Here is a 57,671-nt window from a genome sequence, read left to right as displayed (position 1 = left end):
CCGAGCACGAGAACTTCAAGCGCGTGATCAGTTCGTGGGAGCGTGAGTTCCTGATGCTTAGCGTCTGAGATCTTCACCGTTCGTAATGACCCCATCGCGAGCAAGCTCGCTCCCACATTTGAAATGCGTTCCCCTGTGGGAGCGAGCTTGCTCGCGATGAGGGCCGACAGACCACTAAAGAATCACCTGAAGAATCCAATAATTCCAAGAAGGTATCGATATGCGTCTATTGAAATCCATGGTCCCGGTCGCACTGGCAGCGGTGTTCAGCACCATTGCCCAGGCCCAACCCCAGGTCAGTGTCTACAACTGGACCGACTACATCGGCGAAACCACCCTCGCCGACTTCCAGGCCAAGACCGGGATCAAGGTGATCTACGACGTTTTCGATTCCAATGAAACCCTGGAAGGCAAACTGCTTGCCGGTCGCACCGGGTATGACGTGGTCGTGCCGTCGAACCACTTCCTCGCCCGCCAGGTAAAGGCCGGCGCGTTCCTCAAGCTCGATCGCGAGCAGTTGCCGAACTTCAAGAACCTCGACCCGAAACTGCTGGCGCTGCTGGAGAAAAACGATCCGGGCAACGCCCACTCGGTGCCCTACCTGTGGGGCACCAACGGCATCGGCTACAACGTCGACAAGGTCAAGGCGGTGCTGGGCATCGACAAGATCGACTCCTGGGCCGTGCTGTTCGAACCGGAAAACATCAAGAAGCTCAGCGCCTGCGGCGTGTCGATGATGGACTCGGCGGACGAGGTGTTCCCGGCAATCCTCAACTACATGGGCATGGACCCGCGCAGCGAAAACCCTGAGGACTTCAAGAAGGCCGAAGCCAAGCTGCTGCAGATCCGACCCTACATCACCTACTTCCACTCCTCCAAGTACGTCTCGGACCTGGCCAACGGCGACATCTGCGTGGCGTTCGGTTACTCGGGCGACGTGTTCCAGGCCGCCAACCGCGCCAAGGAAGCCAACAACGGCGTGAACATCGCCTACGCCATTCCCAAGGAAGGCGCCAACCTGTGGTTCGACCTGCTGGCAATCCCCGCCGACGCCAGCAATCCGAAAGAGGCCCACGCCTTCATCAACTACCTGCTGGACCCGCAAGTGATTGCCAAGGTCAGCGCGTCGGTCGGCTACGCCAACCCGAACCCGGCCGCCAAGCAGTACATGGACCCTGAACTGGTCAGCAACCCCGAGGTGTATCCGCCCCAGGAGGTCCTCGACAAACTCTACATCTCCACCACGCCGCCACAGTCGATCATGCGCCTGATGACCCGCTCGTGGAGCAAAGTGAAGTCCAACAAATGAATCAGTACACCCAGGAACATACCCACTCCTATTACGCAGCGTCCGCCAAGGGCATGAGGCAGCGTCCCGCGCTGGCCTCGGACCTGGTGGCCGATGTCTGCGTGGTCGGCGCGGGTTTCACCGGCATCAACACCGCCATCGAGTTGGCCCAGCGCGGGCTCTCGGTGGTCCTGCTGGAGGCCCGGCGAATTGGCTGGGGCGCCAGCGGGCGCAACGGCGGCCAGTTGATACGCGGCATCGGCCATGACGTCAGCGGCTTTGCCAGACATGTGGGCACCGAAGGCGTGCAGTACCTGGAGCAGGCCGGGGTCGAATCGGTGCAAGTCGTGGCCCAACGCATCCGCGAACACGGCATTGATTGCGACCTGCGCTGGGGCTTCTGTGAACTGGCCAACACCCCGGCGCATTTTGCCGGGCTGAAGGCCGAACACGCCGAATTGCTCGAGTCCGGTTACGCCCATGAAACGCGCCTGATCGAACCTGGCCAGATCCGCGAAAAGGTGGTGGACTCCGGCGTTTACGCCGGTGGTCTGGTCGACATGGGCTCGGGCCACCTGCATCCGCTGAACCTGGCACTGGGCGAAGCGCAAGTCGCCGAGTCCCTCGGCGTGCAGATCTTCGAGCAAAGCCCGGTGCTGGAGTTGATCCACGGCAGCACCGTGCAGGTGCGCTGTGCCGGTGGCACCGTGCGTGCGGCCACGCTGGTGCTGGCTTGCAATGCCCACCTGGAAGAGCTGGAACCGAAGCTCAGCGGCAAGGTGCTCCCGGCGGGCAGCTACATCATCGCCACCGAACCCTTGTCGGAAGACGCCGCCAGACAACTGATCCCGCACAACGTCGCGCTGTGCGACCAGAAAGTCGGCCTGGATTACTACCGGCTCTCGGCTGACCGGCGTCTGTTGTTCGGCGGTTCCTGTCATTACTCCGGGCGCGACCCGGCGGACATCGCAGCCTACATGCGCCCGCAGATGCTCAAGGTGTTCCCGCAACTGGCCAAAACGCGCATCGACTATCAGTGGGGCGGCATGATCGGCATCTCGGCCAACCGCTTCCCGCAGGTCGGGCGCCTGAGCCAGCACCCGAACGTGTACTACGCCCAGGGCTACTCCGGCCATGGGCTGAACGTGACCCACTGGTGCGCGAAGTTGTTGGGCGAAGCGATCCATGCCGGGCACAGCAAAGGCTTCGACGTGTTCAGCGCCGTGCCGCACATGACCTTCCCCGGCGGACGCGCCCTGCGCTCGCCACTGCTGGCACTTGGCATGTTCTGGTATCGGATGCGGGAAATGCTCGGTTAGTTCGGGTACACAAAACCCTGTGGCGAGGGGGCTTGTCGGATCGCCGCATCGCCCCGTTCGGGTGCGCAGCACCCGCCGTCTCGTCAATTGCAGGTTCCTGAAAAACTGCAAGGGGTCGCTTCGCAACCCAACGGGGGCAAGCCCCCTCGCCACAAAATGCCTGCCTGCAAGTGCAACCACTTCTTTTATATCCCCTTGTTTCGACTTTCGATTTGCTCAATCGCGAGGCACTTCTATATTGAGGGGGTGCTCTGAATTTCCTGCCTCTTGTTGAGCTTGACCCATGGCAACTACCGATCAGCTGATCATCTGCGAGCACTGCGACAGCGTTTACCAAAAAGTCACGCTCGCCAAACATCAGAAAACCTTGTGTACGCGCTGCGGTGGCGTGCTTCAGCGCTATAACGGCCTCACGGTGGAGCAGCGCCTTGCGTTGACCTTCACCGCGCTCATGCTGTGGATTTTCGCCAATTTCTATCCCGTGATGAGCATCAGCCTCAAAGGCTCGAAGCACAGCGCCACCCTCTGGGACTCGGTGCTGGCCCTGAGCCTGGGGCCTATCACCTTCATCGCCATGGTGGCGGCGATCGCCATGATCATCGCGCCGATCTTCCAGTTGTTGTTGCTGATCTGGGTGCTGGGCTTCGCACTCTCCGGACAACGCTCACCCGGATTCAGGTTCTGCATGCGCTGGCTGGAAACCCTCAGGCCCTGGAGCATGCTCGAAGTCTGCCTGCTGGGCGCCATGGTCGCCGTGATCAAACTCGCCGGGCTGCTTGATGTGCTGCCCGGTATCGGGTTGTTTGCCCTGGCCGTGTTGAGCCTGATGATGATCCGCATCGCCGGGCGCGACATCCGCGAACTATGGGACATTGTATGAGCACGCCTCCGTACGCCGACGAGCTCAACCTGTGCCTGTGTCACACCTGCGGCCTGGCTTGCGACATGACTGGCGAACCTCACGAATGCGAGCGTTGCGGTGCGCCGCTGCACCGGCGCAAAACCAATTCCCTGACCCGCACCTGGGCCTACATGATCGCGGCCCTGGTGTTTTACATCCCGGCCAACCTGTTGCCGGTGATGAACACCGAGATGGTCGGCCATGGTGCCGACAGCACGATCATGAGCGGCGTGCTGGAGTTCTGGGAAGCCGGGGCCTGGGACATCGCCCTGATCATTTTCATTGCCAGTATCGCGGTACCGGGCATCAAGTTCGTCGCCATCACCTTGCTGCTGATCACCGTGCAGCGCGACAGCGAGTGGGCACGTAAAGAGCGTTCGACGCTGTACCGCTTCGTCGAGGTCATCGGCTACTGGTCGATGCTCGATGTGATCGTGGTCGCCCTGGTGGCCTCGCTGGTGAAGTTCCAGGCCCTGGCCGACATCGAGCCGCGCCCGGGCATTCTGTTTTTTGGTCTGGTTGTGGTGTTCACCATGCTCTCGGCAATGAGTTTCGATCCACGCATGATCTGGGATAAAGAGCGGGAAAACCCGCACAATGAGGAGGTCACGGATGAAGTCGCAAGCCACTGACGGGCCGCAAGCCCCTGGGCAGGCACCGATCAAGACCCGCCGTTTCAGCGTTTCGCTGGTCTGGATCGTGCCGATCGTCGCGGTGCTGGTGGGTATTTCGCTGGTGGTTCACAGCATTCTGCAGCAAGGCCCGACCATCGTTGTCACGTTCAAGACAGGGAGCGGCCTGACGGCGAATAAAACCGAGGTCAAGTACCGTAATGTGGTGATTGGCCAAGTCTCGGATGTGGAACTGAGCGACGACCAGAAGAGTGTCAACGCCACCATCAAGCTGGCCAAGCAGGCCGAAAGCTTTACCCGCGAGGATTCGCAGTTCTGGGTCGTGCGCCCGCGCATTGGCGCGGGTGGCGTGTCCGGTATCGATACCCTGCTGTCGGGCGATTACATCGGTGCCGATATCGGTCAGGCCAACGGCCGGGCAAAACACTTCACGGGGCTGGAAAACCCGCCGCCCATCACCTATGGCGAGCCGGGCAAGCGCTTCACCCTGTTCACCCAGGACCTGGGCTCGCTGGATATCGGCTCCCCGGTCTACTATCGCAAGATCCCGGTGGGCCAGGTGGTCGCCTACGCGCTGGACCCGGATGGCAAAGGCGTGAACATCGAGCTGTTCATCCACGCCCCCAACGATAAGTACGTTACCGAAAACACGCGTTTCTGGAACGCCAGCGGCATTGATGTGAACGTCGGCGCCAACGGCTTTGCGGTCAAGACCGAATCGTTGTCCTCCCTGCTGGTGGGCGGCATTGCCTTCCGCGCACCCGACTACAGCCCTGGCGATAAACCGGCCGCTGCGGAATACGCCTACGAACTGTTCGACGACCAGCAAACCGCCCTCGCCCCGCCAAACGGCAAGCCGCAGTACCTGGCCATGCGTTTCGACCAGGCAATGCGCGGGCTCAAGGTCGATGCGCCGGTGGAATTCCTCGGTGTGGAAATCGGCAAGGTGGTGTCGGTCAATCTGGATTACGACGAGAAGCTTCGCTCCTTTCCGGTCAACGTCGGTATCGTGATTTACCCGCAACGCCTGGGCAGGGCCCACGACAAAATGCTCAAGGCGCTCAATCATGACCCCAATGACGAAGCGGGTGGCGTACGCCTGATCGGCACCTTTATCGATAACGGCCTGCGTGCCCAGGCGCGCACGGGCAATTTCCTGACCGGCCAGCTGTACATTGCCCTGGACTTCTACCCCAAGGCAGAAAAAGTCGCCTTCGATGCAACGGCGCGTCCGGTCATGATTCCAACCATTCCTGGCAGCCTCGAGCAATTGCAGGAAAAACTCGAAGCCATGGTCGACAAGATCAACAAACTGCCGATCGAGCGAATCGCCGGCAATCTCGATGGCAATCTCGTCGAACTGCGCAAGGGCATGGCGCAATTCAACGGCAAGATCCTGCCTGGCGTGCAAAGCACTCTGTCGGACTTCAGCAAGACGATGGATACCGCCAATACGACCTTGCAATCCGCCGGTTCGACCTTGGCCGACGACTCGCCGCAACGGGAAAAACTGAATCAGACCCTGGATGAACTGGGACGCACGTCGAGATCCTTGCGTGATCTATCGGATTACCTGGGACGGCATCCGGAGTCGCTGCTTCGCGGCCGCCCGAACAATGCCCCGCCCATGGATCTGCAAGGGCCACCGCGCAATTGAGCACAGGAGCAACACCCATGGTTTTTCCGCTGAAATTCACAGTGTTCACCGCGTTGTTGCTGCTCGCCGCTTGCCGCAGTGACCCGATTCAGTTCCATACCCTGACGCCGACCCAGGTGGGCAATCATTCGACGACCACCGTCGGGGTGATTCAGATCGAGACGATAAGCTTGCCGCCCCAGGTCGATCGGGCGCAGATCGTCATTCGCGAGGGCAACAGTACCCTGGCGATCCTCGAAAGCCATTGGTGGGGTGCAACCCTCGTGGAGGAATTGCGCAGTGCACTGGCCGATCAACTGAGCAACAGTCCCGTAAAGGGCAAGTATTCGGTACGGGTCGATGTGCAGCGTTTTGACTCTGTCCCCGGTCAATATGCGCTGATGGACGTGATATGGCGCCTGCGCAGTGCCGAGCCGGGCAACAAGGCCCAGGTGATTTGCCGCAGCACCTTGCAAACGCCGTCAGGCGCAACTGTCGATGAGTTGGTACTTGCCCAGCAAAACAACATCAAACGCCTGGCCGCGCTGATCAGCCAGGCGGCCACACGACCCCAGGCGAGTTGTCCTTCGTCCTGAAGGCCATCCATCGCCAGCAAGCTGGCTACACATACGGTCTTTTGTGGGAGCTGGCTTGTCGGGTCGCCGCATCGCAGCGATGGTCGTTAACGATAACGCGTGTGACCTGGATAAACGCGGCGCGCTTGAGTCCATCGCCAGCAGGCTGGCTCCTACAGTTTCGGCGTGGGCATGGTCCCTTGTGGGAGCTGGCCTGCCAGCGATGGTCGTTAACGATGACGCGGGTGAGCTGGATAACCGCGGCGCGCTTGAGTCCATCGCCAGCAGGCTGGCTCCTACAGGTATTGCGTTATTGGTGTTTCCCGGGATTGCGTGAAGAACCTAATTTTAGCGCTGCCATCCTACGCAAGAGCAAAAGATAACAATTCCCAGTAGTTAAATAATTACCCGCCCCAACCCTCTCTGCAATTTTTTCACATTCCGTTCACCGTTCCGACACCTGCGCAGATTTAACTTGGGCTCCAGTTAATTCGCTGAACTTGGTTTCGGCGGAGTTTTTTTGTGCTGTTTAAGGTTTTGTTAAACAGCACTTTCCCTGGCGCTTCAATGGTGGACAAACTTGGTCGACTCCGTCTTGCGTAAACCGTCTTCGCGCCTGTCCAAATCGGTCGTGGCCATTAGCGCACTGACCATCGCCGTGCTGGTCACCGGCTTTGTCCTGTGGCCGAAATCCCCGACCAATCTGGCCGAGGAAGGTGCACAGGTCCGGGCCCGGTTGCTGCAACAATGGAATGCCGGCGAGATCGCGGTGCTGGTTCGCCATGCCGAGCGGTGCGACCGTTCCAGCAATCCTTGCCTGGGCCCGGCTGACGGCATTACCCGTGTCGGCAGTGAAGCGGCCGCCGTTGTCGGGCAAGGGCTGGCACACCTGGGCCTGTCGCAGACCGACATCCTGACCAGCCCCGTTACACGCACCGTGCAGACTGCGCATTACATGTTCAACCGCGACCCTCGGACCCAGGAATGGCTGGCCACCTGCGGCACGACCCTGCGTAACGATGTCGTGGCGCACAAGGTGGCCCATCGCAACCTGGTGCTGGTGACCCACAGCGGTTGCATCGCGGACTTTGAACAGCAGACCGGCCTCAAGCATGCGGCGAAGGATGCCGAGTACGGCAGCTCGTTGTTTGTCCACATCGATGGTAATGGGCAACTGCAAGTACTCGGCATTGTGAATGCCGAAGACTGGAATACTCTGCAATAAGAAAAAGACTGAGTCATCACTCGGCGAAAACTCTGGCAACAAGTTACTTCAAAGTTGACTGAATAACAGCTGAACAAACGGCGAGAAACATGACTTGACTTCTCGCTGTTCAATATCATCCCGCTTTTCCCTCTTGCAACTTTCATCTCTTTCTTCAATCAGCCTTTTCAGTGCCAAGGTCCAGACATGACGTCAAATCAGCCACTGCCGGATTTTATTGGCCATTCTTCCCGCCTGCTCGCCCCAACGACACCTGCCAACGAGCGCTGGATGCTGTTCGCCCTGGTACTGGCGTTCATAGCGTTCTACTTGCTGCCGCTAATGAGCCACGGCCTGTGGATTCCCGACGAAACCCGTTATGCCCAGATCAGCCAGGAAATGCTGCAGAGCGGGAACTGGATCTCGCCGCACTTCATGGGCCTTCGTTACTTCGAGAAGCCGATTGCCGGGTACTGGATGATTGCCATCGGTCAGGCAGTGTTTGGCGACAATCTGTTCGGGGTGCGCATCGCGTCAGCGCTGACTACCGGGCTGAGCGTGTGGCTGACCTGGCTGATTGCCCGCCGGTTCTGGGGCGTTCCGCGCAAAAGCTTTGCTTGCGCGCTGCTTTACATGAGCTTTGGGCTGATTACCGGTCAGGCCGGGTACGCCAACCTCGATCCGCAGTTCACCCTGTGGGTCAACCTGAGCCTGGTCTCCCTGTGGTTTGCCATCGACAGTCGCACCACGCGTGCCCGGATGGGTGCCTGGACGGTCCTGGGCATCGCCTGCGGCATGGGATTCATGACCAAGGGCTTCCTGGCCTGGCTGCTGCCGGCGGTGATCGCCCTGCCCTACATGCTCTGGCAGCGTCGTATTGGCGAGCTGTTGCATTACGGGCCACTGGCTGTTGTGGTCGCCGCGGCCGTCTGCCTGCCCTGGGCACTGGCCATTCATCATCAAGAACCGGATTTCTGGAATTTCTTCTTCTGGAACGAGCACGTACGCCGCTTCGCCGCCGACAACGCGCAACACGCCCGCCCGTGGTGGTTCTACCTGCCGATGCTGGTCGTTTCCACCCTGCCCTGGGCTGCGTTGTTACCAGCAACCTTCATCCAGGCCTGGAACAACAAGCGTCAGCCCGTCAGCGGTTTTCTACTGCTCTGGATGTTGTTGCCCTTGACGATTTTCAGCATGAGCAGCGGCAAGTTGCCAACCTACATCATGCCGTGCCTGTTGCCGCTGGCACTGCTGATGGGAGATGCCCTGACCCGCCTGCTGCAACAGGCACGGGCACGGACGATTCGCCTCAACGGATGGCTCAACGTCGTCATTGCCACGACGGCCCTGACGGCCTTGCTGTACCTGCAACTGAGCAAAGAAATATTCGCAAATACCGAGATGTTCAGCCTGTCCCTGGCGTTCATCGTATTGCTGGGCTGGATCATCGCCAATGCCCTGCAAATCCTGCGGCCATTGACGTTATGGGCAATGCCGGCCCTCGGCATCTGGCTACTGGTAGCGCTCCTACCTGCCGCCATGCCGGGTCAGATCGTCGACAGCAAGATGCCCGACCGGTTTATCTCCGAACACCTGGACAGCCTGAACCAGACCACCACGCTGCTGAGCAACGACCTGGGGGCAGCCTCGGCCCTGTCGTGGCTGACCGGCCGACCGGAGATAGCGCTCTACAACGTCGTCGGTGAAATGAAATACGGTCTACAGGATCCCGCTGTCGCCGAACGCAAGGTGACCCTGCAAGATGTCGGGCGATGGATGACCGAGGCGCGCAAGAAAGGCTCGGTCGGGGTGGTGATGCGGGTCAACAGCGTTGATGAGGTTCAGGAGGTCGAGGCGCTACCTGCCGACGGCACGCGTTATCAGCGTGGCAACCTGCAGGTACTGATCTTCCCGCCAATCCAGCCCTGACAGGCAGGCCAGAAAAAGCACCACAAGGCCTGCGCCCTACGTCCCCCGGTTGGGCCGTTGACGAAGAGTTGAAGCGGGTGGCCCCGTACCCCGGCACACCGGCAATCACCGAGCTATCCTTTCGCAACCCCGGTGAACGCCACGCGGGGCCAGCGGCAACTGGCTTCAGGGGAGTGAAAAAAGGCGTCGGGGCAGCGTCACATTCTGATCGACGACATCGTTTGATCGACGAGTCGAGCCACAGTGGGCACACTGCTGCTAATCTGAATGAAAATTACATGTATTAACGGTTTTTTTGACGTTATTTTCTCATTTGGATCTCTACATTCCCTGCAATTCCAGACATGCAAATGATTCGCATTGGTTAACTGGCGTTTCAATGCACATGACTTTCAAAAAATGCACCAGGAGCAGCCCGCAGAATGATTCCCAAAATCCCTTCGTTCTTGAAAAAAGCCCTGCTGGCCACCGCTTTGCTGAGCGCTGGCCAGGCCTATGCCGCTGACTCCGTCGGCCTCGTGGTGTACAACGCGCAACACGAAGGCCTGACCAAGGCCTGGGTCGAGGGTTTTACCCAGGAAACAGGTATCCCGGTCACCTTGCGCAATGGCGATGACACCGAAATGGGCAATCAGATCGTGCAGGAAGGCGCGGCCTCTCCGGCCGATGTATTCCTGACCGAAAACTCCCCGGCCATGGTGCTGGTCGACAACGCCGGGCTGTTCGCGCCTGTCGATAAAGCCACGCTGGAGCAGGTTGACCCGGCCTACCGTCCGGCCCACGGCAAATGGGTCGGGATCGCCGCACGCTCCACGGTGTTTGTGTACAACCCGAGCAAACTCTCGGAAACCAACCTGCCGAAATCGATCATGGACCTGGCCGACCCAAGCTGGAAAGGCCGTTGGGCCGCGTCGCCAGGCGGTGCTGACTTCCAGGCCATCGTCGCCGCCATCCTGCAACAAAAGGGCGAAACCGCCACGCTGGAATGGCTCAAGGGGATGAAAACCAACTACACCAGCTACCGTGGCAACAGCGCGGTACTCAAGGCAGTGAATGCCGGGCAGATCGAAAGCGGCGTGATCTACCACTACTACAGCCTGGTGGATCAGTCCAAGACCGGGGAAAACAGCAAGAACACCGCCCTGCACTACTTCAAGCACAAGGACCCGGGCGCTTTTGTCAGCATCTCCGGCGGCGGCGTCCTCGCTTCCAGCAAACACAAGGAACAAGCCCAGGCGTTCCTCAAATACATTACCGGCAAGGACGGCCAGGCCGTACTGAAGAACGGCAAGTCGTTTGAATACGCCGTCGGCAAAGGCGCTGAATCCAACCCAAAACTTGTGCCTCTGAATCAACTCGATGCGCCGACTGTCGATGCTTCAAAACTCGACAGCAAAAAAGCCGTAGAGCTGATGACACAGGCCGGACTGCTCTAATTGATGCCTGAAACCCTGCCTGCGGAAGTCGCCGAGGCGACTCCCTCACAATTGCGTCGACGATCCCGCGGACTGTTTGCCGGGCGTGGCGGTGTATGGGTGATCGGTTTGTCGGTGCTGGTTTCGTTACTGGCACTGCTACCGATCGCTTATGTTATCGGCGTGTCCCTGCAGACAGGCTGGTCAACCGCCGTAGCCCTGGTGTTCCGCCCTCGGGTCGGTGAACTGCTGGTCAACACCGTATTGCTGGTACTGCTGACGATTCCCTTGTGCGTGGCGCTGGGCGTGACGCTGGCATGGCTGACCGAACGCACGAATCTGCCGGGGCGGCGCTGGTGGTCGTTGCTGGCCACCGCACCGCTGGCAGTGCCTGCGTTCGTTCACAGCTACGCCTGGGTCAGCCTGGTGCCACCGATTCACGGCTTGTTTGCCGGCGTCCTGGTCTCGGTCATCGCCTACTTCCCGTTCCTGTATTTGCCGGTGGCGGCCACGTTGCGCCGGCTCGACCCGGCCATCGAAGACGTCGCCGAGTCCATGGGGCTCAAACCCTGGAAAGTGTTTTTCCGTGTGGTGTTGCCGCAATTGCGCCTGGCGATCTGCGGCGGCGCTTTGCTGGTCGGTCTGCACCTGCTGGCCGAATATGGCCTGTACGCCATGATCCGCTTCGACACCTTTACCACCGCGATCTTCGACCAGTTCAAATCGACCTTCAACGGCGCGGCGGCGCACATGCTGGCCAGCGTGCTGGCACTGTGTTGCCTGGCCATGTTGACGGCCGAGTCCGCCGCCCGGGGTTCGGCACGTTACGCTCGCGTCGGTTCGGGGAGCGCCCGGGAGCAACGGGTCGTGTGCCTGAAACCGGCATCCACCCTGCTCTCGTTGACGCTGCAAATCGTGACCTGTGCCCTGGCCCTGGGCGTGCCCTTGATCACCTTGGGCAAATGGCTGATCGCCGGCGGCGTGGAAGTCTGGGACATGGCCGAGTTGTTGCCTGCTCTGGAGCAAACCCTGCTGCTCGGCGTCGCCGGTGCAGCGCTGACAACGTTAGCGGCGATCCCGATTGCCTGGCTGTCGATCCGTTACCCCGGCCGAATGCAACGCGTGCTGGAAAGCTGCAACTACATCACCAGTTCCTTGCCCGGAATTATCGTGGCGTTGGCCCTGGTCACCGTCACGATCCATTTTGCCCGGCCGATTTACCAGACCACCTTTACCGTGCTGCTGGCGTACCTGCTGATGTTCTTGCCCCGCGCCCTGGTCAGCCTGCGCGCCGGCATTGCCCAGGCCCCGGTGGAATTGGAGAACATCGCCCGCAGCCTCGGCCGTTCGCCGGCCCGGGCACTGTGGCTGATCACCTTGCGCCTGGCCGCTCCCGGAGCCGCCGCCGGTGCGGCGCTGGTGTTCCTGGCGATCACCAACGAATTGACCGCCACCCTGCTGCTGGCCCCGAACGGCACGCGCACCCTGGCCACCGGATTCTGGGCCATGACCAGCGAAATCGATTACGCTGCCGCGGCGCCCTACGCCCTATTGATGGTCGTACTGTCGCTGCCGCTGACCGGACTTCTTTATCACCAATCGAAAAAAACGGCTGGCCGATGAACACTCTTGAACTCAATGCCCTCTACAAGTCCTATGGCGCCCATTGCGCGCTGGACAACGTCAGCCTGTCGGTGCCAAGCGGCAGCCGCACGGTCATCGTCGGCCCGTCCGGCTCCGGCAAGACCACCTTGCTGCGAATGATTGCCGGCTTCGAATTTCCCGATTCCGGACGTCTTTCGCTCAATGGCCAGACCCTGGTCGACGACACCCACGAAGTGCCGGCCCATCAACGCCTGATCGGCTACGTGCCGCAGGACGGCGCGCTGTTTCCGCACATGACCGTGGCGGCGAACATCGGCTTCGGCTTGTCGACCAAGGGTTCTGAAAAACAACAGCGCGTCGCCGAACTGATGGACAGCGTGGCGCTGGACGCGAAGATGGCCGAGCGCTGGCCTCACGAATTGTCCGGTGGCCAGCAACAGCGCGTGGCCCTGGCCCGGGCATTGGCACAACAGCCACGGCTGATGCTGCTGGACGAGCCGTTCTCGGCGCTCGATACCGGATTGCGCGCCGCGATGCGCAAGATGGTCGCGCGGCTGCTGGAAGACGCGGGCGTCACCACCATTCTGGTTACCCATGACCAGAGTGAGGCCCTGTCGTTCGCCGACCAGTTGGCGGTGATGCGCCAGGGCCGACTGGTACAGTCAGGGCATCCGCTGGACCTTTACCGCTATCCCGAAGACGAACAGACCGCCCTGTTCCTGGGAGATGCGGTGGTGATGCCGGCACGCATCGAGGCCGGTTGGGCTCATTGCGACCTGGGACGGATTCCGGTCAACAACCACCGCAACAACAACTCGGCGCAGATCATGCTGCGCCCCGAACAGCTGCAATTGGCCAGCATCCACCCCGGCGACCCGGAAGCCGGTGGTTGCCGGGCCGTGGTCACCGATCGGGATTTCAGCGGCAACACTTGCACGCTGACGGTCGAGCTCCAGTCCTTGACCAGCGACGAGCAACCTGGGCGATCACTGCTGGTGCGCAGTTCCGGCATGTACGCACCACCCGCCGGCAGCGCGGTTCAGGTCTCGACCATTGGCCACGCCCACGTGTTGAGCGAGCTGTAATGGTTCACAGGTCGAATCGATCCACTGCCCGACGCCGCTCGTTGTCGTCGCGCACATCGTAGTTGGCCGTGGTCTGGATGTTGCTGTGGTGCGCCAGTTTCTGCGCAATCGACAAGTCATGCTCTTCGATCACCCGGGTAATGAATGAACGCCGGAAGTCGTGGGGCATGATTTTCACCCCGACCTGCGCGCCCCGTTGCCGGGCGATGTAGTAGATCGCATGTTTGGTGATGCGCTCACGGGTGATGTGGCTGCCACGGCGGATGCGATTGAACAGAAACGGATCGTCCGACTCGCCTTCCTTGAGCAGGGAGCGGCGCAATTCAAGCCAGGCTTGCAGTTTGGCGAAGGCCCAGGCCGGCGCGTACTTGATCAATTGCTTGTTGCCCTTGGCGGTCACCTGCAGGCTGCGCTGGGTGAAGTCGACCTGATTCAACTCCAGGTTCACCGATTCGGACTTGCGCATTCCCGAGCCGTATAAAATCCCGATGATCGCGGCATCCCGCAAGCCTTGTGGCCGCGGATCGGCGGCGCAGACCGCCATTAGTTCCTGGATCAGCGTACGCCTGAGGTTGCGTCCCTGGGACAGCCGTGTACCGGCGATGCCCTTCACCGAGCGCATCTTCAACAGGTGCTCCTGAGAGATCAGGCTCATGCGCCAGGCTTCGTTCATCACCCCGCGCACCGCGTTGACATACAGTGAAGACGTGTTCGGCGCATAGCCGTCTGAACGCAATGTGGCCACCAGTGCGATCACGTCTTCGGGCTGCAGGTTGTGCCAGGGGATCTCCTCGATATCGCAGTCTTCGAAGCCCAGGCGGTCGGCGGCGTCCTGCAGCACATAGCGCATGGTCAGCTGGCTGGAGGGTGCCAGTCGCGCCAGATACAGGGTCAGCGGATTGGTCAGGGGCATGCGAGAATCAGCTACAGGTAAGTCAATCAAACGAAACGGCCTTGAATGAAAACAGTTCAATGAAGCAACTAAGAAGTGAAATAACGATCATATAAAACACATTAATCCTGTAGGACTTTTCCTAAAAACGCCATAAACGCGGGAAGTCTGAACAGCAGCTTAATAGCCTTCAGATAAACGATTCCCCTACCGTTTTTTCATGTCCCTTTCACAAAATCGGGCATAACCTTCTACGAAGTCGAAACAACCCGAATGGACGTCCAACCTGCCGCCCATGGCGAAAAAAGTCAACCGATGCAGTTTTTTACCGCCGACCGGTAACTATTTGATTTGATGCAGGTTCTGATTTAGCGTCTAAGCTGATTTCTGGATCCCTTTAGCCTCAAAGGCTATTTACGTTGACAGCCCCTGAGGTGCCCATGAGTCAGGCGTTTCTCCCTTTCTCCCGTCCCGGTATCGGTGACGAAGAAATCGCCGCCGTCGAGCAAGTATTGCGTTCCGGGTGGATCACTACCGGGCCGAAGAACCAGGCACTGGAAGAACACTTTGCCAACTACGTCGGTTGCCGACATGCCGTGGCACTGTCCTCGGCCACCGGCGGCATGCATATCACGCTGCTGGCATTGGGCATCGGTCCCGGCGATGAAGTCATTACGCCGTCGCAGACCTGGGTTTCCACCGCCAACATGATCACCCTGCTGGGTGCCACGCCGGTGTTCGTCGACGTTGACCGCAACACGCTGATGACCGACGTGGCCATGATTGAAGCTGCGATCACGCCGCGCACCAAAGCCATCATCCCGGTGCATTACGCCGGTGCGGCATTCGATCTCGATCCGCTCTATGCGCTGGCCGACAAACACGGCATTGCCGTGATCGAAGACGCCGCCCACGCCGCAGGCACGTTCTACAAAGGTCGTCACGTCGGCGCCAAAGGCACGGCCATCTTCTCGTTCCACGCGATCAAGAACATGACCTGCGCCGAGGGCGCGATGTTCGTCAGCGACGATGAGGCCCTGGCCTCTCGGGTACGCATGCTCAAGTTTCACGGGCTGGGGGTCGATGCCTACGACCGCCTGACCCACGGCCGCAAGCCCCAGGCCCAAGTGGTCGAGCCCGGATTCAAGTACAACCTGGCCGACATCAACGCAGCCATCGCCCTGGTGCAACTGGAACGCCTGGACGAAATCAACGCCAAGCGCACTCAGCTGGCACAGACCTACTTGCAGCGCCTGGAAGGCTTGCCGGTACAACCGCTGGCCGTCCCCGCTTATTCGCAACAACACGCCTGGCATCTGTTCATCCTGCGTATTGATGCCGAGCAGTGCGGGCTGGATCGCGAAGCGTTCATGAAAGCCCTCCAGGAGCAGAATATCGGCACCGGCATTCACTTCATTGCCACCCATTTGCACACCTACTACCGCCAGCGCTACCCCAACCTGTACCTGCCCAACACCGAATGGAATTCGGCACGGCTGTGTTCGATCCCGTTGTTCCCCGACATGACCACCGATGATGTCCAGCGCGTCGTCGGCGCCATTGAAAACTGCATGGATAGAAGCCTTTGAGACCTTACCCAATCAACTTCGTGTCGATCGTCATTCCGGTCTACAACGAACAGGACAGCCTGCCGGAGTTGCTTCGTCGCACCGAAGCAGCCTGCCAGCAGTTGCACCATGCCTACGAAATCGTACTGGTTGACGACGGCAGCCGCGACGACTCCGCACAGATCCTGGAAGACGCCGCGTCCCGCGAAGGCAGCCCGGTGGTGGCCGTCATCCTCAACCGCAACTACGGCCAGCACGCGGCGATCATGGCCGGTTTCGAACAGTGCAAGGGCGATGTCGTCATCACGCTCGATGCCGACCTGCAAAACCCGCCCGAAGAAATCCCGCGCCTGATCGAACAGGCCGAGCTGGGTTATGACGTCGTCGCGACGGTGCGCAACAACCGCCAGGACTCGGCGTTGCGCCGCTGGCCATCAAAGTTGATCAACCTCGCCGTGCAACGCTCCACCGGCGTGGCCATGAGCGACTACGGCTGCATGCTGCGCGCCTACCGACGCACCATCGTCGACGCGATGCTCGCCTGCCGTGAACGCAGCACCTTCATTCCGATCCTGGCCAACAGCTTTGCCCGCCACACCACTGAAATCCTCGTGACCCACGCCGAGCGTGAACACGGCGATTCCAAGTACAGCCCGATGCGCCTGATCAACCTGATGTTCGATCTGGTCACCTGCATGACCACCACGCCCCTGCGACTGCTGAGCATCGTCGGCGTCGGCATGGCGGCCCTGGGCATGCTGTTCGCCATCGCCCTGGTCCTGCTGCGCCTGGTGTTCGGCGCCGGTTGGGCCGGTGGCGGTACCTTCGTCCTGTTCGCCGTGCTGTTCGTCTTCACCGGTGGGCAATTCATCGGCATGGGTCTGTTGGGTGAATACCTGGGCCGCATGTACAGCGATGTGCGCGCACGCCCGCGCTTCTTCATTGAAAAGGTGCTGCGCAGCCAGCCCGCCTCCCCTGCTTCCGTTGTCACCGTCGACGGCCTTACTTCCACTTCTTCAGATCAGGTTCCTTCATGAGTGCAAAAGCTGTTGTCTTCGCCTATCACGATATTGGCTGTGCCGGCATCGAGTCCCTGCTCTCCTCGGGTTTCGAGATCGCTGCGGTGTTCACCCACGCCGACGATCCGAAGGAGAACGCCTTCTACGGCTCCGTCGCGCAGCTGTGCGCCCGCCACGGCATTGCCGTGCATGCACCGGAGGACGCCAACCACCCGTTGTGGATCGAACGTATCGCCAAGCTCGATCCCGACTACATTTTCTCCTTCTACTACCGCAACCTGCTGAGCGAGCCGCTGCTGGCCACGGCGCGCAACGGTGCGTTCAACCTGCACGGTTCGCTGCTGCCGCGCTACCGTGGTCGCGCACCGGCCAACTGGGTGCTGGTCAACGGCGAAACCGAAACCGGCGTGACCCTGCACCGCATGGTCAAGCGTGCCGATGCCGGCGCCATCGTTGCCCAGCAAAAAGTTGCAATCGAGCGCAGCGACACGGCGCTGAGCCTGCACGGAAAACTGCGCACGGCGGCCGCCGATCTGTTGCGCGATACCTTGCCGGCGCTGCTGCAAGGCAAAGTCAGCGAAACACCACAGGACGAATCCAAGGCTACGGTGTTCGGCCGCCGCACGCCGGCTGACGGCAAACTGGTCTGGGCCAAGCCGGCCGAAGAACTGTTCAACCTGGTGCGCGCCGTGACCCAGCCGTACCCGGGCGCCTTCTGCGCGGTAGGCGAGCACAAGCTGATTGTCTGGAGCGCCGAAGTCGCCAAGGGCAACGAAGGCCAGGCGCCTGGCCGTGTGATCAGCGTCGATCCGCTGCGCATCGCCTGCGGTCAAGACTCGCTGATCATCAACGCCGGCCAGCGCAACGACAACGGCCTGTACCTGAGCGGTCCGCAACTGGCCAACGAACTGGGCCTGGTGGACGGTTCCGTGCTGCGCGGTGCCGAATCCGGTCGTGCCCCGCGTCGTACCCGCGTGCTGATCCTCGGCGTCAACGGCTTCATCGGCAACCACTTGTCCGAGCGCCTGCTGCGCGACGACCGCTACGAAGTCTACGGCCTGGACATCGGTTCGGACGCCATCGATCGCCTGCGCAGCCACCCGAACTTCCACTTCGTCGAAGGCGACATCAGCATCCACTCCGAGTGGATCGAATACCACATCAAGAAGTGCGACGTGGTGCTGCCGCTCGTGGCCATCGCCACGCCAATCGAATACACCCGCAACCCGCTGCGCGTATTCGAACTGGACTTCGAAGAAAACCTGAAACTGGTTCGCTACTGCGTCAAGTACAACAAACGCGTGATCTTCCCGTCGACCTCGGAAGTCTATGGCATGTGCCAGGACCCGAACTTCGACGAAGACAGCTCCAACCTGGTGGTCGGCCCGATCAACAAGCAGCGCTGGATCTACTCGGTCTCCAAGCAATTGCTTGACCGCGTCATCTGGGCTTACGGCCAGAAGGGCCTGAACTTCACCCTGTTCCGTCCATTCAACTGGATGGGCCCACGTCTGGACCGCCTGGACTCGGCCCGTATCGGCAGCTCCCGGGCGATTACCCAGCTGATCCTGAACCTGGTGGAAGGCACGCCGATTCGCCTGTTCGACGGCGGCGAGCAAAAACGCTGCTTCACCGACATCGCCGACGGTGTGGAAGCCCTGGCACGGATCATCGACAACGACAACGATGTCTGCAACGGCCAGATCATCAACATCGGCAACCCGGAGAACGAAGCCAGCATCCGTCAACTGGGCGAAGAGCTGCTGCGCCAGTTCGAAGCTCACCCGCTGCGCGCCAACTTCCCTCCGTTCGCCGGCTTCCGCGATATCGAGAGCAAGGCGTTCTACGGCACCGGTTACCAGGACGTGTCCCATCGCAAACCGAGCATCGCCAACGCCAAGCGCCTGCTGGACTGGACGCCGACCGTCGAGATGAGCGAAACCATCGGCAACACCCTGGATTTCTTCTTGCGTGAAGCCATGCTCGAAATCGCGGACAAGCACTGATGCAGGCGGGACTGCGGATCGATGTCGACACTTACCGAGGCACCCGTGAAGGGGTGCCCCGGTTGCTGGAAATCCTTGATGAAGCACAGGTCAAGGCGACGTTCTTCTTCAGTGTCGGGCCGGACAACATGGGGCGCCATTTGTGGCGCCTCATCCGTCCACAGTTTCTCTGGAAAATGCTTCGCTCCAATGCAGCCGGCCTGTATGGCTGGGACATTCTGCTGGCGGGCACCGCATGGCCCGGAAAACCGATCGGCCGCGACCTGGGGCACTTGATGCGTCAGGCCCGGGACGCCGGGCATGAAGTCGGCCTGCACGCCTGGGACCACCACGGCTGGCAAGCCAATGCCGGGCGTTGGAGCGATGCACAACTGGTCGACCAGATACGCCGTGGCGTGGACACCCTCAGCGACATTCTCGGGGAAAAGATCACCTGCTCGGCCTCCGCCGGCTGGCGTGCCGATGAGCGTGTGATCGAGGCCAAGCAAGGGTTTGGCTTTCGCTACAACAGCGATTGCCGTGGCCAGAGCCTGTTCCAGCCGCGATTGGCCAATGGTTGCCTGGGCGCACCACAAATTCCGGTGGACCTGCCGACCTTCGACGAGGTGGTCGGACCGAGCGTCGCCGCCAAGGACTTCAACAGGTTCATCCTGGACCGGTTCACTCCGGAAAAACTCAATGTCTACACGATCCATGCCGAGGTAGAAGGGATTCTGATGGCCAACGATTTCCGTCAACTGCTGAGCGATGCGCGTCAGCGGGACATCCGTTTTCAACCCCTGGGCGACTTGTTGCCCCAGGCCCCTGACAGTCTGCCGGTCGGCCGTGTGGTACGCGGTGCGCTCGAAGGTCGCGAAGGCTGGCTGGGAGTGCAAGGCGCATGAGCAAACGCTGGGCTTTGCCGATATTGCTGACCATGATGGCGCTGGCGTACCTGCTGCCAATGGGCAGTCATGGCTTGTGGATTCCCGACGAAACCCGCTACGCCCAGATCAGCCAGGGCATGCTCCTGAGCGGCAACTGGGTATCGCCGCACTTCATGGACGTACGCTATTTTGAAAAACCGGCGGCCGGCTACTGGATGATTGCCCTCGGGCAGGCGTTGTTCGGTCAGAACCTTTTCGGGGTGCGCTTCGCTTCTGCCCTGAGCACCGGCTTGAGCGTGCTGCTGTGCTACCTGATCGCCCGCCGCCTGTGGAACGAACCGCGCAAGAGTTTCGCCTGCGCCTTGCTCTACATGAGCTTTACGGTCATCGCCGGGCAGGCCGGGTACGCCAACCTCGATCCGCAATTCACCTTCTGGGTCAATCTCAGCTTGGTCGCCTTGTGGTTTGCGCTGGACAGCGTCGGCCGCCGTCAACGGCTGGTGGCGTGGGCGGTGCTGGGCCTGGCCTGTGGCATGGGTTTCCTCACCAAGGGTTTCCTGGCCTGGTTGCTGCCCGTGTTGATCGCCCTGCCCTGGGTGATCTGGCAAAAGCGCTGGCGTGAACTGCTGGTCTACGGCCCGGTGGCGGTCGTGGTCGCCATCGCCGTCAGCCTGCCATGGGCACTGGCTGTGCACGCCCAGGAGCCCGACTACTGGCGGTTTTTCTTCTGGCACGAACACATCCGCCGCTTTGCCGGGGACGACGCCCAGCATAACGCCCCCTGGTGGTACTACCTGCCGCTGCTGGTGGCGTTCAGCATGCCGTGGGTTGCCTTGTTGCCGCCCGCGCTCAAGCAAGCCTGGCAGACCCGACGCCAGTCCGGTATCGGCTTCCTGCTGCTGTGGCTGTGGATGCCATTGATCTTCTTCAGCCTGAGCAAAGGCAAACTGCCGGCCTACATCCTGCCGTGCCTGTTACCCCTGGCCTTGTTGCTCGGCCATGCGCTGGCTGACCGGTTGAAGCTCGAACAAGGCCGCGTGCTGGGCATCAACGGACTGCTGAACCTGGTGGTGGGCGTGGTGACCCTGCTGGCCCTGGTTTACGTGCAACTGAAAAAGCCGATCTACGATCATGAACTGCACAACCTGGTGTTGGTGTTCATCGGTTTGATCGGCTGGATCATGGCCAACCTGCTGCAGGCCTTCCGCCCGTTGCAGTGCTGGGCCGCCCCGGCCTTTGGCAGCCTGCTGTTCGCCGGCCTGTTGCCTGCCGGTCTGCCCAATTCCGTGGTCGCCAATAAAACACCTGACCAGTTCATCCTCGATCACGCCCAGGAACTGGGCCAGAGCGTCAAATTGCTGAGCAACGACCTGGGCGCCGCTTCGGCGCTGTCCTGGCGGATGAAACGGCCGCAAGTGGCTTTTTTCAACACGATAGGCGAATTGAAATATGGCCTTGCCTATCCTGATTCGCTTAAGCAGCGCGTCGACCCGGACCAAGTGCAACAGTGGATGCACGATGCCCGTCAGCAAGGCTCGGTCGGTGTGGTGATGCGGGTCAAGGGTGAGGAAGAGCTGCGTGAACTCGAACAGTTGCCCAAAGAGGGCAAGCGCTATGAACAAGGCAACCTGGTGATTTTGATTATCCCTCAGGCGGCACCATGAGCCTGCTATTGCTGCTGGTCGCCTGCCTGCTGACCTGCCTGGGCCAGATCGCCCAGAAATATGCGGTGGAAAGCTGGCGCGGCAAACCTTCCGGGTGGATGGACAAACTGCGCTCGCCCTGGCTTTGGCTGGCTCTGGCTGCATTGGGCCTGGGCCTGCTGGTATGGCTGCTGGTGCTGCAACGCCTGGAAGTCGGGATTGCCTATCCGATGCTGAGCCTGAACTTCGTGCTGATCACCCTTGTTGCGCGTTTCGTGTTCCACGAAACCATCGACCGCCGCCACTGGGTCGGCGTGGCATTGGTGATCGGTGGCGTGGCTCTGTTGGGGCAACACGCATGAACCGCAGGCGTGGTATCACCTTCGCACTGGGCAGTGTGCTACTGGTCAGCGCCGCCCAATTGGGCATGCGCTGGAGCATGAGCCACCTGCCATCGCCAGAACAGTGGCTCAGCGCGCACATCGACCTGACAGCCGTTGCCGTGGTGCTCCTGGCCATCCTCGCCTACGCCTCGTCGATGCTGTGCTGGCTCGCCGCCCTGCGGGACCTGCCCCTGGGCCGTGCCTACTCGTTGCTGAGCATCAGCTACGCGCTGGTGTACCTGCTGGCCGCCAGCCTGCCGCTGTTCAGCGAAGCGTTCAGCCTTACAAAAAGCCTTGGCGTGGCATTGGTCATCCTCGGCGTCATTACCATCAATTCCCGACCTGCTCGTGCGCCCGAATCAAGGAGTGCCCCATGAAAATCAGTGTGTTTGGTAGCGGTTATGTTGGCCTGGTGCAGGCAGCGGTATTGGCGGAAGTCGGCCACGACGTGGTCTGCATGGACGTTGACGAGAAGAAAGTCGAACTGCTCCAACAGGGACACGTGAGCATTTTCGAACCTGGCCTGGCCAGCCTGGTACGCGAAGGCCTTGACGCCAAGCGGTTGCAGTTCACCTGCGATGAAAAATTCGCCGTCCAGCACGGGCAGGTCCTGTTCATCGCCGTCGGTACTCCCTCTCGGGAAGACGGCTCGGCGGACTTGCGCTACGTGATGTCGGTGGGCGAAGCCGTGGCGCGTCATCGCGAGCAGCCGGCGATCCTGGTGGAGAAATCCACCGTCCCGGTCGGCACCGGCGACGCCTTGCGTGCACACATCGACAAATGCCTGCTCAGCGTCGGGCGTGTATTGCAGTTCGATATCGTCTCCAACCCGGAGTTCCTGAAAGAAGGTTCTGCCGTGGCCGACTGCCGGCGCCCGGACCGTATCGTCATCGGCTGCGAACGCGATGAAGTGCGTGAGGTGATGCGTGACCTGTACTCGCCGTTCAACCGCAACCACGAACGCATCATGTTCATGGACCTGCGCAGCGCCGAGCTGACCAAATACGCCGCCAACTGCATGCTGGCGACCAAGATCAGCTTCATCAACCAGATCGCCGAACTGGCCGAACACCTGGGTGCAGACATCGAATCGGTACGCCTGGGCATCGGCGCCGACTCGCGTATCGGCTACCACTTCATCTACCCCGGTTGCGGCTACGGTGGCTCGTGCTTCCCCAAGGACATGCGCGCCCTGATCCACAGCGCCGAAGAGGCCCATTGCTCCAGCGACCTGCTGCAAGCGGTGGAAGCCATCAACGAGCGGCAAAAGCACAAGCTGTTCGAGCGCATCAACGCGTTCTACAAGGGCGACCTGCGTGGCAAGACCTTTGCCGTCTGGGGCCTGGCCTTCAAACCCAATACCGACGACATGCGCGACGCACCGAGCCGGGTATTGCTCGAATCGTTGTGGGCCGCCGGGGCGAATGTCCGTGCGTTCGATCCGGAAGCCATGCAGGAAACCCAGAAGCTGTACCCGGATGAGTCGAAACTGATGCTCATGGGGACGCCGGAGTCAGTCTTGTCCGGCGCCGATGCGCTGATCATCTGCACCGAATGGCAACAGTTCAAGGCACCGGACTTCGAGTTTATCCGCCAACGCCTCAACGCCCCGGTGATCTTCGATGGCCGTAACCTGTACGACGCGGACCGACTGGCGCGCATCGGCTTTACCTACTTCCCGATTGGTCGGGGTGAGTCGCGCAAGTTGCCGATGCCTTACCAGCAATGGCTGACCGAATCAGTGGTCGCTTAAACGTCATGTTCCCCCACTTGCGCCGACAGTCCCTCGCGCTGGGTCTGTTGGCGCTGGTGTTGTTCTGCGCCGGGATGTACCAGCAGCCGGCCATCGGCTTCGATTCGCGCTTCGTGCTGTTCGCCCAGGAGATGCTGCGCAACGGACCGTCTTTTTTTCCGACGACCTACGGCCAGCCCTACGCAGACTACTCGGGCCTTTCAACGGTATTCATCTGGCTGCTTTCACTGCCGCTCGGCCAGGTCACCAGCCTGACCGCGTGGCTGCCGAGCGCCATCGCCGCAGCGGTCATCGTCACCTTGATGTACCGCCTGCTGGCGCCCTACTCCACGCGCTGGGCGCTGCTGAGCATCGCCCTGATGCTGTTGACCAACACCTTCATCACCGAAACCCGCGCCGTTTCCCTCGACCTGATGCTGGCGGCCGTCGCGTTCAGCGTGTTCTACCTGGGTTATGTCGCCGATCACTTTGCGGCACCACGGCGCCGGGGCCTGATCTTTGCCTTGCTGATGCTGGGCTTCTGGATTCGCGGCCCCATCGGCCTGGTGATTCCTGCGGGGATGCTCTGCAGCTATTTTCTGGTCAATCGCCAATGGCGGCGGCTGTTTGTCTTCGGATTGCTGGCATCGGTGCTGTTGGCGGTGTGTGTCGGTCTGTTGCTGTGGCTGGCCGACGTCAGCGGCGGCCCGGCCTTCTTGCAGGACGTGATTCGCATGCAGTTCATGGGACGCATGGACGGCAGCGAAGGCTCCAACGAACTGTTGTATTACTTCACCAGCTCGATGGGCAATTACGCACTGGCCTGGCCGTTGGCAGTGCTGGCGCTGGTGACGGTCGCAGCTTCCGGTCGACAACAGTCAGGCCCGGCATTGCGCCTGACGCTGTACTGCGCAGCCGCCGGGTTGATCGTGATGGTCGGCCTTTCCGTCCCGCAAGCGAAAAAGGCCCGTTACCTGCTGCCGATGCTGCCCATGGCGGCAATCATTGCGGCTTACCCGTTCTACGCCGTGCAGGGTCGGTTGTTCAGTTGGCTGCGCGTATTGATGCAGGGCTTATGGCTGCTGATCCCGGGGCTGCTGATCGTGACCTTGCTGGTGGTACAGCGCAGATTCCCCGAAGACGTCGCTCACCTCACTTCGTTGTTCATCATTCTCGGCGTGCTGCAAACAGTCGCCGTGGCAGCGTTCAAGCAACCCCGCTGGCGTGCACAGATTCTCGCTCTTTGCGCGGTCCTGGCACTGTGGTCGTTATACATCCTGCAGTTCGAGCCCATCCAGCGACAGCTTTACGATACCCGGACCTTCAGCCACGAAGCGTTTGAACTCGTGCAAAAGGACCCCGCACCCCTGGTGATGCACGCGATGGGCAAGGATGCCAAAGCCATCAAGTTCATGGTCAACATCAATCAAGGCCTGCAACCGGAGTTCACCGATTCCCCCCAGGAACTTGACGCCCTCGAGGGCCCGGCGTGGCTGATGATGGACCTGAACGTCTACAAGGCACTGCAAGGCTCGGCTATCGGTGGCTTGCCACCCGTGTTGAGCGGGCGTTTCGACAAGAATGACTTCGTGCTGCTGCACCTCAAGTAATTCCGTAGCAACGAGCGGGTGTCCGACTGCTAGAGTAGCGCTGACCTTGGGCTGATGCCGGCCCGATCGAATAAGGACATTCACGCCGTGACCCGTTATTCCCCCCTCATCCGCCGCCTGCTGATCTGCTCGCTGACCATCGTCGTCAGCCGCGCCATCACCAGCCCGTTACTCACGTTGTTCGTCAGCGACAAGCTTGGCCTTAACCAACAGGACGTTGGTCTGCTGCTCGGCATTGCAGTGTTCGTCGCCACCCTGCTCTCCCTCTACGGCGGCTACATCATCGATCGTTTCGAAAAACGCCGACTGCTTGTGCTGTCGATGGCCTCCAGCGCGGTCGGCCTGCTGTTGCTGACCTTTGCCGAAAACCTCTACTTGACCACGATCACCCTGATCGTCACCGAAACCGCCTCGGCGCTGTTCCTGATCGGTTCGAAAGCCATTCTCAGCGACAACCTGCCCGTGGGTCAGCGAGCCAAGGCGTTTTCCTTGAGCTATACGCTGACCAACATTGGCTACGCGGTCGGGCCGATGCTTGGCGTGCTGATTGCCGGCGCCTTTGCCAGTGCGCCTTTCCTGATCGCGGCGGCCATCGCTTTTTTCAGTATTTTCCTGATGACCGGCATTTCCGCGGATCCGGCCAAGGCGCCTCTTGCCGGTCAGGCGCAGAGTTTTCTGAAAACCCTAATCACCCTGAAAAACGACCGCACCCTGATCCTGTTCACCGCCGGTTGCCTGCTCAGCACCGTGGTGCACGGGCGATTTACCTTTTACCTGTCGCAGTACCTGCTGGTGACCAGTAATCCCCAGCACACCATGGAAATCATGGCCGCCCTGCTCGCCTGCAACGCCATCAGCGTGATCCTGTTGCAATACCAGGTCGGGCGTTTTCTCAAACGTGAACAATTGCGCCAGTGGATTGTGGCCGGCACCGGCCTGTTCATCCTCGGCCTGATCGGCTTCAGCCTGGCGGACAGCCTGGTGAGCTGGTGCGTGGCCATGTTCATCTTCACCCTGGGTGAAATGATTATTTACCCGGCCGAGTTTCTCTTTGTCGACACCCTGGCTCCGGAAGAATTGCGCGGCAGTTACTACGGCGCGCAAAACCTTGCTGCGCTAGGCGGCGCGGTGAGCCCGGTGATTTGCGGCTTCATGCTGATGCACAGCCCGGCGCCGACGATGTTTTATGCCTTGAGTGCACTCGCAGCGCTAGGCGGCCTGCTCTGCTACATGAGTGGCCGACGGGCCACTTAAAGCAAAATTAATGCACTGAAAGCTCATTAATATGAATTTGTCAGTAGCTGGATTGAACGGCACACTGTGCCTGTTCCTCCCCCAACAGTGGGAACACCTTCAAGGGCTTACTGGGTTTCCCAGCTAAGCCCTTTTTTTACCTCGCTTTTTTCTGCCGGAGTTTTCTCGCAATGCTTGCCCGCTGGTTGCCCGTCGCCATCAACACCCGCCCCACCGAATGGAGCCGTGCCGCCATCGGCATGGCCTTGGGCACGCTGCTCAGCGTCTGGCTCTGTAGCCAGGTGTTTGGCATCGAAGTGGCCCAGCACCTGATCGGCCCGCTCGGGGCCTCGGCGGTGCTGTTGTTTGCCGTGTCGTCAGGAGCGCTCGCACAGCCCTGGTCGATTCTGGGTGGCTACTTGTGTGCCGCAGTGATTGCGCTGCTGGTGGCCCATGTGTTGGGTCGAACCTTGGGGAGCGCCTGTCTGGCGGCGGGCATGGCGGTGTTGCTGATGTGTTGGTTGCGCTGCCTGCATCCACCGGCCGGGGCGTTGGCCCTGACCCTGGTGCTGGCCGACCCGGTGACCATTGCCATGGACTGGAAAGCCATTGAGCCGGTCATGCTCAGCGCAGCGACGATGCTGTTCTGCGCCCTGGCCTACAACAATCTGACCCGCGTGCGTTACCCCAAGGGCAGCAGCGAACCGACCGTCATGATTCCGGCCGATCACCCGCCAGTCGACAGTCAGGCCATCACCGCCGAAGATCTGAAACTGGCGCTGGCGGACATGGAAGCCTTCTATGACGTCACGCCCGAGGACCTCGAACAGCTGATCCAGGCCAGCCAATTGCACGCCAAACGACGCAGCGTCACCGAGGTGTTCGCCCCGCGTCCGTAAGCCCCTGTTCTGGAGGATCTTTTGCCGTGGCCGGGCGGTTCTGGCATCCTGCGCCTCCATTTTCTGACCCGGCCCGCCTTCTGGCACGCAAACCACCATGACCGCCTCCGAAAAAGCCCCCGCGCCACGTAACAATGACCTGATCTACGGCCTCGATGACCGTCCGCACCTGACCGCCACTGTCTTCGCCGCCCTGCAACACGTGCTGGCGAGTTTCGTCGGCATCATCACCCCGACGCTGATCATGGGCAGCGCCCTGGGCCTGCAAAGCGAAATTCCCTATCTGATCAGCATGGCGCTGTTCGTCTCGGGCCTGGGCACCTTCGTCCAGGCGCGGCGTTTTGGTCCGGTGGGTTCGGGCCTGTTGTGCCTGCAAGGCACCAGTTTCTCGTTCATCAGTGTGATTCTCAGCGCCGGCTTCATGGTCAAGGCCCGGGGTGGTGGCACCGACGAGATTCTCTCGACCATCTTCGGCGTGTGCTTTTTTGCCGCGTTCATTGAAGTGGTGTTGAGCCAGTTCATCGGCAAACTGCGCATGCTGATCACCCCGGTGGTGACCGGGACGATCATCACGCTGATGGGGTTGTCGCTGATCAAGGTGGCCATGACCGACATCGCCGGCGGCTTCGGAGCCCAGGACCTGGGGGCTGCCAGTCACCTGGCCCTGGCGGCGCTGGTGCTGGGAACCATCGTGGTGTTGAACCGGGTCGATGTGCCGTTTCTGCGCCTGGGGGCGATTGTCATCGGTCTGACTCTCGGTTACGGGGTGGCCTGGCTCACAGGCCAGGTGGATTTCAACGGCCTGCCCGAAGTCCCGCTGATGAGCGTACCGGTGCCGTTCAAATACGGTTTTTCCTTTGATTGGGTGGCGTTCATTCCGGTGGCGGTGATCTTCCTCGTTTCGCCATTGGAGGCCGCCGGTGACCTCACGGCCAACTCGATGATTTCCCGGCAACCGGTCAAAGGCCCGGTGTACATACGCCGGATCAAGTCCGGCCTGCTCGCCGATGGCCTCAACTCGGCCATGGCGGCGGTGTTCAACAGCATGCCAATGGTGACCTTCGCCCAGAACAACGGGGTGATCCAGCTCACGGGCGTGGCCAGTCGTTACGTGGCGTTTTTCATTGCCGGTTTCCTGGTGGTGCTGGGCCTGTTCCCGATGATCGGCGCGGTACTGCAACTGATGCCCAAACCGGTACTGGGCGGCGCCGAGCTGGTGATGTTCGGCACCGTCGCCGTGGCCGGGATCAAGATTCTCGCCGAGGCCGGCCTGCATCGGCGCAACATGCTGATCGTGGCGATTTCCATCGGCATGGGCCTGGGGGTGGCCGCCGTGCCGGAAGTCCTGCGTGAACTGCCCAAGGCCCTGCACAACATTTTCGAATCGCCCATCACCGTCGGCGCGCTGTGCGCTATCGTTCTTAATATCTTCCTGCCTGAGGAGTTCATCGAGCTGGAAGAAGACGAATTCGATCCGGAGGCCTCCGTGCTTCAGGTGATGCAGAACCCCGATGTGACCACCAGGGATGAACCCGCAAAGGCTGCGGTGGTTGCACGGTAAAACCGCCGGACGGGCTCAGGGGCTGAGCCGGTGGCGGTACAGCCCTTTTCAGATGAGAGCACGTCCATGCGCAGCGTTCACGCGGTCCTGATTTCCCTCCTGCTCTGCCTGAGCGCCTGCTCCTCGCTGCCCAATCGAGACCCGCTGAAAATCAACGTCGTGGGTATCGAACCCCTGCAGGGCGAGGGCATGGAAGTACGCTTTGCCGTGACAATCCGCGTGCAAAACCCCAATGACAACAACCTCACCTACAGCGGCGTCGCCCTGGACCTGGACATCAACGGCCAGCCATTCGCCTCGGGCGTCAGCGATCAGAGGGGCGAGATCGGGCGTTTTTCCGACACTGTCGTGAGCGTGCCGGTCAGCGTTTCGGCATTTTCGTTCATCCGCCAGACCTATGGCATCAGCCAGATGAAAACCCTCAACAACATGCCTTATATCCTGCGCGGCAAGCTCTCGGGCGGGGTATTCAATACGATGCGTTTCGTCGACAGCGGCACCCTCAATCTGCCGGGGTCGACCACTGGCAGTCGCTAGCGAGAGAGGGTCAGGCAGGCGCTGAATCTACTGGACGTCATTGAGAATCAGGCTGCGGTAATGCCCCGGATTTGACCCCGCCCACTTGCGAAAGGCCTTGTAGAACGAACTGGTGTCAGCAAACCCCAGCCGCGTGGCGATTTCGCTGAAGCTGATCGCCGGCTCGGCCAGCCAGACGATCGCCAGCTCCTTGCGCACGCTGTCCTTGAGACCTTGATAGGTTTGCCCTTCTTCGGCGAGCCGGCGGCGCAATGTCGATGCCGACATGCACAGGCGTTGCGCCAGGGTCTCGGTTTCCGGCCAGTGCTCGGCCGGCAGGTGACGCAGATCGTGTTTGATCCGGCTGGCCAGGCTCTGCGAATCACGGTACTTCACCAGGATGTTGGCCGGTGCGAGGGCCAGGAATCGCTTGAGCTCTTCGGGGCTGCGCTTGATCGGCAGATCCAGGCAATCGGCGGAGAAAATCATCCGCGTACGCGGCCGGTCGAAACGCAGGTTCTCGGAAAACATCACCTGATAGTCATCGCAGAAATCCGGTTTCGAACAGCGCAGTTCAATGGCCAGAATCGGAATCCGCCGCCCCGCCAGCCAGCAGGCAACGCCGTGGACGATCATCCAGTAAGTGAAATAGGTGAAGGCCCGGCGTGGCTCCCTGTCGTCTTCGAGCAAGACGATTTCCGCCAGGCTTTGCTGACGCACCAACTGCGCCGGCAGGTGTTCGAGGATCAACGACAGAAACGCCAAGCCGCCAGCCAGTCCCGCCGCCACGTTGGGTTGGAGCATGGCGCTGCGACACAGGAATGCGAAGCTGCCGGATTTGAGTTTGCGTGGGTCCATGCCAAAAAACTCGTCATCCCCGCGCCGTGCCAGCAATCGCCACAGGCGCGCATAAGCGGTGGCTGGAACCCGGGCGTCGGCGTTACCCAACAGCTGCGGATCGATGCCGACCTTGATCAACACCTCGTCCTTGTCGATGCCTGGCGCGCAGCTTTGCAACAGTGCTTCACGCACCAGTTGGATGGAGATGGTGTCTTTTTCCGACATGGATTGCGGCAAGCCCTGTTCTTGTTCGAGTGGGGGGCATATTAGCAAGATCAAAAGCCAAAACGAGCAAGATCAAAAGATCGCAGCCTGCGGCAGCTCCTACACGCCGCAAGTGCCGCGAACGGACAAAATCCCTGTAGGAGCTGCCGCAGGCTGCGATCTTTTAGAGAATGCGGTAAAGCAGCCGCTCGATCCGCACACGACTCACGCGCTTGAGGAACTTGGCCACGCCCATTGGGTATTCGGCCAGGGTTTCCAGGTTCTGGAAGTGCTCGATTCGCCGGGTGTGCTGGAAAATCTCCGCCAGTTCCTGACGGCGCGGCTCCAGCCATTCGCCGTGCGGATCATCGATCAACAAGGCGTTTTCCAGATCGAGCCGGAACGCCCGCGGGTTGAGGTTGTTGCCAGTCAGCAAGGTATAGCGCCGATCGATCCACATGCCCTTGAGGTGATAGGTGTTGTCACCATCAAGCCACAGGTGCAGGTTCAACTGACCGCTGTCGATGTTGCGCTGATGGCGCTTGGCAAACCGGCGCAAGCTGATTTCGTACAGGTACGGCAGCGCCGAAATGACCCGGAACGGTTCACTCGGCGGAATGTAGAAGTCATTGGCCGTCTTGTCACCGACCACAATGTCGATCTTCACCCCACGGGCCAGCGCGCGGTTGATCTCGCGGATGATCGCCAGCGGCAGGTTGAAGTACGGCGTGCAAATGGTCAGCTGCTGCTGGGCGCTGGCGATCAGCTCGCAGATCACCCGGTTCAGCGGATTGTTCTTGCCGACGCCGAGCAACGGGCTGACGGACAGACCGGTCCGGTCGGTGGTGCCTCGCGTGGTGTCGTACGCCGCGTGCTTGAGCCGGCTGCGCAGGTCACCGATGTCATTGCGCAGGCTGCGGGTCGTCGGCAGGTTCGGCAGGTCGAGGCGGTGCACCGCTTTGGAAGCCACCAGGCCGTGCTGCACCAGGTGCTGCATCGAATCGGCCAGTTCGCGATTGTGCAGCACGTGATAACGGTCGTAGCGGTACTTGTCGAACTTGTGCAGGTAGACGTTGTTCAGGCTCGCGCCACTGTAGATCACGCAATCATCGATCACGAAGCCTTTGAGGTGCAGCACACCGAACAGTTCGCGGGTTTGTACCGGGACGCCATAGATCGGCACCACGCTTTCGTGGGTGCGGGTCATCTCCTGGTACCAGGCCGAGTTGCCCGGTTGCTTGCCGGCACCGATCAGGCCGCGCTGGGCGCGCAGCCAGTCGACGACCACCACCACGTCCAGTTCCGGACGCGCCAGTTTGGCCGCGTGCAAGGCATCGAGAATTTCCTGGCCGGCTTCATCCTGTTGCAGGTACAGCGCAACGATGTATATGCGCCGGGTCGCGCTGGCGATTTGCTCGAGCAGGCAACGACGGAATTCGGCAGCGCCGGAAAGGATGCCGACGGCATCGGCCGTCAGCGGAAAACTGCGCAGCTTGGGCAGCAGGGAACGTTTGAAAAGCGACGGCATAGGGCTCGCAATGGGTCGAATCCGAAGAGCCTGAGAGCTTACACCATCGCTGGGTTCGGGTCTTGTTACTGTCTGTAATACCCCTTCGCGAGCAGGCTCGCTCCCACATTGAAATGCATTCCCCCCTGTGGGAGCGAGCCTGCTCGCGAAGACTTATTGTCACACACCACAAAAAACTGTTTGACCAAGGAGAACGGTCGTTCTACTGTTAGCCACATGAACGAAATCAATAGCAACGACACACGCGACATCATTCTGGATGTCACCGAAAAGTTGATCTACAAAAGTGGCATAGCCGCCACTGGCATGGATCTCCTGGTGAAAACCGCCGGTGTCTCCAGAAAAAGCATCTACCGCTACTTCGCCAACAAGGACGAACTGGTCGTGGCCGCCCTGCAACGCCGCGATCAGCGCTGGATGCACTGGTACCGCAGCGAAGTCGGCCAGGCCCAGACCCCGGCCGGGCGGCTGCTGAACCTGTTTACCGTACTCAAGTCGTGGTTCGCCAGCGAAGGCTTTCGCGGCTGCGCCTTCATCAACACCAGTGGCGAAACCGGCGACCCGCAAGACCCGGTGCGCCTGGTCGCCAAAGAACATAAACAGAAACTGCTCGACTACGTGTGCGAGCTGTGTACCGAACATGGTGCCGAGGATCCGCAGACGCTGGCCAGACAGCTGCTGATCCTGATCGATGGTGCCATTACCGTGGCGCTTGTAACGGGTGATCACAGTGCCGCCGATAATGCGCAATGCATGGCGCGAAAGTTATTGGACCTGTAGCAACCTGATCAAGCTCGACAATTGTTTTAACTTTAACTTGATACGGAGACTTGAAATGTCTAATGCCGAAGTTCGTCCGCCATTGCCCCCTTTCTCCCGTGAATCGGCCATTGAAAAAGTTCGCCTGGCTGAGGATGGCTGGAATTCCCGCGATCCGGAGCGCGTGTCCCTGGCCTACACCCTGGACACCCAGTGGCGAAACCGCGCCGAGTTCGCCCATAACCGCGAAGAAGCCAAGGGCTTCCTGACCCGCAAATGGGCCAAGGAGCTGGATTATCGACTGATCAAGGAACTCTGGGCTTTTACCGACAACCGCATCGCCGTACGTTATGCCTATGAATGGCACGACGACTCGGGCAACTGGTTCCGCTCCTACGGCAACGAAAACTGGGAGTTCAACGAGGACGGCCTGATGGCCCGTCGCTTTGCCTGCATCAACGACATGCCGATCAAGGAAAGCGAGCGCAAGTTCCACTGGCCGCTGGGACGTCGCCCTGACGATCATCCGAGCCTGTCGGATCTGGGTCTGTAATCCGACCTGACGCTGATCCCTGTGGGAGCGGGCTTGCCCGCGAAGGGGCCATCAGATCCAACATTGACGTTGGCTGACACACCGCTTTCGCGAGCAAGCCCGCTCCCACATTGGTTTTGTGTTGTGCAGGTGGTTAAGATGCTGCCCTTCCCCGCAGCCTCTTTCTGCACCCGCCGAATAAGCCGATCCCATGCCTTTCGAACTCAGTGTTGACCTCTCCACCCTGGCCATCCTGGCCCTTGTCGCTTTTGTTGCCGGTTTCATCGACGCCATCGCCGGTGGCGGTGGGCTGTTGACCACCCCGGCGCTGTTGACCGCCGGCCTGCCGCCGCACCTGGTGCTGGGCACCAACAAGCTCAGTTCGACCTTCGGCTCGGCGATTGCCAGTTTCACCTTCTACCGGCGCAAGCTGTTCCACCCCGCGCAATGGGTGCACGCCATCGTCGGTACCCTGGTCGGCGCGCTGACCGGTGCCGTGGTCGCGCACTACCTGCCAGCAGAATGGCTGAACAAAATGCTGCCGGTGATCGTCTTCGCCTGCGGTGTCTATCTTTTGTTTGGCGGCACGCCGAAAGCGCCGACGGACAGCGATGCACCGATCAAGAAAACGTGGCAGTCGACCCAGGGCTTCAGCCTCGGTTTCTATGATGGCGTGGCCGGTCCCGGCACGGGCGCGTTCTGGACCGTGAGCAGCCTGTTGCTCTACCCCATCGACCTGGTGAAGGCCAGCGGCGTGGCGCGCAGCATGAACTTCGTCAGCAACGCGGCGGCGCTGTCGATCTTCATCTTTTCCGGTCAGGTGGACTGGATCATCGGCCTGTGCATGGGCTCGTCATTGATGGTCGGCGCCTTCTTCGGCGCCCGCACCGCCATCAGCGGCGGGGCGAAATTCATTCGTCCGGTGTTCATCACCGTGGTGTTGGGCCTGACCGTGCGCCTAGCCTGGCAGCACTGGTTCAGCGTGGCCTAAACGCCGCGCCACGTAGACGTCGATCAGGTAACGGGCAATCGAGCGCGACGCCGGCAACGGCGGCAGCGCGTGCACGTTGAACCACTGGGCGTCCTCGATCTCGTCTTCCTGGCAGACGATTTCGCCACTGGCGTACTCGGCATGAAAGCCTAGCATCATCGAGTGCGGGAACGGCCAGCACTGGCTGCCCATGTACTGGATGTTCCTGACCTCGATGCTCACCTCTTCGCGAACCTCGCGAATCAGGCAGTCCTCGGCCGATTCGCCCGGCTCGGCAAACCCGGCCAAGGTGCTGTAGACCCCCGGCACAAAACGTGGCGAACGCCCCAGCAGAATCTCGTCGCCACGGGTCACCAGTACGATCATGCTCGGTGAAATCCGCGGGTAATAGCGCAAGTCACACGGCAGGCAGTACATCGCCCGCTCACGCACCACCTGATGGGTCGCCTGACCGCAATTGCCGCAAAAGCGGTGTTCGCGGGCCCAGGTGCCGATCTGTGCGGCGTAACCGAGCACCTTGTAGACCGTGTGATCGCCTTCGAGCATGAACGCCCGCAAGCCCTTCCAATTGCAGCCCGGCACCTCGCTGTGACTGCGCAGCTCCAGCAGATAGACCGGCTCGCCATCGAGATGACCGATGCCATGCTCGGAGAGAATCGACAGGTCCTGACGCTTCAACCATTCACGTGGAAACAGGGCGCCATTGTCATCGAACAGAAAGCCTTCGGGGCTGCGCGCGACGGCCCAGCCGCCGGGTTGATCGGTGTCCAGTACTGCAGTGGTCCAGCGAGGAATCATGGTTAATCAATCCAGAAATTCGGGTTTCTGTTTGCTCATATGGGCGGCCATGGCCACGCGCAGATCGGTGGATTGCAACATGGCGGCGTTCCAGGTGGCGATGTATTCGAGGCCGTCATCGATGCGATGGTCACGCATGTAGCTGATCATCTCCTTGGTGCCGGTGACGGCGATCGGCGACTTGCCGGCGATTTCGCGGGCAATCCCCATGACGCCGTCGAGCAGGCTGGCGTTGTCGCTATAGACGCGATTGACCAGGCCCATGCTGCGCGCTTCGTCGGCGCCAAAGGTGCGACCAGTGTAAGCCAGTTCGCGCAGCATGCCGTCACCGATGATCCGCGGCAAGCGTTGCAGTGTGCCCACGTCGGCGGCCATGCCGATGTCGATTTCCTTGATCGAGAACTGTGCGTCCTCGGCGGCATAACGCATGTCGCACGCGGCAATCAGGTCGATGGCGCCACCCAGGCAGTAGCCCTGAATCGCTGCAAGCACCGGTTTGCGGCAGTTGTCGACGGCATTGAACGACGCTTGCAGGGTAAGGATCTTGCGCCGCAGCAGGCGCGCATTGCGGCCGACGTCCTTGCCCAGTTCATTGGCCACACCGGCCAGCATCATCAGGTCGATACCCGAGGAGAAATGCTTGCCTGCGCCGCTGAGGACCACCACGCGCACTTCATCGGTGTCGTCGATCCACTGGAAGATCTCGACGATCTCGCTCCAGAACGCAGCGTTCATCGAGTTGATCTTCTCCGGCCGGTTGATCTGCACATGGGCGATTTTATCAACCAGTTCGACGTTGAATGCGCTGTATTGAGACATGCCAAGGATCCTTTTGCGGGCAGAAAACGAGGCCCGAACTATAACAAGGCATCGCGACCGGCAGTAAGGCAGTGGTTCAGCCAAATCCGGGACTTGGCGTACGCACCGCATTGGTGCGCAGCCGCTCGATCACGTCGCACATTCATGTGACCGCCCGGTGACTTTTTGAGGGCGAAACGCAAAAAAACATGCACTTCGTCGGGGCGTTTGCACCTCGATCAGGCACGTCCGTACCGCTACAAACCGATTGTCGAACAATTTTGCCATCGGCCCTTTACCGCTCTAAGTTCTGGCCTAGACTCATTTTCTCAAAGCGAAACCGATCGGTCACAAAGTGGAAAAACAGTCGAAACTTTTTCCATTCCCGATCGGTCCTCTGACAAGAAGGTGCGTTGCGACTGGTGCAATCTTTGCAACGGCTCATTCACCCCTTTTGCTTCGACGCATCGGGCAGCGCTTGCTCACTGATGCGCAGCGCTTTTGCGCCCGGCCACGGGAATTGGCCATGAAACACCGTTTGCCAGACCTAAGAATTAGATCAACAGCACGGGAGATTCATATGATCAGTACGGCTTTGGAAATACAGGGAGAACGTGCTCATCAGGTCGGCGAATCGAGCGCCGTAACTGCCGCGAACACCCAACCCGTCAGCGTGCCCGGCACCAGGACGCTGCCCCCGGCAGCCCAGCAGAATCCGAACCGTAAGAAAGTGTTGTTCGTGACCTCGGAAATTGCCGACCTGGTGAAAACCGGGGGCCTGGGCGACGTTTCCGCGGCGCTGCCACGGGCCATGGCCCATCTGCACGATGTGCGAGTGTTGATCCCGGGTTACCCGCAGGTGCTGCACAGCGAGAACCCCATCCATATCATCGGTGAACTCGGCGGTCATGCCGCATTGCCACCGTGCAAGATCGGGCGCATGGACATGCCCGATGGCCTGGTCATCTACGTACTGATCTGCCCCGAACTCTACGAGCGCGAAGGTTCACCCTACGGCGCCAACAACGGCCGCGACTGGCCGGACAACCATATCCGTTTCGCCCGCCTGGGCCTGGCGGCGGCCGACATCGCCGCCAACCTCGCGCAAATCCACTGGTGCCCGGACCTGGTGCACGCCCACGACTGGCCGGCCGGCCTGGCCCCGGCCTACATGCACTGGCGTGGGCAGCGCACACCGACGCTGTTCACCATTCACAACCTGGCCTATCAAGGCGTGACCAGCCTGGGCTCGTGCCCCGAACTGGGCATTCCCCATCACGCGCTGCAACAGGAAGGCATGGAGTTCTACGGCAAGATGTCGTTCCTCAAGGCCGGCATGGCCTACTCGAGCCACATCACCACCGTCAGCGCGACCTACGCCCAGGAAATCACCACCCCGGACTTCGGCTGCGGACTCGACGGCTTCCTCGCCGCCAAGACTCAGCAAGGCCTGCTCAGCGGGATTCCCAACGGCATCGATGAAAGCTGGGATGCGGCCACCGACCCGCACCTGTTCTGCCCGTTCGAAATCGGCGACTGGGATGGCAAGGCGGTGAACGCCGCCCATGTGCGCGAGCTGTTCGGTCTGCAAGACTCCGAAGGGCCGCTGTTCGCCGTGGTGTCGCGCCTGGTCTATCAGAAAGGCCTGGACCTGACCGAAGCGGTCTCCGAATACATCGTCAAATCCGGTGGCCAGATCGCGATCATCGGTCGTGGCGAGCCGGAAGAAGAACAGTCGATGCGCGAACTGGCCCTGCGTTTCCCCGGGCAGATCGGCGTGCGCATCGGCTTTAACGAAACCGATGCCCGGCGCATGTTCGCCGGCAGCGACTTCCTGCTGATGCCTTCGCGTTACGAACCTTGCGGCCTGAGCCAGATGTACGCCCAGCGCTTCGGCTCGTTGCCGGTGGCGCGCAATACCGGTGGCCTGGCCGACACCATCGAAAACGGCGTGACCGGCTTCCTGTTCGATGAATCCACGGTGCAGAGCTATCAGGAAGCCCTGAGCCGCGCGTTCAAGGTGTTCGCCTTCCCCGACCTTCTGCACGCCATGCGCTGCCGGGCCATGGCAGCACCATTCAACTGGTGCAAGGCAGTCGAACCCTACGCCGAACTCTATGAACAGCTTGTGGCGAAAGCGTTGGGGAAATCGAACAAACAGTAAGAGGCTTTCAAGATGCCGTTACGGACCCTTGAGACCTGGCCCCACGGCGCAATCATGCTGGACGCAGAGCACACGCAATTCGCGTTGTGGGCGCCAGATGCGTTTTACGTCAGTGTCGAGCTGGAACATGGACAGTCCTTGCCGTTGCTGCCCCAGGCCGACGGCTGGTTCGTGAGCAACATCCGATGCGCGGCAGGCACGCGTTACCGCTACAGCATCGACGGCGAACTGGAAGTGCCCGACCCGGCTTCCCGTGCTCAGGACGGCGATATCGACCGGCACAGCGTGGTGGTCGATCCGCTGGCCTATGCCTGGCAACACAGTGCCTGGTCGGGACGGCCTTGGAACGAAGCGGTGATTTACGAACTGCATGTCGGTGCGCTCGGCGGCTTCAGTGCCGTCGAGCAGCATCTGGCGCGCCTGGTCGAACTGGGCGTCACCGCGATCGAACTGATGCCCGTCGCGCAGTTTCCCGGTGAGCGCAATTGGGGGTATGACGGTGTCCTGCCCTACGCGCCCCAGGCTTCATACGGGTCACCCGAGCAGCTCAAACACTTGATCGACACCGCCCACGGTCATGGCCTGGCGGTGATTCTCGACGTGGTCTACAACCACTTCGGTCCGCACGGCAATTACCTGCATCGTTATGCCAAGGGCTTCTTTCGCGAAGACAAACAGACGCCGTGGGGCGCGGCCATCGACTTCCGCCGCCGCGAAGTACGGGACTTCTTCATCGAAAACGCCTTGATGTGGCTGCTCGAATACCGTTTCGACGGTTTGCGCCTGGACGCGGTGCACGCCATTGAAGATCCGGATTTCCTCCAGGAACTGGCGCAACGGGTGCGCCAGCAGACGGGACCGGCGCGACATGTGTGGCTGATGGTGGAGAACGAACACAATCAGGCCGGACTGCTCGAACAGGGTTACGACGCGCAGTGGAACGATGACGGCCACAATGCCCTGCATGTGTTACTGACCGGCGAAACCGAGGCCTATTACGCCGACTACGCGCACAACCCCACCGAACAACTGGCGCGTTGCCTGAGCCAGGGTTTCGTGTTCCAGGGTCATATCAATCGCCATGGCGTGGCGCGCGGTGAACCCAGCGGGCACTTGCCTCCCGGCGCCTTCATCCTGTTCCTGCAGAACCATGACCAGATCGGCAACCGCGCTTTCGGCGAGCGCCTGCATCAACTCGCCCACCCGCAAGCGCTGCGGGCCGCCACGGTGTTGCTGCTGTTGTCGCCGATGATTCCGCTGCTGTTCATGGGCGACGAGTTCGCCGTCGAGCAACCCTTCCTGTATTTCACCAGCCATCACGGTGAGTTGGCAAAGTTGGTACGGGACGGCCGACGAAACGAGTTCGCGGCCTTCAGCGTGTTTGCCGACCCACTCCTGCGCGAACACATTCCTGACCCGAACGATCCGCAGACATTTGCAGCGTCCCGCCCCGTCCTGCCTTCGAACGGCCATACTGAGATGCACGAGCTGTATTGCCGGCTGTTGCAGATCCGTCACCGGCTCCTCATCCCCCGCTTGCCGGGCACCCAGGCACTGGGGGCCGACGAGCTGGGCGAAGGCGCGGTCAGTGCCGCCTGGCGCCTGGGCGATGGCAGCGAGTTGCGCATTGACCTGAACCTCAGCGACAAGCCCGTAGTCCACACCTCACAGACCGGTGCCGCACGGTTGTTCGAATACCCGCCACAGAGCGCCGATCTGCTGGACCAGGGCACCCTTGCCCCGTATTGCGCGCTCGTCAGCCTCGCCGCCGCAGCCCCTTTGCCACTTCGTATGGAGAGCGTCAATGAGTGATGCGCAACTGGAAATTCTGGCCAGCCGTGCCGGCCTCGCGGTCGACTGGATCGACGCCAACGGCCGCCCGCAAAAAGTCGCACCTTCGGTATTGCGCAATGTGCTGACCGGCCTTGGCCACCCGGCAGGCAGCGCCCAGGAAATCGACGCCAGCCTGCTGGAATTGCAAGCGGTGCAGCAGACCCATCACTTGCCGCCATTGATCACCGCCGATGTTGGAGTTGGCCTGGATCTGGCGCGTTTCTTTGCACCTCAAACCCCTTGCGAAATCCACCTTGAAGACGGTTCGCGGCTCAACCTCAAGCTGGACGCCAACGCAAAACTGCCGGGGCTGGTACCGGTCGGCTATCAACAGGTCAGTATCGACGGACAAACCTTCACCCTGGCGGTGGCCCCGCCCCGTTGTTACAGCGTCGCCGATGCCGTGGATAACCCGATCCCGCGTGCCTGGGGCCTGAGCGTGCAATTGTATGCTTTGCGCCGTCCTGGCGATGGCGGTTTTGGTGACACCCAGGCGCTCGAGGACCTCGCCCGAGTGGCCGGTGAACGTGGCGCCGAGGCGCTGGCGATCAGCCCCTTGCATGCGATGTTTTCCAATGACACTCAACGCTACAGCCCGTATTCGCCATCCAGCCGTCTGTTTCTCAACAGCCTTTACTGCGCCCCCGGCACCATTCTCGGCGAGCGCGCCTTGCGTACCGCCATCGATGCCACCGGGCTGGCCATTGAGCTCAAGGCGCTGGAGGAGCGTGCGCTGATTGACTGGCCGGCCGCCGCCGAAGCCAAGCATCGGCTGTTGCAGTCGCTGTACGAAGGTTTCGTCCAGGGTGAACATCCCTTGCACGAAGACTTCAGCAGTTTTCGTCACGCTGCCGGCGAAGCGCTGGAAAACCACTGTCGCTTCGAAGCCATACAGGAGGCACGCGCCGCCCGCGGTGAAGGCCTCGACTGGCGACTGTGGCCCGAACCCTGGCGTAATCCGCGTAGCGCCGAACTCGCAGCTTTTGCCGAAGAGAATGCCGGGCGCATCGGCTTCTTCGCCTTCTGCCAGTGGCTGATCACTCGCTGCCTGGAGCGCGCGCAAACCGCTGCCCGCGCCAGCGGCATGAGCATCGGCCTGATCGCCGACCTGGCCGTCGGTGCCGATGGCGGCGGCAGCCAGGCCTGGAGCCGGCAGGACGAACTGCTCGCGTCCCTCACCGTCGGTGCGCCACCGGATATTCTCAACCGCACGGGCCAGGGCTGGGGAATTTCCGCGTTCTCCCCTGAAGGCCTGGTGCGCAATGGTTTCCGGGCGTTCATCGAAATGCTGCGGGCCAATTTCGCCCATTGCGGTGGCTTGCGTATCGATCACGTCATGGGACTGCAGCGGCTGTGGGTGATCCCCAACGGCTCACCGCCGGCCGACGGCGCCTACCTGTATTACCCGGTGGACGACCTGCTGCGTTTGTTGACCCTGGAATCCCATCGGCACCAGGCCATCGTCCTCGGCGAAGACCTCGGCACCGTGCCGGATGGCCTGCGGGAAAAACTCATCGCCCGTTCGATGCTCGGCATGCGGGTACTGCTGTTCGAGCAGGACAACACGCACTTCAAACCGATCCTCGACTGGCCGGACAACGCCCTGGCGACCACCAGCACCCATGACCTGCCCACCCTCAACGGCTGGTGGCATGGCCGCGACATCGACTGGAACGCCCGGCTCGGGATGGTCGACGCCAGCGGTGAGATCGAATGGCGCCAGCATCGCGAGCGCGAGCGCGAGGGCCTGCGCCGGGCATTGAGCCAGGACCCGCAGAACTTCCGTGAAGAATCCCACGAAACCGACCAGGTGCTCGACGCCAGCGTGCGATTTCTCGGTCATACCCGGGCACCCTTGGTGCTGTTGCCGCTGGAAGATGCCCTTGGCGTGGAACAACAGGCCAACCTGCCCGGCACCATCGACACCCACCCGAACTGGTCGCGGCGCTTGCCCGGCTACAGCGAAGCCCTGCTCGATGGACCGGATGCCGCGCGGCGCCTGGAACTGCTCGCCTGTGCGCGACTGCAGGCGGCCGAGCGTGACCGATGACCCAACAGCCTACCCGCCCGTTGCGCGCCACACTGCGCCTGCAATTTCATAAAGGCTTCACGCTGGAAGACGCGGTGCCGCTGGTGCCGTATTTCGCACGCCTGGGCATCAGCCATGTCTACGCCTCCCCGCTGTTGCGTGCCCGAGCCGGATCGATGCATGGCTATGACGTGGTGGACCCGACCAGAGTCAACCCGGAGCTGGGTGGCGAAGTGGCGCTGCGCAGCCTGGTCGACGCCTTGCACGAGCAGGACATGGGATTGATCCTCGACATAGTCTCCAACCACATGGCGGTCGGCGGCGCTGACAACCCCTGGTGGCTGGACCTGTTGGAGTGGGGACGCCTGAGCCCCTACGGCGAGTTTTTCGACATCCAGTGGCACTCTCCCGATCCGTTGATGGAAGGCCAGTTGCTCCTGCCGTTCCTGGGCAGCGATTACGGCGTGGCGTTGCAGGACGGCACCCTGCCCTTGCGCTTCGATGCCTGGCACGGCAGCTTCCATGTCGAGCACTACGAACATCGCTTTCCCATTTGCCCCTGGGATTACGGCGAACTGCTCAAGACCGATGCAGCGCTCGATACGGAGCAGGCCGAACAACTGAAAAACCTGGCCGATCGCTTCAGCACCCTGAGCTACCAGACCGACGCCCACAGTTTGGCCATACCGCTGAAAGCGGAACTGCGCGATCTGGTCAGCGATCCGCTTATTGCTCAAGCCATTGACCGGCACCTGAAGCACTACGACTCAGTGACCCACGAAGGCTTTCAGCGCCTGCACAACCTGCTGGAGCGCCAGAGCTATCGCCTCGCCAGCTGGCGCACGGCCGCCGATGACATCAACTGGCGGCGCTTCTTTGATATCAACGAACTGGGCGGATTGCGCGTCGAGCGTCCCGCGGTGTTCGAAGCCACCCACGCGAAGATCTTCCAACTGGTGGCCGAGGGGCTGATCGACGGGTTGCGCATCGACCACATCGACGGCCTCGCCGACCCGCGAGGCTACTGCCGAAAGCTGCGGCGTCGGGTCGACAGCCTGTCCGCAGGCCGCCATCTGCCGATCTTTGTCGAAAAAATCCTCGGCGAAGGCGAGACCCTGCATCGCGACTGGTCGGTGGATGGCACCACCGGCTACGAGTTCATGAACCAGTTGTCACTGCTGCAAACCGACCCTCGGGGTGCCCAGGCGCTGGCCGAACGCTGGCAGCGCCACAGCGAGCGTTCTGCCGACTTCTCCCAGGAAACACAACTGGCCCGCCAGCAAATTCTCAATGGCTCCCTGGCCGGGGATTTCGAAAGCGTCGCCCAAGCCTTGCTGCAAGTGGCCCGGGACAATCTCATGACCCGCGACCTGACCCTCGGTGCGATTCGCCGGGCGCTGCAGGCGCTGATCGTGCATTTCCCGGTGTACCGCACCTACATCAGCCCCCTCGGCCGGTCAGGCCAGGATGAGGCGTTTTTCCAGCAGGCCATGGACGGCGCCCGCCAGACACTGGGCGAGGCAGACTGGCCGGTGCTCGACTGCCTGGCCGGCTGGCTCGGTGGTGAACCCTGGCGGCAACGCCCGGCCGGGCGTCAGCGCAAACGCCTCAAGCACGCCTGCGTGCGTTTCCAGCAACTGACCTCGCCAGCCGCGGCGAAAGCGGTGGAAGACACCGCGTTCTATCGTTCGGCCGTCCTGCTCTCGCGCAATGACGTGGGGTTCAGCACCGGGCAGTTCAGTGCGCCGGTGGCCGACTTTCATCGGGCCTGCATCGAGCGCCTTGAAACCTTCCCGGACAATCTGCTGGCCAGCGCCACCCACGACCACAAGCGTGGCGAAGACTCACGCGCACGGCTGGCGGTACTGAGTGAGCGCAGCGGCTGGTACACCGACCAGATCGGACTGTGGCGCGCCCTCGCCCGGCCCTTGCGCCAGGACGATCAAGTGCCGTCGGCGGGCGATGAGTTGATTCTGTACCAGGCGATCCTCGGCAGTTGGCCACTGGGTCTGGCTATCGATAATCCAACGGCGCTCGAGGACTACGCCAAACGCCTCTGGCAATGGCAGCGCAAGGCCCTGCGCGAAGCCAAGCTGCAAAGCAGCTGGAGCGCGCCTAATGACGCTTACGAGCAAGCGACCGGGGACTTTATCCAGCGCCTGTTGCTCAGCCCCGAAGGTGAGCTGCTGCGTGCGGCCCTGGCCAGAGCGGCCCGTTCGATTGCCGCCCCCGGTGCCCTTAACGGTTTGGCGCAAACCTTGCTGCGCATGACAGTGCCCGGCGTGCCGGATTTGTATCAGGGCAACGATTTCTGGGACTTCAGCCTGGTCGACCCGGACAACCGTCGCCCCGTGGATTACGCCAGTCGCCAGCAGGCACTGCAGCACAGGGTAGACCTGCCGGACCTGTTATCGAACTGGCAGGACGGGCGCATCAAGCAAGCCCTGGTTGCGCGCACCCTGGGCCTGCGCGCCGAACATGCCGAGCTGTTTCGGCGTGGCACTTACCGGGCTCTGGAAGTGCTGGGCAGCGAGGCCCATCGTGTGCTGGGGTTTGTCCGCGAACGGGAGGGAGAACGCGCCATTGTGATTGTGCCGATACGCTGTGCCGGACTGCTGGAAAACAGTGCCGTACCCCAGGTCCACGCGCCGCTGTGGGGCGATACCCGGGTCAAACTGCCGTTCACCGTTGCCGACGAACATCTGAAGGGACTTTTTACCGGCATCAAAGTCACAAAACACAGAGAGCTGCTGATCAGCGCCGCGCTGGGGGATTTCCCGGTCAATCTCATTATTCAAACTAACCACACTTGAGTTCAGTTCAGGAGCATTGCGATGAGTACAGACGATAAACGCATCCGCGAATTCGCCTATCAGATCTGGGAGTCCGAAGGAAAACCCGAAGGTCAGGAAGCCCGCCACTGGGAGATGGCGTGCAAACTGGCGGAAGCCGAAGCCCTGGCCCCGAAAAAGCCTGCGAAGTCCGCCGCCAGCAAGGCAGCGCCAAAGAAAACCGGCGACGCAAAACTTGGCCCCGACAAGTCACTCAATGGCAAGACCGCCGCGCCGAAAGCCAAAGCCAAACCGGCGGCGACTTCAAAAGTGATCCCGCCGGGAGAAAAGGCCGTCGAGAAAAAGCCCCGTGCGGCGCGAAAACCGCCCGCGGTTTGAGACAGTCCTGGCAAGGCTTGCGAAGAGTCACCATGAACGTCGAGCCTGATGGCCTCATCGCGAGCAGGCTCGCTCCCATATGGGATCTGTGTCGTTCAAAAATTTGCGGCCCGTTCCCGATCAATGTGGGAGCGAGCCTGCTCGCGATGGCGGCATGGCAGTCGCCATAGATTTCTAGTTTGCAGGAGCACTTATGACCAGCCCAAAGAAAGCCCCCGCGCCAGCCCCCCGCGCTGAAGCCACGCGAATCCGTGAAGGCCTGCCCTTCCCGCTGGGTGCCACCTGGGACGGACTGGGAGTCAACTTCGCCCTGTTTTCCGCCCACGCCACCCGGGTTGAACTGTGCCTGTTCGACGACAGCGGCGAGGTGGAGCTCGAACGCATCGAACTGCCCGAATACACCGACGAGATCTTCCACGGCTACCTGCCCGACGCTCATCCCGGGCTGATCTACGGTTATCGCGTCTACGGTCCGTACGACCCGGCCAACGGTCATCGCTTCAACCCCAACAAACTGCTGATCGATCCCTACGCCAAACAGCTGGTCGGCAAGTTGAAATGGTCTGAAGCGCTGTTCGGCTACACCATCGGCCACCCCGACGCCGACCTCAGCTTCGATGAACGTGACAGCGCGCCCTTCGTGCCCAAGTGCAAGGTCATCGACCCTGCGCACACCTGGGGCCACGACCACCGTGTCAGCGTACCGTGGGACAAGACGATCATTTATGAAACCCATGTGCGCGGCTTCAGCATGCGCCACCCTTCGGTCCCGGAAAACCTGCGCGGAACCTTTGCCGGGCTGATGGTCGATGACGTGTTGGAGCACATCCGCAAGCTCGGCGTGTCGACCGTGGAGTTGCTGCCGATCCACGCGTTCGTCAATGACCAGCATTTGCTGCACAAGGGCATGACCAATTACTGGGGCTACAACAGCATCGCGTTCTTCGCCCCCGACCCGCGTTACCTGGCCAGTGGCAAGATTGCCGAGTTCAAGGAAATGGTTGCGCACCTGCACGAAGCGAATCTGGAAGTGATTCTCGACGTGGTCTACAACCACACCGCCGAAGGCAACGAGCAAGGCCCGACCCTGTCCATGCGCGGCATCGATAACGCGTCCTACTACCGCCTGATGCCCGATGACAAGCGCTTCTATATCAACGACTCCGGCACCGGCAACACCCTGGACCTGAGTCACCCGTGCGTACTGCAAATGGTCACCGACTCCCTGCGCTACTGGGCTTCGGAAATGCACGTGGACGGGTTCCGCTTCGACCTGGCAACCATACTCGGGCGATATCACGGCGGTTTCGATGAGCGCCACAGTTTCCTCGTCGCCTGCCGCCAGGACCCGGTGCTGCGCCAGGTCAAGCTGATCTCCGAACCCTGGGACTGTGGCCCTGGCGGTTATCAGGTCGGCAATTTTCCGCCGGGCTGGGTCGAGTGGAACGACAAATTCCGCGACACCGTGCGCGCGTTCTGGAAGGGCGACAACGGTCAACTGGCGGACTTCGCCAGCCGCCTGACCGCTTCGGGGGATATGTTCAATGAACGCGGTCGGCGCCCCTACTCTTCGCTGAACTTCGTCACCGCCCATGACGGCTTCACCCTCAACGACCTGGTGTCGTACAACGACAAGCACAACGAGGCCAACGACGAAAACAATCAGGACGGCAGCAACAACAACCTGTCCTGGAACCACGGCGTCGAAGGCCCCACCGATGATCCCGAGATCAACGCGCTGCGCCATCGGCAGATGCGCAATTTCTTCGCCACCCTGCTGCTGGCCCAGGGCACGCCGATGCTGGTGGCCGGCGACGAGTTCGCCCGCACCCAGGAGGGCAACAACAATGCGTATTGCCAGGACAGCGAGATCGGCTGGGTCAACTGGGACCTCAGCGAAGACGGCAAGGCCCTGCTCAAGTTCGTCAAGCGCCTGATCAAGTTGCGCCTGACCTACCCGATCCTGCGCCGCGGGCGTTTTCTGGTGGGCAACTACAACGAAGACATCGGCGTCAAGGACGTGACCTGGCTGGCGCCGGACGGCACGGAAATGACCACCAAACATTGGCACGATGCGCACAACCGCTGCCTGGGCATGCTGCTCGATGGCCGCGCCCAGGAAACCGGCATTCGCCGCAAAGGTGCCGACGCGACGTTGATGCTGGTGGTCAACGCGCATCACGACATCGTTAATTTCCGTCTGCCGCAAGTGCCTGACGGCGGTTTCTGGACGTGCATGATCGACACCAACCAGCCGTCGATCCGTGGCCAGGAACGCTTCGAGTTCGGCCACGAGTACTCGGTTACCGGCCGCTCGTTGCTGTTGTTCGAGTTGCAGCATGAGGAAGAGGAGTAACGGCGAAGTTCAGCAATTCACCGCGCCAATGCCGCAGAGCGGAAAAATCATTTTGGCCGGGTTGGCGACGCGACTGGCATCTCTCCTTCCCCGAACGAGGGGAGACCGTTGGAATAGGGCTCCTGAACCAGCTGCCCGATTTCATGGGAGCCTGAAGCAAGTCCTGATGGTAATTCCGGGGGGCGAATCGCAATTCAACATGAGAGAGCAGTTAGACCAAGAGCTCAATTAATTCCCCCCCCCATTAAACAGGCGTCTGGCTTGTTTAATTTTTCGATAATCTGCGACGCTTCATTGGAGGGGAATACTCACTGGCGACAGCATTAAACTCAGTAGATTGAATGTTTTCTGGCTCTTCGATTGATACAGTGCCTTTAGATGGATCGAGCTTCCATCTATATTGCTCTAGTTCGCCGGAGACAGGCTTGACATTTATATAAAAATCGCGCCCTATTTTCTTCACATTAACGGCCCGTAATCCAAAGTCGTTTAGAATCCTTGCGGTGGACTTTCCATTTTGTGTTTTGCTCATGAAAACACTAAGCATTTCAGCCGAATCGCTTTTTAGCTTATCAGTTTTTTCGATTGTTTCTTCGTTCGTAACATTTTCTCTTTTTATCAATGATGGCAAATGACCAAAAAACTCTTTTTCTCGTGAAATAGTGGTGTATTGATATCGAGCAACATCATTGGCGTAATAATCTTTGCGAGTATCGTTTCTTTCGTTATTGGAAAATGTCCAGATATACGGCAGATATGAGTTGGTGAAGCCGTCATCTCTGTATTCTGTATCAATTTCATAATCGTTGATTTCACTTTCAGCGAAGTTTTGTTCGATGAATGTAAAACGTTTCGTCGATTCGTCGCCTAGCGCGTCAAATCGGGCCTGTAGTTCTTGATCTAAATAAGAAATGTTCAATACGTCTTTCTGATTCTTTGTTGTGAGTTTGTCGGAGTTTTCCGCTGAAGACGTACGTCCTAATCCATTGGCGTCATAAAAAGTCAACGGATTATTTTTCACCATCAAATATCGATTCAACCCATCCACATTCCCCGCCGGATCCGGACTCATCCACCGTTGCAACCACGGTGCATAGTATCGATGGCCATAGTAATAAAGCCCGGTGGCATCCCGTTCCTTGCCTGAATAACGACGTACCTTGTATTTCGCTTCCAATGCACTGTTGCCAGCCCACCACGCTGTGCCACCAAACGGGTAAAAACCTTCCTGGTTCAACAGTCTGGCATTTTCATCCAGCTCCAATGTGCAGGAGCCGAGCAGGTCGCAGAAGCTGAACCGCAGTTGATCATTCATAACGTCCTTTGGCGGATGTTCTACCCAATGCATCATCCGGATCCGGCTACGTCCCGCATCAGCTGAAATTACATGCCGTTCTTCACCGTGCGTGGCGTCGAGGTGAATTTCCAGCCCCGGTAAATAGCGCGTGTCGGCGTGTAAGGTGCGACGGCCTGTGTGGGTGATGCGGACCTTACGCAGGCGTTGGCCGCGAGGGCCGTAAATGTAGCGCTCATGGTCATCAGGCCCGCCTTCGCGCTTGACCATGGTGACCTCACTCAACTGCTGACGTCCGTCCCACCGGAGGTACTGGCCACGTTGCAATTGTCTTTGATTGCCGCAGGGATCGAACCCATTGACGATGTCCTCCTCTTCAATTCGTTCTCCGTCTGCTTGCAGCGCAAGACTGCGGTTGCTGGTGCCAGAGGTTTTCATGCTGAAGGTCGGTGCGCCACAGTGGCGGCGAGTGAGCAGGTTGCCAGCGGCATCGTAGTTGAAGGTTTGTGTGTAATGGGTCAGTTGATTCGGGTCCAGCGGAGTGGGCAGCATTGCCGGAAGTGCGGGACCGTATGTGGCGGGCATCACTTGTCTGCCACTGGCTTCGACCAGTTGGTAAAGACTGTCGTAACGATAACGGTTGATTGGCTCGACCCGCTGGTTTTTGAAAAAAACCACGGGCTGTGCCTTGTCTTCCAGATGAAGGATGTTGCCGACCGGATCGTAGCGGTAGTGCAGGTCCTGGAGTGGAGGGCTGCCGGGTACGGCGCTCACCAGTTGCATCGGACTGCCATCGTCTGCGGCATACAAAACTCGGGTAAGTACACCATTGCCAGCCGTTTCACTGACTATCTGTCCGGCGGCGTTGTAATGAATGTCGCTGACCAACGGGCGAGGCTCTTGCTCGGTGCTTGCTGGTTGCAACCGGGTTTCCTGGAGCTGGCCGGATACCGAATAAGCAAATTTTCGCTGGTTACCTTTGGCATCGGTCAGGCTTTGTGGATCGCCGGTGGCGGTGTAACCACGGGTGGAAACAAAAGCCTCGCCAACTTCCAGCAATGAGTCGCGCAGTTGAACGTCGAGCGGCCAGTCCGGCGTATCCAGGCTGCCGAGAAACTGCCTGGTTTCAACCAGTATTGCGCCGTGAACGGCAAACTCGTTCACATGCTGGCTGCCGGCACCATCATCGTGGCGTATCAGTTGGCCGCATTGGTTATGTGATGCACTTTCAAGACTGGCTGTCCCGTAGGTCAATCGTTCGATGACACGAAGCGGTTCATTGACCAACTTTTCACCGAGGGCAACCGGACGCTGAAGTGGATCGAATTCTGATTGATGCCAAGTGCCACGACTGTCCCACCGACACAGAACGGATTGAGCGTCATTCGGTAAATTCAACAGCCAACCGGCATCGACACTGTCACGAAATAGCGTCTGCTCCGAAAGGCTAAAGATCGTCGCGAGATTGGGGGCGGGGGCGTTGCCCCAGAGGCGCGGATCCCAATGCGCCACCAGCCTTGCAGCAGGGTCAAACACTTGGCGGGTTATCCGGGTGTCAACGGGCTGCTCCACCTGCTGTCGGCAGTAAGCTACCTCACGTACGGCCAAGCCACGCGCGTCCGTGACCGTCAATGTTGGCGTGCCCCTGTGGTGAAGCGCCCGGTAAGCCATCGCGGTACTTCGCTACCTGCCCAATGCCCGGAAACCAGCATGCCTGTCAATCGGGGAGCGGGATACTGTAAGAACTAACAGTTTTGACGATTAAAAATGCACTTCCACCGCCAACGGCAAATGGCAAATGGCAAATGGCAAATGGCAAATGGTCTGAAAGGTGCATCCACGGCTTGTTCCCGAGTATTTTCGGCTCATGGCTGCTGGCATTGCGCAGGTAATCTCGGTCCAGAGGCGACGAATAGCGTTGCATGAGCAATACTCGATACGCGGCAATCCAGGGTTGGGGTTGTCGCACCTCGCTATCCACCAGCCCTCACGGGTCGGCCGGGCTTGTCTCGCGCACGACTGAAGGCGAAGCAGCACAAGGACGTATACCCATGAAATCCGTTTCCCTCAGCGAAGCCAGCCTGCCCTCCCAGATCTGGAACAGTGCCCCGCAATTGGACAGCATTGCGGTCATCAACACCCAATCCCTGGTGCCTGCCGGTGCACGCGCAGTGCTCATTGCCCCGCACCCCGGCGATGAAGTCGTGACCTGCGGCGGCCTGCTGCAATTGCTCAGCAACCTGGGCCACCCGCTGCAATTGATCTCGATCACCGACGGCAGCGCCAGCCATCCCGGCTCTCGGCAGTGGTCGGAAAAACGCCTCAGTGTGTTTCGTCCCCAGGAAAGCGTGGAAGCCATCCGCCGACTCGGGTTGCCGATGCACAGCCTGAAGTGGATCCGTGGCGGGTTTACCGACAACGCCCTGGTGGAACACGAAGAACGGATCGCCCAGTTCATCGCGCGCTACCTGCGCCCGGGTGATGTGGTGTTCAGCACCTGGTGCGAAGACGGCAACGTCGACCACGACACTGTCGGCCGTGCCAGTGCCAGGGCGGCGGCCAGTGTTGGCGCCACCTACAACGACGTGCCGTTCAGGGCCTGGCACTGGCCGGCGCGGGACCGGGAGCTGATCCCCTGGCACCGTGCGCGCAAGGTGCGCCTCGATGCCTGGACCGTCGCCCGCAAGAGCCACGCCACCCACGCCTACGCCAGCCAACTCGACGGTGAACCCGCCATCGGCCTTGCGCCGTTGCTGCCGCGCACGCTGCTGGAGCGCATCCGTTTGCCTTATGAAATCGTCTTCGTCTGATCCCACTGCGCTTTCTGTAGGAGCGAGCATGCTCGCGATGGTCGTCAACGATAACGCTGGTTGGCAGGCGCCCCGCGGTGTTCTCCGGTTTATCGCGAGCAAGCTCGCTCCTACAGGGGGCATTGGCCGCCGATGTTAAACAGCGAGCTTGCTCGCGAAAAGCCTGAGATCGCCACAGAGTGTCAGATCTGGCGCGTCGGCGTTAAAGGCAAACTGAACTGCCCGTCCATGCATCAGTCGCATACATAGGCAGCCCCCAATCATAGGAGCGAACGTGGCCAGTCATTCCAAGCGGCAATCAGTTGAATCGGTGCCGTTGAGTACTCCCCCGGACATCCACCGACTGCGCGTGCTGACGGTCAACACCCACAAGGGATTTACCGCGCTCAACCGGCGCTTCATCCTCCCCGAGCTGCGTGAAGCCGTGCGCAGTACGTCGGCGGACCTGGTGTTTCTGCAGGAAGTGGTCGGCGAGCACGACCGCCACTCCTCCCGCTACAACGATTGGCCACAGACCTCGCAATACGAATTCCTTGCCGACAGCATGTGGAGCGACTTCGCCTATGGGCGCAATGCCGTCTATCCCGACGGTCACCATGGCAATGCACTGCTGTCGAAATACCCGATCCGCGAATACCGCAACCTGGATGTCTCCATTACCGGCCCGGAACGCCGCGGCTTGCTGCACTGCGTGCTGGACGTGCCGGGGCACAGCGAAGTGCACGCCATCTGCGTGCACCTCAGCCTGCTGGAAAGCCATCGTCAGCTGCAATTGCAGTTGCTCTGCCAGCTCCTCGAGTCCCTGCCGGATGATGCGCCGGTGATCATTGCCGGTGACTTCAACGACTGGCAGATGCAAGGCAATGCCGCCCTGGCCCGCCGCGACTACCTGCACGAAGCCTTCGAGCGCCACCATGGCCGCCCGGCCAAAACCTACCCCGCGCGGTTCCCCCTGTTGCGCCTGGATCGCATCTACCTGCGCAATGCCAGCAGCCATGAGCCGCAGATACTCGGGAACAAGCCGTGGACGCACCTTTCCGACCATTTGCCGTTGGCGGTAGAAGTGCATCTTTGAATGGCGGCGATTGGGTGCGAAGTACCGAAAAATCGTCCCCCACCTGTTATTTCTGACAGTAGCCACGTTGTATCGGTGCCTGCTACGTTGTTGCCGCCCTGACGGAAATCCGCCGGGGCTTGCGACACACACGTAGCGCCTTGGTTGCCGAAGGTACTTGCGGGTCATAGTTGCTCCCGATGTTGTCTTGCAACTCGCGCTGCCAAGCACGTCTGGTTCCTGGCCATCGATGATGGCCAAAGGAACGGAAGTTGATCCCATCGCGGAGGCAACATGGAGTTTTCGACAGATCTGCCCAAGTACCGTTATGGCGCCTGCCTGTTCTCGATCTGGTTATGTGCGAACTGGTCCCAACCCGTCTACGCAGCCTGCACACTCACCCCTACCGCCGGCAACGACAACTTCGTCTGCGACAGCGCCACCAGCGGGCCGTTAACCGATTTGTCGGGCAATAACACCCTGACCTTCCCCGCCAATGGCACCGGCAGGATCAACGGCAACGTGACCTTCGGTGCTGGCGCCGACGCTGTGAACATGGCCTCAGGCACCGTGGCCGGTGCCGTGGATCTGGGCGACGGGGCGGACAGCTTTATGATCAGCGCCGGGCAAGTCAGCGGGGCGGTCAGCCAAGGCAATGGCATCGATGACTTCATCATGTCCGGTGGAACCATTCAGTCCCTGGCCCAAGGGGACGGCCGCGATACCTTCCTGATGACAGGCGGCACCATCCTTGGCGCCTTCGAAGATGGCGACGTGGCCAGGATGACCGACGGCATCATCGACCGGGTCGACATGAAACTCGATAACAATATCTTCGATATGTCCGGTGGGCAGATCCTCCGCAACCTGGTGACCGGTTTGGGCACCGATGAGATCATCGTTTCCGGGGGGCGTATCGGCGGCAACATCAGTGTCAGCAACGGCAACGACAGCATCACGATCACCGGCGGAGAAATCGTCGGCGAGATTCGCGCCGGCAACGGTGATGACACGCTGGTGTGGGACGGCGGCGGGATCATCCGCTCGCAAGTCCTGCTGGAGGCAGGCAACGACCGCGCCACTTTGAGCAATCTGACCGAAAGCACCCTCGCCCTGACCCCGAGTCTCAATGGCGGTAGTGACAATGACTTGCTGACCTTCGATCACACCACCTCATCGGGCGCTGCCCGGTATATCAATTGGGAAACCCTCAATCTGGTCAAGAGCTCGCGACTGGATCTCGATGGCATTCTTCAATTGGGGGACAGCACCACGGGCACCGGCGTGTTCAACATCGACGGCAGCAGCGTGCTCACGTCAATCCAGGGCAGCATCACCTCTTCGACCGCGGGCCGCCTCGCCACCTTGAACAACAGCGGGGTCATCGACCTTGCCGGCGGTAACTCGCGTACCAACGACACCCTGACGGTTGAAGGCAATTACGTGGGTAACGGCGGTCAGCTGCTCTTGCAAAGCGCAGTGGGCGATGACAGCTCCCCCAGCGACAAGCTGGTGGTCAACAACGGAACGCTGACCGGCAGCACCCTGATCAGCGTCACCAACGTTGGCGGCGCGGGTGCCCTGACCCGGCAAAACGGCATCCAGCTGGTTCAGGCCCAAGGCACGGCGGTCAGCGACAACACCGCGTTCGCCCTCAAAGCCCGGGTGTCGGTTGGCGCCTTCGATTACCGTCTGTTCAAAGGCGGCATCACACCGGGCAGCGAAAACAGTTGGTATTTGCGCTCCTCGGTGGTGGCGCCGCCCGTGGTTGCCGTCGCCAACCCGGATCCCGCCTTGCCGCCGACGCTGGAGCCCATCGTGGCAGTGCCGGTCGCCGCGCCTGTGGTCGTGGCTAACGGGGTTCAAGGCACTGCAGGCGTCGTGACGCTCGAAGCTCCTGTGCTACCTGCCGCCGTACCCGGCGCAAAACCTATCCCCCTGTATCGCGAGGCGGTACCTGCCTGGTCGGTGGTGCCGCCGGCTGCAGCACAATTGAGCCTGTCAGCACTGGGTACCTTTCATGACCGTCAGGGCGATCAGCGCCTGCTCACGGAAACCGGGGCCCTGGGCGCCGGTTGGGGCCGGGTCTACGGCAAGAACCTCGAGCAGACCTGGGCCGGCACCGTCACGCCAAGGCTGGACGGCTCGCTCAATGGCTTCCAGGTCGGCAATGACCTGTTCAGTTCGCAACTGGCGGGTGGGCAAACCCAACGCAGCGGTTTCTTTATCGGCCACAGCCGCCTGCAAGGTGATGTTGATGGTTTCAATCAGGGCTTCGAAGGCAAACGCTCCGGAAACGTCGAGTTGAAAGGCGACAGCCTTGGCGCGTACTGGACCCTCACCGATCCCGCCGGTGCCTATTTCGATGCCGTGGCCATGTACACTTGGCTCAATGGCGACAACCGCTCCGAAAGTGGCCTGAAGATCGACAATGACGGCCACGTAACGACGTTATCGGCAGAAGTCGGCTACCCGATCGCCGTGGCTGGCAACTGGGTGGTCGAACCCCAGGCCCAGGCGATATATCAGAAGGTCAAACTCGACAGCCAGGACGACGGCATCTCCCATGTCTCGTTCGATTCCGACAGCGCCTGGACCGGTCGCGTCGGCGCTCGCCTGAAGGGTCGCTACGAAGTCAGTGGCCGACCGCTGGAACCCTATCTGCGGGCCAATATCTGGCACACCTTTACCGGTACCGACACGGTCACCTTTGACCATGTCGATCAGGTCGAAACCCAACAACGAACCTCGTCCGCCGACCTCGGTATCGGGATGGTGCTGAGCGTTGCCGCCTCAGTCAGTGTCTACGCAGGACTTGACTACACCAGCAATATCGACAGCAACCAACAACGGGGAACGGTCGGTAACGTGGGGGTTCGGGTCAGGTGGTGAGGAGTTGAAACCGCTCTATCCCGAGGTTTTTTGACGATTGCTCGAATAAACAAGCACCTGGAAACACACCATTGAACAGGCCCTTTTAAACCATTACCACTGATCGGCCATCTTCTTGACTCGACTGTTTCGGTCTTCTTGACTTCAGGTTACTACCCCCGAAAACACTACCAGGACCAGCCACGGGCTCCCGTAAAAACGGGCAGCCCGTGACGCCGCCTAATCCATTCGGTCGCCCCTCATTCGGGGTAGGAGAGACGCCAGAACGAGATACCGCATGCGACTGCAAGGTAGACCTCCATGAAAACTTCACTCACTTCACAAGAGATCAAAGTCACTTTTTGCACTGTATCGAGTTCACTTCTGCTGTGTTCCTCCATTGAATTGCTCGCCGCCACTGCCGAGCAGGAAACAACGCCGTGGTATCGCCAGGACATCCCGACTATCGGTCTGACTACCTTTGCAGCAACCTGGCCCGGTGAATTCAGCGCTCATCCCGATCTGCGCAGTTCCAGCCTGACTACCGAAGACGCCGCGCCCACGGCCTGGGACCAACTCTACGGCCAGCCCTCCCGCCAGGCACAAGCCGATTACCTTTCCCTGGGAATGGCCGTTCCCGGCACCCACGAACTCAAAGGCCCGGCGATCCTCACCCTGCAAAGTGCCAGCGGCCATACGCAAAGGGTCGGTCTGGTCGGCGGCACGAGTCAGTACCAGCTCAACAACAAGGGCGCGCCGATCACCCCGGCCATGTCCGATCCCAACCGCGACGCGCTCAACCTCCGGGGGCAAAGCCTCGGCGCCTATTGGAGCCTGACCGGTCCACAAGGCTGGCACGTCGACCTGACCGCCAGCGGTGGCCGGGTCAGCGGCGTCAGCCGCAATGAGCAAGGGACGCGAAGAGCTACCGAGGGCAGTGCGATGACGCTGTCGGTGGAAGGCGGTTTCCCTATCGGCCTGGGTGAAAACTGGGTAATTGAACCCCAGGCGCAATTGATCAATCAGCGCATCACCCTGGACACTCCGTATGCTGGCTCGGGCAACGCGTCCTCCAGTGACCTGACTTCGTGGAGCGGTCGAATCGGTGCGCACTTGAAAGGCAGTTACGACATCAGCGGGATGCCGGTCGAACCCTACGTACGGACCAATTTGTGGCACACGGTGTACACCGGCAATACCGTGACCCTCGATCAGGTCGACAAGATCAGCAGCAGCCGCAAGTCCTCGACCGTCGAACTGGGCCTGGGTCTGGTCGCCAGAGTCACCCCGACCGTGAGCCTGTACGTCAGCGCCGACTACAGCAGCGACGTGGACGACAATGATTTGAATGGTTTGATTGGCAGCCTGGGTGTGCGGATGCGTTGGTAAAACTGGTATTTCTTACAGTATCCACGACATTGACGGCGATGCATTGTAATGGGCAAGTCACCCTGATCGAGGCCGGCACGGATGTCTGTGGACCATGCGCATCACGGCACGCCCACCCTTGCGGTTTCAGACGCGCGCGGGCTGGCGGTCAGGGCCGTTCAATACCACCGGCGGCAAGCGTTCGATCCGGTTGAGACGCGGGTCACGCATCAACGCTTCGATGCCGCCGGACGGCCCGTGGCCGGTCGTGATCCGTATCTGTTTGCCCTGGCGCAGAACGATGCGTCGGTCCCGGCGAACCTCAATCAGGTATTCAGTTTGTCCGGCGTGCCGTTGGCCAGTGACAGCCTCGACGCCGGGTGGCAGGTGGCGTTGCAAGGTGCTGCCGGGCAAATCGTGGAGCGTTGGGACGGTCGTGGTAGCCGCACGCTGACTGAGTTCGATGCACTATTGCGCCCCGTGGCGGTGCGAGAGCGTGGCGGTGAGAGCGCTGAACACGTGATTGAGCGCTTTACCTATGCTGGGGTTGATGCCGACACGGCCGTGCACAACCTGTGCGGCCAACTGATCCGTCATGACGATCCGGCCGGCACGCTGCACCTGAAGGAGCTGGGGCTCGGCGGCGCGGTGCTGCAACAGATTCGACACTTTTTGCGCGATGCCGACACACCGGATTGGCCGGCGAGCGAAGCCGCCCGCGACGCCCTGCTCGAAACCGGCGATGGCGCCACCAC

General features: G+C 60.7%; 44 protein-coding genes and 2 pseudogenes (1 of these 46 running past the window's edge). 39 read left to right on the top strand and 7 right to left on the bottom strand.

All coding sequences use genetic code 11. The features are described from left to right. The 12 genes from PMI26_RS16195 to PMI26_RS16250 form a co-directional block, all read left to right on the top strand. Positions 1–68, top strand: partial view of a glutamine synthetase family protein gene (locus PMI26_RS16195; protein ID WP_007974329.1) — the final stretch only. The gene continues 1,291 nt to the left of window position 1, outside the view; 68 of the gene's 1,359 nt are visible here — the last part of the coding sequence; the start codon falls outside the window, past its left edge; it ends in the stop codon at positions 66–68. 152 nt (positions 69–220) lie between these two features. Further along, a complete protein-coding gene (locus PMI26_RS16200) occupies positions 221–1,309 on the top strand; it encodes a polyamine ABC transporter substrate-binding protein (protein ID WP_007974327.1) in 1,089 nt (362 codons plus the stop codon). Next, on the top strand, positions 1,306–2,607 hold the full coding sequence (locus PMI26_RS16205) for an NAD(P)/FAD-dependent oxidoreductase (RefSeq protein WP_007974325.1): 1,302 nt from the start codon (positions 1,306–1,308) through the stop codon (positions 2,605–2,607). The genes PMI26_RS16200 and PMI26_RS16205 overlap by 4 nt, the downstream gene beginning before the upstream one ends. A gap of 283 nt (positions 2,608–2,890) precedes the next feature. Continuing rightward, positions 2,891–3,487, top strand: coding sequence for a paraquat-inducible protein A (locus PMI26_RS16210; protein ID WP_007974323.1), 597 nt, complete (start codon positions 2,891–2,893; stop codon positions 3,485–3,487). Continuing rightward, complete coding sequence (locus PMI26_RS16215) at positions 3,484–4,140, top strand: paraquat-inducible protein A (protein ID WP_007974321.1); 657 nt, start codon at positions 3,484–3,486, stop codon at positions 4,138–4,140. The genes PMI26_RS16210 and PMI26_RS16215 overlap by 4 nt, the downstream gene beginning before the upstream one ends. Continuing rightward, positions 4,121–5,797 (top strand): PqiB family protein, encoded by a 1,677-nt coding sequence (locus tag PMI26_RS16220; RefSeq protein WP_007974320.1) that lies wholly within the window; start codon positions 4,121–4,123, stop codon positions 5,795–5,797. Before PMI26_RS16215 ends, PMI26_RS16220 begins: the two co-directional genes overlap by 20 nt. Positions 5,798–5,814: 17 nt before the next feature. Beyond that, a complete protein-coding gene (locus tag PMI26_RS16225) occupies positions 5,815–6,372 on the top strand; it encodes a PqiC family protein (protein WP_007974319.1) in 558 nt (185 codons plus the stop codon). A gap of 559 nt (positions 6,373–6,931) precedes the next feature. Beyond that, entirely contained in the window at positions 6,932–7,576 is a 645-nt protein-coding gene (locus PMI26_RS16230; protein ID WP_007974317.1) for a histidine phosphatase family protein, read from the top strand. 186 nt (positions 7,577–7,762) lie between these two features. After that, positions 7,763–9,484 carry a lipid IV(A) 4-amino-4-deoxy-L-arabinosyltransferase gene (gene arnT, locus PMI26_RS16235; RefSeq protein ID WP_007974315.1) on the top strand — a complete coding sequence of 574 codons (1,722 nt, stop codon included), beginning with the start codon at positions 7,763–7,765 and terminating at the stop codon, positions 9,482–9,484. 422 nt (positions 9,485–9,906) lie between these two features. Beyond that, entirely contained in the window at positions 9,907–10,920 is a 1,014-nt protein-coding gene (locus PMI26_RS16240; RefSeq protein WP_007974313.1) for an iron ABC transporter substrate-binding protein, read from the top strand. Between the two features lie 3 nt (positions 10,921–10,923). Continuing rightward, positions 10,924–12,522, top strand: coding sequence for an ABC transporter permease (locus tag PMI26_RS16245; protein ID WP_007974311.1), 1,599 nt, complete (start codon positions 10,924–10,926; stop codon positions 12,520–12,522). After that, positions 12,519–13,589 carry an ABC transporter ATP-binding protein gene (locus tag PMI26_RS16250; RefSeq protein WP_007974309.1) on the top strand — a complete coding sequence of 357 codons (1,071 nt, stop codon included), beginning with the start codon at positions 12,519–12,521 and terminating at the stop codon, positions 13,587–13,589. The genes PMI26_RS16245 and PMI26_RS16250 overlap by 4 nt, the downstream gene beginning before the upstream one ends. A 4-nt stretch (positions 13,590–13,593) precedes the next feature. Here the strand turns inward: PMI26_RS16250 and PMI26_RS16255 are convergent, their stop codons facing one another. After that, complete coding sequence (locus PMI26_RS16255; protein ID WP_033047831.1) at positions 13,594–14,532, bottom strand: site-specific integrase; 939 nt, start codon at positions 14,530–14,532, stop codon at positions 13,594–13,596. 389 nt (positions 14,533–14,921) lie between these two features. On the opposite strand from PMI26_RS16255, the gene arnB reads away from it, so the two are divergent. From arnB to PMI26_RS16320, 13 genes are all read left to right on the top strand, one after another. Continuing rightward, positions 14,922–16,070: a UDP-4-amino-4-deoxy-L-arabinose aminotransferase gene (gene arnB / locus PMI26_RS16260; RefSeq protein ID WP_007974306.1), complete on the top strand. Its 1,149-nt coding sequence runs from the start codon at positions 14,922–14,924 to the stop codon at positions 16,068–16,070. Further along, positions 16,067–17,086: an undecaprenyl-phosphate 4-deoxy-4-formamido-L-arabinose transferase gene (arnC, locus tag PMI26_RS16265; protein ID WP_007974303.1), complete on the top strand. Its 1,020-nt coding sequence runs from the start codon at positions 16,067–16,069 to the stop codon at positions 17,084–17,086. The genes arnB and arnC overlap by 4 nt, the downstream gene beginning before the upstream one ends. Then, positions 17,083–19,074, top strand: a complete 1,992-nt coding sequence (arnA, locus tag PMI26_RS16270) for a bifunctional UDP-4-amino-4-deoxy-L-arabinose formyltransferase/UDP-glucuronic acid oxidase ArnA (protein WP_007974301.1) — start codon at positions 17,083–17,085, stop codon at positions 19,072–19,074. Before arnC ends, arnA begins: the two co-directional genes overlap by 4 nt. Then, a complete protein-coding gene (arnD, locus tag PMI26_RS16275) occupies positions 19,074–19,958 on the top strand; it encodes a 4-deoxy-4-formamido-L-arabinose-phosphoundecaprenol deformylase (protein WP_007974299.1) in 885 nt (294 codons plus the stop codon). The genes arnA and arnD overlap by 1 nt, the downstream gene beginning before the upstream one ends. After that, entirely contained in the window at positions 19,955–21,604 is a 1,650-nt protein-coding gene (gene arnT, locus PMI26_RS16280) for a lipid IV(A) 4-amino-4-deoxy-L-arabinosyltransferase (RefSeq protein ID WP_007974298.1), read from the top strand. The genes arnD and arnT (PMI26_RS16280) overlap by 4 nt, the downstream gene beginning before the upstream one ends. Then, on the top strand, positions 21,601–21,945 hold the full coding sequence (gene arnE / locus PMI26_RS16285) for a 4-amino-4-deoxy-L-arabinose-phosphoundecaprenol flippase subunit ArnE (protein ID WP_007974297.1): 345 nt from the start codon (positions 21,601–21,603) through the stop codon (positions 21,943–21,945). Before arnT (PMI26_RS16280) ends, arnE begins: the two co-directional genes overlap by 4 nt. Continuing rightward, on the top strand, positions 21,942–22,343 hold the full coding sequence (gene arnF, locus PMI26_RS16290) for a 4-amino-4-deoxy-L-arabinose-phosphoundecaprenol flippase subunit ArnF (RefSeq protein WP_007974296.1): 402 nt from the start codon (positions 21,942–21,944) through the stop codon (positions 22,341–22,343). The genes arnE and arnF overlap by 4 nt, the downstream gene beginning before the upstream one ends. Further along, positions 22,340–23,719 (top strand): UDP-glucose dehydrogenase family protein, encoded by a 1,380-nt coding sequence (locus PMI26_RS16295; protein WP_007974295.1) that lies wholly within the window; start codon positions 22,340–22,342, stop codon positions 23,717–23,719. Before arnF ends, PMI26_RS16295 begins: the two co-directional genes overlap by 4 nt. Before the next feature lie 5 nt (positions 23,720–23,724). Further along, entirely contained in the window at positions 23,725–25,308 is a 1,584-nt protein-coding gene (locus tag PMI26_RS16300; protein WP_007974294.1) for an ArnT family glycosyltransferase, read from the top strand. 87 nt (positions 25,309–25,395) lie between these two features. After that, positions 25,396–26,562, top strand: a complete 1,167-nt coding sequence (locus PMI26_RS16305) for an MFS transporter (protein ID WP_007974293.1) — start codon at positions 25,396–25,398, stop codon at positions 26,560–26,562. Between the two features lie 170 nt (positions 26,563–26,732). Further along, positions 26,733–27,440 carry an HPP family protein gene (locus tag PMI26_RS16310; protein WP_007974292.1) on the top strand — a complete coding sequence of 236 codons (708 nt, stop codon included), beginning with the start codon at positions 26,733–26,735 and terminating at the stop codon, positions 27,438–27,440. A 97-nt stretch (positions 27,441–27,537) separates the two neighbouring features. Further along, complete coding sequence (locus PMI26_RS16315; protein ID WP_007974290.1) at positions 27,538–29,001, top strand: nucleobase:cation symporter-2 family protein; 1,464 nt, start codon at positions 27,538–27,540, stop codon at positions 28,999–29,001. Between the two features lie 66 nt (positions 29,002–29,067). Next, the gene (locus tag PMI26_RS16320; protein WP_007974288.1) at positions 29,068–29,538 is read left to right on the top strand and encodes an LEA type 2 family protein; all 471 of its coding nucleotides are present in this window, start codon (positions 29,068–29,070) and stop codon (positions 29,536–29,538) included. Positions 29,539–29,565: 27 nt separating this feature from the next. Here the strand turns inward: PMI26_RS16320 and PMI26_RS16325 are convergent, their stop codons facing one another. Both PMI26_RS16325 and pssA read right to left on the bottom strand, forming a co-directional pair. Beyond that, a complete protein-coding gene (locus tag PMI26_RS16325; protein WP_007974287.1) occupies positions 29,566–30,582 on the bottom strand; it encodes an AraC family transcriptional regulator in 1,017 nt (338 codons plus the stop codon). A 163-nt stretch (positions 30,583–30,745) separates the two neighbouring features. Further along, positions 30,746–32,089 (bottom strand): CDP-diacylglycerol--serine O-phosphatidyltransferase, encoded by a 1,344-nt coding sequence (gene pssA / locus PMI26_RS16330; protein WP_007974285.1) that lies wholly within the window; start codon positions 32,087–32,089, stop codon positions 30,746–30,748. A gap of 216 nt (positions 32,090–32,305) precedes the next feature. On the opposite strand from pssA, the gene PMI26_RS16335 reads away from it, so the two are divergent. From PMI26_RS16335 to PMI26_RS16345, 3 genes are all read left to right on the top strand, one after another. After that, entirely contained in the window at positions 32,306–32,869 is a 564-nt protein-coding gene (locus tag PMI26_RS16335; RefSeq protein WP_033047828.1) for a TetR/AcrR family transcriptional regulator, read from the top strand. A 55-nt stretch (positions 32,870–32,924) separates the two neighbouring features. Further along, a complete protein-coding gene (locus PMI26_RS16340) occupies positions 32,925–33,401 on the top strand; it encodes a nuclear transport factor 2 family protein (RefSeq protein WP_007974281.1) in 477 nt (158 codons plus the stop codon). A 190-nt stretch (positions 33,402–33,591) separates the two neighbouring features. Then, a complete protein-coding gene (locus PMI26_RS16345; protein WP_007974280.1) occupies positions 33,592–34,371 on the top strand; it encodes a TSUP family transporter in 780 nt (259 codons plus the stop codon). Here PMI26_RS16345 and nudC read toward each other — a convergent pair. After that, positions 34,339–35,169, bottom strand: a complete 831-nt coding sequence (gene nudC / locus PMI26_RS16350) for an NAD(+) diphosphatase (protein WP_007974278.1) — start codon at positions 35,167–35,169, stop codon at positions 34,339–34,341. The genes PMI26_RS16345 and nudC overlap by 33 nt on opposite strands. Before the next feature lie 6 nt (positions 35,170–35,175). Then, positions 35,176–35,988, bottom strand: a complete 813-nt coding sequence (locus tag PMI26_RS16355; RefSeq protein ID WP_007974277.1) for a crotonase/enoyl-CoA hydratase family protein — start codon at positions 35,986–35,988, stop codon at positions 35,176–35,178. 559 nt (positions 35,989–36,547) lie between these two features. Between PMI26_RS16355 and glgA the strand changes: the two genes are divergently transcribed. The 6 genes from glgA to glgX all read left to right on the top strand — a co-directional run bounded on the left by glgA (position 36,548) and on the right by glgX (position 47,519). Beyond that, positions 36,548–38,131 carry a glycogen synthase GlgA gene (gene glgA / locus PMI26_RS16360; protein ID WP_007974276.1) on the top strand — a complete coding sequence of 528 codons (1,584 nt, stop codon included), beginning with the start codon at positions 36,548–36,550 and terminating at the stop codon, positions 38,129–38,131. Between the two features lie 12 nt (positions 38,132–38,143). Then, entirely contained in the window at positions 38,144–39,943 is a 1,800-nt protein-coding gene (gene treZ / locus PMI26_RS16365; protein WP_007974275.1) for a malto-oligosyltrehalose trehalohydrolase, read from the top strand. Beyond that, a complete protein-coding gene (gene malQ, locus PMI26_RS16370) occupies positions 39,936–42,014 on the top strand; it encodes a 4-alpha-glucanotransferase (RefSeq protein WP_007974274.1) in 2,079 nt (692 codons plus the stop codon). The genes treZ and malQ overlap by 8 nt, the downstream gene beginning before the upstream one ends. Beyond that, a complete protein-coding gene (locus tag PMI26_RS16375) occupies positions 42,011–44,806 on the top strand; it encodes a malto-oligosyltrehalose synthase (RefSeq protein ID WP_007974273.1) in 2,796 nt (931 codons plus the stop codon). Before malQ ends, PMI26_RS16375 begins: the two co-directional genes overlap by 4 nt. Before the next feature lie 21 nt (positions 44,807–44,827). Further along, on the top strand, positions 44,828–45,163 hold the full coding sequence (locus PMI26_RS16380) for a DUF2934 domain-containing protein (RefSeq protein WP_007974271.1): 336 nt from the start codon (positions 44,828–44,830) through the stop codon (positions 45,161–45,163). A 193-nt stretch (positions 45,164–45,356) separates the two neighbouring features. Then, complete coding sequence (gene glgX, locus PMI26_RS16385) at positions 45,357–47,519, top strand: glycogen debranching protein GlgX (protein WP_007974269.1); 2,163 nt, start codon at positions 45,357–45,359, stop codon at positions 47,517–47,519. 265 nt (positions 47,520–47,784) lie between these two features. On the opposite strand, the gene PMI26_RS30625 is transcribed toward glgX, so the two are convergent. Beyond that, positions 47,785–50,421 (bottom strand): RHS repeat domain-containing protein, encoded by a 2,637-nt coding sequence (locus PMI26_RS30625; RefSeq protein WP_157222268.1) that lies wholly within the window; start codon positions 50,419–50,421, stop codon positions 47,785–47,787. 109 nt (positions 50,422–50,530) lie between these two features. After that, a pseudogene (locus PMI26_RS31880) lies at positions 50,531–50,716 on the bottom strand (hypothetical protein); the annotation flags it as partial. A 148-nt stretch (positions 50,717–50,864) separates the two neighbouring features. Between PMI26_RS31880 and PMI26_RS16390 the strand changes: the two are divergent. From PMI26_RS16390 to PMI26_RS16410, 5 genes and pseudogenes are all read left to right on the top strand, one after another. Continuing rightward, entirely contained in the window at positions 50,865–51,623 is a 759-nt protein-coding gene (locus tag PMI26_RS16390; RefSeq protein WP_007974264.1) for a PIG-L deacetylase family protein, read from the top strand. Positions 51,624–51,897: 274 nt separating this feature from the next. Continuing rightward, positions 51,898–52,698: an endonuclease/exonuclease/phosphatase family protein gene (locus tag PMI26_RS16395; RefSeq protein ID WP_007974263.1), complete on the top strand. Its 801-nt coding sequence runs from the start codon at positions 51,898–51,900 to the stop codon at positions 52,696–52,698. Positions 52,699–52,971: 273 nt separating this feature from the next. Then, positions 52,972–55,569, top strand: coding sequence for an autotransporter family protein (locus tag PMI26_RS16400; RefSeq protein ID WP_007974261.1), 2,598 nt, complete (start codon positions 52,972–52,974; stop codon positions 55,567–55,569). 300 nt (positions 55,570–55,869) lie between these two features. Continuing rightward, positions 55,870–56,937, top strand: coding sequence for an autotransporter domain-containing protein (locus PMI26_RS16405; protein ID WP_007974259.1), 1,068 nt, complete (start codon positions 55,870–55,872; stop codon positions 56,935–56,937). Between the two features lie 81 nt (positions 56,938–57,018). Beyond that, a pseudogene (locus PMI26_RS16410) lies at positions 57,019–57,671 on the top strand (RHS repeat protein); the annotation flags it as partial.

It is taken from the genome of Pseudomonas sp. GM33 (genome assembly GCF_000282295.1).
Lineage (GTDB): Bacteria > Pseudomonadota > Gammaproteobacteria > Pseudomonadales > Pseudomonadaceae > Aquipseudomonas > Aquipseudomonas laurylsulfatiphila.
Note: the sequence above shows the minus strand (reverse complement) of the source record. Positions and strands in the feature narration are given on the sequence as shown.

What these genes read in the sequence shown, in the direction of transcription:
- PMI26_RS16405 (WP_007974259.1), top strand. Translation starts at nt 55,870, where the DNA reads ATGAAAACTTCACTCACTTCACAAGAGATCAAAGTCACTTTTTGCACT.
- PMI26_RS16225 (WP_007974319.1), top strand. Translation starts at nt 5,815, where the DNA reads ATGGTTTTTCCGCTGAAATTCACAGTGTTCACCGCGTTGTTGCTGCTC.
- arnA (WP_007974301.1), top strand. Translation starts at nt 17,083, where the DNA reads ATGAGTGCAAAAGCTGTTGTCTTCGCCTATCACGATATTGGCTGTGCC.
- arnD (WP_007974299.1), top strand. Translation starts at nt 19,074, where the DNA reads ATGCAGGCGGGACTGCGGATCGATGTCGACACTTACCGAGGCACCCGT.
- malQ (WP_007974274.1), top strand. Translation starts at nt 39,936, where the DNA reads ATGAGTGATGCGCAACTGGAAATTCTGGCCAGCCGTGCCGGCCTCGCG.
- arnT (WP_007974298.1), top strand. Translation starts at nt 19,955, where the DNA reads ATGAGCAAACGCTGGGCTTTGCCGATATTGCTGACCATGATGGCGCTG.
- glgA (WP_007974276.1), top strand. Translation starts at nt 36,548, where the DNA reads ATGATCAGTACGGCTTTGGAAATACAGGGAGAACGTGCTCATCAGGTC.
- PMI26_RS16375 (WP_007974273.1), top strand. Translation starts at nt 42,011, where the DNA reads ATGACCCAACAGCCTACCCGCCCGTTGCGCGCCACACTGCGCCTGCAA.
- PMI26_RS16380 (WP_007974271.1), top strand. Translation starts at nt 44,828, where the DNA reads ATGAGTACAGACGATAAACGCATCCGCGAATTCGCCTATCAGATCTGG.
- PMI26_RS16220 (WP_007974320.1), top strand. Translation starts at nt 4,121, where the DNA reads ATGAAGTCGCAAGCCACTGACGGGCCGCAAGCCCCTGGGCAGGCACCG.
- PMI26_RS16390 (WP_007974264.1), top strand. Translation starts at nt 50,865, where the DNA reads ATGAAATCCGTTTCCCTCAGCGAAGCCAGCCTGCCCTCCCAGATCTGG.
- PMI26_RS16250 (WP_007974309.1), top strand. Translation starts at nt 12,519, where the DNA reads ATGAACACTCTTGAACTCAATGCCCTCTACAAGTCCTATGGCGCCCAT.
- PMI26_RS16245 (WP_007974311.1), top strand. Translation starts at nt 10,924, where the DNA reads ATGCCTGAAACCCTGCCTGCGGAAGTCGCCGAGGCGACTCCCTCACAA.
- PMI26_RS16300 (WP_007974294.1), top strand. Translation starts at nt 23,725, where the DNA reads ATGTTCCCCCACTTGCGCCGACAGTCCCTCGCGCTGGGTCTGTTGGCG.
- PMI26_RS16325 (WP_007974287.1), bottom strand. Translation starts at nt 30,582, where the DNA reads ATGTCGGAAAAAGACACCATCTCCATCCAACTGGTGCGTGAAGCACTG.
- nudC (WP_007974278.1), bottom strand. Translation starts at nt 35,169, where the DNA reads ATGATTCCTCGCTGGACCACTGCAGTACTGGACACCGATCAACCCGGC.
- treZ (WP_007974275.1), top strand. Translation starts at nt 38,144, where the DNA reads ATGCCGTTACGGACCCTTGAGACCTGGCCCCACGGCGCAATCATGCTG.
- pssA (WP_007974285.1), bottom strand. Translation starts at nt 32,089, where the DNA reads ATGCCGTCGCTTTTCAAACGTTCCCTGCTGCCCAAGCTGCGCAGTTTT.
- glgX (WP_007974269.1), top strand. Translation starts at nt 45,357, where the DNA reads ATGACCAGCCCAAAGAAAGCCCCCGCGCCAGCCCCCCGCGCTGAAGCC.
- arnE (WP_007974297.1), top strand. Translation starts at nt 21,601, where the DNA reads ATGAGCCTGCTATTGCTGCTGGTCGCCTGCCTGCTGACCTGCCTGGGC.
- arnB (WP_007974306.1), top strand. Translation starts at nt 14,922, where the DNA reads ATGAGTCAGGCGTTTCTCCCTTTCTCCCGTCCCGGTATCGGTGACGAA.
- PMI26_RS16335 (WP_033047828.1), top strand. Translation starts at nt 32,306, where the DNA reads ATGAACGAAATCAATAGCAACGACACACGCGACATCATTCTGGATGTC.
- PMI26_RS16310 (WP_007974292.1), top strand. Translation starts at nt 26,733, where the DNA reads ATGCTTGCCCGCTGGTTGCCCGTCGCCATCAACACCCGCCCCACCGAA.
- PMI26_RS16240 (WP_007974313.1), top strand. Translation starts at nt 9,907, where the DNA reads ATGATTCCCAAAATCCCTTCGTTCTTGAAAAAAGCCCTGCTGGCCACC.
- PMI26_RS16315 (WP_007974290.1), top strand. Translation starts at nt 27,538, where the DNA reads ATGACCGCCTCCGAAAAAGCCCCCGCGCCACGTAACAATGACCTGATC.
- arnT (WP_007974315.1), top strand. Translation starts at nt 7,763, where the DNA reads ATGACGTCAAATCAGCCACTGCCGGATTTTATTGGCCATTCTTCCCGC.
- PMI26_RS16320 (WP_007974288.1), top strand. Translation starts at nt 29,068, where the DNA reads ATGCGCAGCGTTCACGCGGTCCTGATTTCCCTCCTGCTCTGCCTGAGC.
- PMI26_RS16345 (WP_007974280.1), top strand. Translation starts at nt 33,592, where the DNA reads ATGCCTTTCGAACTCAGTGTTGACCTCTCCACCCTGGCCATCCTGGCC.
- arnF (WP_007974296.1), top strand. Translation starts at nt 21,942, where the DNA reads ATGAACCGCAGGCGTGGTATCACCTTCGCACTGGGCAGTGTGCTACTG.
- PMI26_RS16340 (WP_007974281.1), top strand. Translation starts at nt 32,925, where the DNA reads ATGTCTAATGCCGAAGTTCGTCCGCCATTGCCCCCTTTCTCCCGTGAA.
- PMI26_RS16355 (WP_007974277.1), bottom strand. Translation starts at nt 35,988, where the DNA reads ATGTCTCAATACAGCGCATTCAACGTCGAACTGGTTGATAAAATCGCC.
- PMI26_RS16205 (WP_007974325.1), top strand. Translation starts at nt 1,306, where the DNA reads ATGAATCAGTACACCCAGGAACATACCCACTCCTATTACGCAGCGTCC.
- PMI26_RS16295 (WP_007974295.1), top strand. Translation starts at nt 22,340, where the DNA reads ATGAAAATCAGTGTGTTTGGTAGCGGTTATGTTGGCCTGGTGCAGGCA.
- PMI26_RS16215 (WP_007974321.1), top strand. Translation starts at nt 3,484, where the DNA reads ATGAGCACGCCTCCGTACGCCGACGAGCTCAACCTGTGCCTGTGTCAC.
- PMI26_RS16200 (WP_007974327.1), top strand. Translation starts at nt 221, where the DNA reads ATGCGTCTATTGAAATCCATGGTCCCGGTCGCACTGGCAGCGGTGTTC.
- PMI26_RS16210 (WP_007974323.1), top strand. Translation starts at nt 2,891, where the DNA reads ATGGCAACTACCGATCAGCTGATCATCTGCGAGCACTGCGACAGCGTT.
- PMI26_RS16400 (WP_007974261.1), top strand. Translation starts at nt 52,972, where the DNA reads ATGGAGTTTTCGACAGATCTGCCCAAGTACCGTTATGGCGCCTGCCTG.